This is a genomic window from Halorussus halobius (genome assembly GCF_004765805.1).
Classification (GTDB): Archaea; Halobacteriota; Halobacteria; order Halobacteriales; family Haladaptataceae; genus Halorussus; species Halorussus halobius.
In genome coordinates, this window is sequence record NZ_ML219773.1 from 1 (window position 1) to 55195 (window position 55195).

At 66.1% G+C, this 55195-nt stretch carries 60 protein-coding genes and 1 tRNA gene (1 of these 61 cut by a window edge); 12 read left to right on the forward strand and 49 right to left on the reverse strand.

Annotated features, from left to right (window positions below; all coding sequences use genetic code 11):
• From EPL03_RS00005 to EPL03_RS00015, 4 genes are all read right to left on the reverse strand, one after another.
• A partial coding sequence (locus tag EPL03_RS00005; RefSeq protein ID WP_135827287.1) for a hypothetical protein occupies positions 1-274 on the reverse strand: 274 nt, incomplete at its 3' end.
• On the reverse strand, positions 267-797 hold the full coding sequence (locus EPL03_RS00010; RefSeq protein ID WP_135827288.1) for a hypothetical protein: 531 nt from the start codon (positions 795-797) through the stop codon (positions 267-269). The genes EPL03_RS00005 and EPL03_RS00010, both read right to left, overlap by 8 nt.
• A 1-nt stretch (position 798) precedes the next feature.
• A complete protein-coding gene (locus EPL03_RS19675) occupies positions 799-939 on the reverse strand; it encodes a hypothetical protein (protein ID WP_168216148.1) in 141 nt (46 codons plus the stop codon).
• Entirely contained in the window at positions 939-1667 is a 729-nt protein-coding gene (locus EPL03_RS00015) for a hypothetical protein (RefSeq protein WP_135827289.1), read from the reverse strand. The genes EPL03_RS19675 and EPL03_RS00015 overlap by 1 nt, the downstream gene beginning before the upstream one ends.
• Before the next feature lie 187 nt (positions 1668-1854).
• On the opposite strand from EPL03_RS00015, the gene EPL03_RS00020 reads away from it, so the two are divergent.
• Genes EPL03_RS00020 through EPL03_RS00035 form a run of 4 tightly spaced genes read left to right on the forward strand, consistent with a single transcriptional unit; the run spans position 1855 to position 4401 of the window.
• The gene (locus tag EPL03_RS00020) at positions 1855-2139 is read left to right on the forward strand and encodes a hypothetical protein (RefSeq protein ID WP_210424925.1); all 285 of its coding nucleotides are present in this window, start codon (positions 1855-1857) and stop codon (positions 2137-2139) included.
• Complete coding sequence (locus EPL03_RS00025) at positions 2132-2326, forward strand: hypothetical protein (RefSeq protein WP_135827290.1); 195 nt, start codon at positions 2132-2134, stop codon at positions 2324-2326. The genes EPL03_RS00020 and EPL03_RS00025 overlap by 8 nt, the downstream gene beginning before the upstream one ends.
• Positions 2323-4137, forward strand: coding sequence for a DEAD/DEAH box helicase (locus EPL03_RS00030; RefSeq protein ID WP_135827291.1), 1815 nt, complete (start codon positions 2323-2325; stop codon positions 4135-4137). Before EPL03_RS00025 ends, EPL03_RS00030 begins: the two co-directional genes overlap by 4 nt.
• A 48-nt stretch (positions 4138-4185) precedes the next feature.
• The gene (locus EPL03_RS00035) at positions 4186-4401 is read left to right on the forward strand and encodes a hypothetical protein (protein WP_135827292.1); all 216 of its coding nucleotides are present in this window, start codon (positions 4186-4188) and stop codon (positions 4399-4401) included.
• A 57-nt stretch (positions 4402-4458) separates the two neighbouring features.
• Here EPL03_RS00035 and EPL03_RS00040 read toward each other — a convergent pair whose 3' ends face one another.
• The gene (locus EPL03_RS00040) at positions 4459-5256 is read right to left on the reverse strand and encodes a hypothetical protein (protein WP_135827293.1); all 798 of its coding nucleotides are present in this window, start codon (positions 5254-5256) and stop codon (positions 4459-4461) included.
• 107 nt (positions 5257-5363) lie between these two features.
• Between EPL03_RS00040 and EPL03_RS19680 the strand changes: the two genes are divergently transcribed.
• Positions 5364-6398, forward strand: a complete 1035-nt coding sequence (locus tag EPL03_RS19680; RefSeq protein WP_168216149.1) for a hypothetical protein — start codon at positions 5364-5366, stop codon at positions 6396-6398.
• Between the two features lie 17 nt (positions 6399-6415).
• On the opposite strand, the gene EPL03_RS00050 is transcribed toward EPL03_RS19680, so the two are convergent.
• The 29 genes from EPL03_RS00050 to EPL03_RS00185 all read right to left on the reverse strand — a co-directional run bounded on the left by EPL03_RS00050 (position 6416) and on the right by EPL03_RS00185 (position 31137).
• A complete protein-coding gene (locus EPL03_RS00050; protein ID WP_135827294.1) occupies positions 6416-8989 on the reverse strand; it encodes a fibronectin type III domain-containing protein in 2574 nt (857 codons plus the stop codon).
• On the reverse strand, positions 8990-10882 hold the full coding sequence (locus EPL03_RS00055) for a fibronectin type III domain-containing protein (RefSeq protein ID WP_135827295.1): 1893 nt from the start codon (positions 10880-10882) through the stop codon (positions 8990-8992).
• Positions 10882-11355, reverse strand: coding sequence for a hypothetical protein (locus tag EPL03_RS00060; protein WP_135827296.1), 474 nt, complete (start codon positions 11353-11355; stop codon positions 10882-10884). Before EPL03_RS00060 ends, EPL03_RS00055 begins: the two co-directional genes overlap by 1 nt.
• A 2-nt stretch (positions 11356-11357) precedes the next feature.
• On the reverse strand, positions 11358-13517 hold the full coding sequence (locus EPL03_RS00065) for a phage tail tape measure protein (protein ID WP_135827297.1): 2160 nt from the start codon (positions 13515-13517) through the stop codon (positions 11358-11360).
• 278 nt (positions 13518-13795) lie between these two features.
• On the reverse strand, positions 13796-14293 hold the full coding sequence (locus EPL03_RS00070; protein ID WP_135827298.1) for a hypothetical protein: 498 nt from the start codon (positions 14291-14293) through the stop codon (positions 13796-13798).
• 9 nt (positions 14294-14302) lie between these two features.
• Entirely contained in the window at positions 14303-14830 is a 528-nt protein-coding gene (locus EPL03_RS00075; protein WP_135827299.1) for a hypothetical protein, read from the reverse strand.
• 33 nt (positions 14831-14863) lie between these two features.
• On the reverse strand, positions 14864-15313 hold the full coding sequence (locus EPL03_RS00080; RefSeq protein ID WP_135827300.1) for a hypothetical protein: 450 nt from the start codon (positions 15311-15313) through the stop codon (positions 14864-14866).
• A complete protein-coding gene (locus EPL03_RS00085; protein ID WP_135827301.1) occupies positions 15310-15696 on the reverse strand; it encodes an HK97-gp10 family putative phage morphogenesis protein in 387 nt (128 codons plus the stop codon). Before EPL03_RS00085 ends, EPL03_RS00080 begins: the two co-directional genes overlap by 4 nt.
• A gap of 2 nt (positions 15697-15698) precedes the next feature.
• On the reverse strand, positions 15699-16127 hold the full coding sequence (locus tag EPL03_RS00090; RefSeq protein WP_135827302.1) for a hypothetical protein: 429 nt from the start codon (positions 16125-16127) through the stop codon (positions 15699-15701).
• A 1-nt stretch (position 16128) separates the two neighbouring features.
• On the reverse strand, positions 16129-16482 hold the full coding sequence (locus EPL03_RS00095) for a hypothetical protein (RefSeq protein ID WP_135827303.1): 354 nt from the start codon (positions 16480-16482) through the stop codon (positions 16129-16131).
• A gap of 3 nt (positions 16483-16485) precedes the next feature.
• A complete protein-coding gene (locus tag EPL03_RS00100) occupies positions 16486-16878 on the reverse strand; it encodes a hypothetical protein (protein ID WP_135827304.1) in 393 nt (130 codons plus the stop codon).
• Between the two features lie 6 nt (positions 16879-16884).
• A complete protein-coding gene (locus EPL03_RS00105) occupies positions 16885-17751 on the reverse strand; it encodes a phage major capsid protein (RefSeq protein ID WP_135827305.1) in 867 nt (288 codons plus the stop codon).
• 38 nt (positions 17752-17789) lie between these two features.
• Entirely contained in the window at positions 17790-18176 is a 387-nt protein-coding gene (locus EPL03_RS00110; protein ID WP_135827306.1) for a hypothetical protein, read from the reverse strand.
• Between the two features lie 3 nt (positions 18177-18179).
• On the reverse strand, positions 18180-19445 hold the full coding sequence (locus tag EPL03_RS00115) for a hypothetical protein (protein WP_135827307.1): 1266 nt from the start codon (positions 19443-19445) through the stop codon (positions 18180-18182).
• Positions 19446-19507: 62 nt separating this feature from the next.
• A complete protein-coding gene (locus EPL03_RS00120) occupies positions 19508-20389 on the reverse strand; it encodes a structural protein (protein ID WP_135827308.1) in 882 nt (293 codons plus the stop codon).
• The gene (locus EPL03_RS00125; protein WP_135827309.1) at positions 20389-21936 is read right to left on the reverse strand and encodes a hypothetical protein; all 1548 of its coding nucleotides are present in this window, start codon (positions 21934-21936) and stop codon (positions 20389-20391) included. The genes EPL03_RS00120 and EPL03_RS00125 overlap by 1 nt, the downstream gene beginning before the upstream one ends.
• Positions 21937-21938: 2 nt before the next feature.
• Entirely contained in the window at positions 21939-23555 is a 1617-nt protein-coding gene (locus tag EPL03_RS00130) for a hypothetical protein (protein ID WP_135827310.1), read from the reverse strand.
• A complete protein-coding gene (locus EPL03_RS00135; protein ID WP_135827311.1) occupies positions 23555-24127 on the reverse strand; it encodes a hypothetical protein in 573 nt (190 codons plus the stop codon). Before EPL03_RS00135 ends, EPL03_RS00130 begins: the two co-directional genes overlap by 1 nt.
• 36 nt (positions 24128-24163) lie before the next feature.
• Entirely contained in the window at positions 24164-24481 is a 318-nt protein-coding gene (locus tag EPL03_RS00140) for an HNH endonuclease signature motif containing protein (RefSeq protein WP_210424874.1), read from the reverse strand.
• Positions 24478-24678, reverse strand: a complete 201-nt coding sequence (locus EPL03_RS00145) for a hypothetical protein (protein WP_135827313.1) — start codon at positions 24676-24678, stop codon at positions 24478-24480. The genes EPL03_RS00140 and EPL03_RS00145 overlap by 4 nt, the downstream gene beginning before the upstream one ends.
• Before the next feature lie 3 nt (positions 24679-24681).
• Complete coding sequence (locus tag EPL03_RS00150) at positions 24682-24990, reverse strand: hypothetical protein (RefSeq protein ID WP_135827314.1); 309 nt, start codon at positions 24988-24990, stop codon at positions 24682-24684.
• Positions 24991-24998: 8 nt separating this feature from the next.
• Positions 24999-25259: a hypothetical protein gene (locus EPL03_RS00155; RefSeq protein ID WP_135827315.1), complete on the reverse strand. Its 261-nt coding sequence runs from the start codon at positions 25257-25259 to the stop codon at positions 24999-25001.
• A 132-nt stretch (positions 25260-25391) separates the two neighbouring features.
• Positions 25392-25583 (reverse strand): hypothetical protein, encoded by a 192-nt coding sequence (locus EPL03_RS00160; RefSeq protein ID WP_135827316.1) that lies wholly within the window; start codon positions 25581-25583, stop codon positions 25392-25394.
• Positions 25580-26110: a hypothetical protein gene (locus tag EPL03_RS00165; RefSeq protein WP_135827317.1), complete on the reverse strand. Its 531-nt coding sequence runs from the start codon at positions 26108-26110 to the stop codon at positions 25580-25582. Before EPL03_RS00165 ends, EPL03_RS00160 begins: the two co-directional genes overlap by 4 nt.
• A 140-nt stretch (positions 26111-26250) precedes the next feature.
• Entirely contained in the window at positions 26251-26508 is a 258-nt protein-coding gene (locus EPL03_RS00170; protein ID WP_135827318.1) for a MarR family transcriptional regulator, read from the reverse strand.
• Positions 26509-26572: 64 nt separating this feature from the next.
• Positions 26573-30466, reverse strand: coding sequence for a hypothetical protein (locus tag EPL03_RS20255; protein ID WP_210424875.1), 3894 nt, complete (start codon positions 30464-30466; stop codon positions 26573-26575).
• A gap of 115 nt (positions 30467-30581) precedes the next feature.
• Entirely contained in the window at positions 30582-30800 is a 219-nt protein-coding gene (locus EPL03_RS00180; RefSeq protein ID WP_135827319.1) for a hypothetical protein, read from the reverse strand.
• Positions 30797-30928 (reverse strand): transcription initiation factor IIE subunit alpha family protein, encoded by a 132-nt coding sequence (locus EPL03_RS20570; RefSeq protein ID WP_280178802.1) that lies wholly within the window; start codon positions 30926-30928, stop codon positions 30797-30799. The genes EPL03_RS00180 and EPL03_RS20570 overlap by 4 nt, the downstream gene beginning before the upstream one ends.
• A gap of 136 nt (positions 30929-31064) precedes the next feature.
• A tRNA-Gln gene (locus EPL03_RS00185) sits at positions 31065-31137 on the reverse strand.
• A 149-nt stretch (positions 31138-31286) separates the two neighbouring features.
• Between EPL03_RS00185 and EPL03_RS00190 the strand changes: the two genes are divergently transcribed.
• Positions 31287-31877 carry an IMP cyclohydrolase gene (locus tag EPL03_RS00190; protein ID WP_135827320.1) on the forward strand — a complete coding sequence of 197 codons (591 nt, stop codon included), beginning with the start codon at positions 31287-31289 and terminating at the stop codon, positions 31875-31877.
• Positions 31878-31927: 50 nt separating this feature from the next.
• Positions 31928-32587, forward strand: coding sequence for a metallophosphoesterase family protein (locus EPL03_RS00195; protein WP_135827321.1), 660 nt, complete (start codon positions 31928-31930; stop codon positions 32585-32587).
• Between the two features lie 99 nt (positions 32588-32686).
• On the opposite strand, the gene mdh is transcribed toward EPL03_RS00195, so the two are convergent.
• Together mdh and EPL03_RS00205 are read right to left on the reverse strand one after the other, a co-directional pair.
• Positions 32687-33601, reverse strand: coding sequence for a malate dehydrogenase (mdh, locus tag EPL03_RS00200; RefSeq protein ID WP_135827322.1), 915 nt, complete (start codon positions 33599-33601; stop codon positions 32687-32689).
• 120 nt (positions 33602-33721) lie between these two features.
• Positions 33722-33985: a hypothetical protein gene (locus tag EPL03_RS00205; protein WP_135827323.1), complete on the reverse strand. Its 264-nt coding sequence runs from the start codon at positions 33983-33985 to the stop codon at positions 33722-33724.
• 78 nt (positions 33986-34063) lie between these two features.
• Here EPL03_RS00205 and EPL03_RS00210 point away from each other — a divergent pair, with 78 nt between their 5' ends.
• Positions 34064-34813, forward strand: coding sequence for an Sjogren's syndrome/scleroderma autoantigen 1 family protein (locus tag EPL03_RS00210; RefSeq protein ID WP_135827324.1), 750 nt, complete (start codon positions 34064-34066; stop codon positions 34811-34813).
• Between the two features lie 22 nt (positions 34814-34835).
• Here EPL03_RS00210 and EPL03_RS00215 read toward each other — a convergent pair whose 3' ends face one another.
• Positions 34836-35159, reverse strand: a complete 324-nt coding sequence (locus EPL03_RS00215) for a hypothetical protein (RefSeq protein ID WP_135827325.1) — start codon at positions 35157-35159, stop codon at positions 34836-34838.
• 205 nt (positions 35160-35364) lie between these two features.
• Positions 35365-37815, reverse strand: coding sequence for a DEAD/DEAH box helicase (locus EPL03_RS00220; RefSeq protein ID WP_135827326.1), 2451 nt, complete (start codon positions 37813-37815; stop codon positions 35365-35367).
• Positions 37816-37923: 108 nt separating this feature from the next.
• Here EPL03_RS00220 and EPL03_RS00225 point away from each other — a divergent pair, with 108 nt between their 5' ends.
• Positions 37924-38331: a hypothetical protein gene (locus EPL03_RS00225; RefSeq protein ID WP_135827327.1), complete on the forward strand. Its 408-nt coding sequence runs from the start codon at positions 37924-37926 to the stop codon at positions 38329-38331.
• A 31-nt stretch (positions 38332-38362) separates the two neighbouring features.
• Here EPL03_RS00225 and EPL03_RS00230 read toward each other — a convergent pair whose 3' ends face one another.
• The 10 genes from EPL03_RS00230 to EPL03_RS00275 all read right to left on the reverse strand — a co-directional run bounded on the left by EPL03_RS00230 (position 38363) and on the right by EPL03_RS00275 (position 49966).
• Positions 38363-38947 (reverse strand): dolichol kinase, encoded by a 585-nt coding sequence (locus EPL03_RS00230; protein ID WP_135827328.1) that lies wholly within the window; start codon positions 38945-38947, stop codon positions 38363-38365.
• Positions 38948-38949: 2 nt separating this feature from the next.
• The gene (glyS, locus tag EPL03_RS00235) at positions 38950-40704 is read right to left on the reverse strand and encodes a glycine--tRNA ligase (protein WP_135827329.1); all 1755 of its coding nucleotides are present in this window, start codon (positions 40702-40704) and stop codon (positions 38950-38952) included.
• Positions 40701-41549 carry a CBS domain-containing protein gene (locus EPL03_RS00240; RefSeq protein WP_135827330.1) on the reverse strand — a complete coding sequence of 283 codons (849 nt, stop codon included), beginning with the start codon at positions 41547-41549 and terminating at the stop codon, positions 40701-40703. The genes glyS and EPL03_RS00240 overlap by 4 nt, the downstream gene beginning before the upstream one ends.
• Before the next feature lie 166 nt (positions 41550-41715).
• Positions 41716-42297 (reverse strand): DUF7529 family protein, encoded by a 582-nt coding sequence (locus EPL03_RS00245; protein WP_135827331.1) that lies wholly within the window; start codon positions 42295-42297, stop codon positions 41716-41718.
• A gap of 65 nt (positions 42298-42362) precedes the next feature.
• Positions 42363-42818, reverse strand: a complete 456-nt coding sequence (locus tag EPL03_RS00250) for a DUF7555 family protein (protein ID WP_135827332.1) — start codon at positions 42816-42818, stop codon at positions 42363-42365.
• 27 nt (positions 42819-42845) lie between these two features.
• Positions 42846-44405: an ABC transporter ATP-binding protein gene (locus tag EPL03_RS00255; RefSeq protein ID WP_135827333.1), complete on the reverse strand. Its 1560-nt coding sequence runs from the start codon at positions 44403-44405 to the stop codon at positions 42846-42848.
• On the reverse strand, positions 44402-45484 hold the full coding sequence (locus tag EPL03_RS00260; protein WP_135827334.1) for an ABC transporter ATP-binding protein: 1083 nt from the start codon (positions 45482-45484) through the stop codon (positions 44402-44404). Before EPL03_RS00260 ends, EPL03_RS00255 begins: the two co-directional genes overlap by 4 nt.
• Positions 45484-46878, reverse strand: a complete 1395-nt coding sequence (locus tag EPL03_RS00265) for an ABC transporter permease (protein ID WP_135827335.1) — start codon at positions 46876-46878, stop codon at positions 45484-45486. The genes EPL03_RS00260 and EPL03_RS00265 overlap by 1 nt, the downstream gene beginning before the upstream one ends.
• 1 nt (position 46879) lies before the next feature.
• On the reverse strand, positions 46880-47911 hold the full coding sequence (locus EPL03_RS00270) for an ABC transporter permease (RefSeq protein WP_135827336.1): 1032 nt from the start codon (positions 47909-47911) through the stop codon (positions 46880-46882).
• A 192-nt stretch (positions 47912-48103) separates the two neighbouring features.
• Positions 48104-49966, reverse strand: coding sequence for an ABC transporter substrate-binding protein (locus EPL03_RS00275; RefSeq protein ID WP_135827337.1), 1863 nt, complete (start codon positions 49964-49966; stop codon positions 48104-48106).
• Positions 49967-50246: 280 nt separating this feature from the next.
• On the opposite strand from EPL03_RS00275, the gene EPL03_RS19685 reads away from it, so the two are divergent.
• The 3 genes from EPL03_RS19685 (at position 50247) to EPL03_RS00285 (ending at position 54517) form a co-directional block, all read left to right on the forward strand.
• Positions 50247-50417, forward strand: a complete 171-nt coding sequence (locus tag EPL03_RS19685; protein WP_168216150.1) for a DUF7556 family protein — start codon at positions 50247-50249, stop codon at positions 50415-50417.
• Positions 50418-50506: 89 nt separating this feature from the next.
• Positions 50507-50962, forward strand: a complete 456-nt coding sequence (locus EPL03_RS00280; protein ID WP_135827338.1) for a PPC domain-containing DNA-binding protein — start codon at positions 50507-50509, stop codon at positions 50960-50962.
• A complete protein-coding gene (locus tag EPL03_RS00285) occupies positions 50963-54517 on the forward strand; it encodes a DNA polymerase II large subunit (RefSeq protein ID WP_135827339.1) in 3555 nt (1184 codons plus the stop codon). It abuts the gene before it with no gap.
• 59 nt (positions 54518-54576) lie between these two features.
• Here EPL03_RS00285 and EPL03_RS00290 read toward each other — a convergent pair whose 3' ends face one another.
• Positions 54577-55195, reverse strand: partial view of an outer membrane protein assembly factor BamB family protein gene (locus EPL03_RS00290; protein ID WP_168216151.1) — the 3' portion only. 170 nt of this gene lie beyond the right edge of the window; the window shows 619 of its 789 coding nt (coding positions 171-789); its start codon lies beyond the right edge, outside the window; it ends in the stop codon at positions 54577-54579.

Sequence of the window (55195 nt, forward strand, 5' to 3'; positions counted from 1 at the left end):
CGCCATCAGGGGTCTCTTCGAGGAGTTGAAGGGCGTTCCGGACCGCGATGCCGTGGGACTGATGGCGGACGCGGCCGACGACGTCCTCGACGATGTCGATGCTGTCTGCAGGGGAGTCAAACACGGTGACCTCGTGCGGGCCAAGCCCGCGAGGACCGTGCTCGGTCACGATCTGGAGCGTGTGGTCGCCGTTCGAGGCCCAGCCGCCGCGCGCGTCTGAGTCGACCGGCTCGAAACCGGCGTCTTGGAGCGCGTCGACGAGGTCGCTACTCATCGCTCACCTCATCGAAGACATCCTCGTCGAACTCGACGCGCACGACCTGGTCGCCGTCGTGGTAGAGCGTGCCGACCCGGACCGGCGGGTCGCCCGCTTCTTCGCGCTCGGTCTCGCTGGGGAGTGACTCGACGAACGCGCGCCACGCGTCGTGGTCGAGGCGGCCCTTCTCGTCGTCGAACTGTCGGGTGAGTTCGATTTCCGCGAACGTCTGCGGGCCGCCCGAGTGCGCGGCTGGGTCGTCGAGCCCGTTGACGTCGCCCTCGAAGCTGCAGTGGACGTGGTCGGCGGGGCCGTCGTCGACTGAGGCGTCGCGGTGCGCGTAGACGGCTGTGGTGTCGAGCAGGCGTGGGTCGTGTTCGGGCTGGCGGACGGGGATGACGCCCTCGTGGTGCTCGTAGAGCGCGGGCGCTTCGTCGCGGAGGTGGGCGAAGACGCCGTTCGCGAGGTCGTTGAACAACTCGGGGTCGGCGTCGTCGAGGTCCTCGGGGTCGAGGCCCTCGATACGGAGGTAAGCCGGCATCTTAGACCATCCTCCCATTATCCGGGTTGTCGACGATGTCACCGCACTCAGTGCAGATGTACTGGACGTGGTCGCGGCCCGTCCGAGGGTCGCGCGAGACGGTCTGGGTGACGTCCGTCTCCGCATCACAATCGCAGGCCATCAGGCATCACCGTCGGTTTGGTCGGCGAGCCATGGTCGCTGCGTGCTGTCGGCGTCGTCGTAGCCGAGGACGTCAGGCCAGCGTGGCCGGTCGCGGTCAGCGATACTGTCTGGCAGATGCTCTTCGGGGTCGTAGCTACCGTCGGGCGTGCCGGCGGCGAATTTCGCGGCGGCCGCGTAGATTGCGCCCTGACTCAGGACGTCACCCCACGTTAAGGGCTCGCCGTGACCGTCGCCGCGACGGATCATCCCGCTCCACGTCACGTCGTCGTATCGGCCGGACTGTCCGTATCGCTTCGAGATTGTGACGGTGAGGTCTGTCTCGGCGTGCTCGAAGACATCCTCGCCGTTGCCCCGGCGGTGGGTCCAGTCGTCGGGGAGGATTGGCGTGGGGCTGGTCCGGCATCCGCTATCGGGCTGAGCTGTCTCGTCGGAGGTGTCGGGGCGGCGAGCGAATCGGACGTGCGCGGTGTCGGTGGCGTCCGTTCGGTCGGCCGCCAGCTGCGTCTCGCGGAACTCGTAGCGCTGGGCGTACTGTTTGAGTGCGTTGCGTTGGCCGACATTGTGGAGGGTGGCTTCGACGACGTGGAGCGCGCCCGCGTTCTCGGCTGTGGCGGTGATGTCGTCGACGGCGAATGGGCCGTGGTCGAGGGCGTCGACGAACTCGCGCGTCTGGGCGTCGAGGTGGTCGTCGTTCGATGCGTTCTTGTCGCAGCGTGTGGAACTCATAGATTGCTTCACCTTCTGGGTTGGAGCACGAGGTCGGCCGCTGCAACGGCCGGCCGGATTCTTCCGGTGTCCCCCGCTCCTTACTACCCACTTGTATCCCCGGCACCTTATACTTTGTGCATCCTGCACATCTATATTGCCATGGTTTAGGAAAAGTGCTAAGTGCGCACGCCATGTTATTATGCACATGGCGTTAGACCACGAAGACGAAATCATGGACGCCGACGATTTGACGAAGACCGACCGCGCAATCCTCGACTTCCTAAAACAAGGGCGCGGCGGCGACGGCCCATGGGGGATTGCCACCAAAGGCCGACTCGTCGACGAAACCGGATTCTCCCGAAACAGCGTCTACAACCGACTGGAAATCCTCGAAGCAAACGACCACGTTCGCGTCGTCCACGAACCAACCCGCGAGTTCGCGTTCGTCAGCGACCCCCGCGACGACGAGGACGGTGAGAGCGATGAGTGAGCCACACCTCTCACTCCGGCAGGCCGCCGACTACGTCAACACCGCACACCACGAGATCGACGCGGACGGCCTCGACATCGAGGGCGAAACCCAGTTCGCCGAAATCTGCACCGACCTCGAAAACACGCTCCGTCAGCTCGCACTCCTCGCAGAAGCTGGCTCCCTCGACGAGGACGAGAACGCATGAGCGCAGAACTTGAAGACCCAGAGTCCGAACGCTCGCTGCGGGCGCTCACGGACGGCGACCTCTCCCTCGCGGAACTCGCCGACACGATCCGCGCAGCGACGCCCGGGGATCTGCTCGCGCTCGCCGAGGAGATCGACGACCTCTCCCGCCAGCACGAACTCGCCCACACCAGCACCGTCGTCACCGACGACGACCGCGACCGAGAGGAACGCATCCGGTTGTACCCGAGCCAGCTCCGGCTGCACGTCGACACGCCGACGCCGGAGACGAAGACGACGCTCGGGAACTTCGCGCACCTCGTCGAGACCAGCCACGACGGCGATGCCAGTATCTACGAGACCAGCCCGCTCGACGTCTGGACCAGCCCCTACGAGCGCGTCGGCGTCCTCCTCGACGACTACGCCGCCACGGTCGGCACGCTCCCCGAATCAGTCGAAAGCCAACTCCGGCAGACGTGGGAGCGCGGCCACGCCTTCCGCCTCCGCACCCACCCCGACGGCTACACCGTCCTCGAAGCCGACACCACCGACCTGTTCGAGGACGTCGCCAAGGAGTACCTCGAACACAACACTCACTACACGCAGTATCTCTCCGACCGGGAGATGCGGATCAAGGCCGGCGGCGAAGCCGATGTCAAGGAGACGCTCTACGATGCTGGCTACCCACCGCTCGACGAGCGCGACCTCGACACCGGCGAAGGGTTGGACATCGACCTCGTCGACGGCCTCGACCTCCGCCCCTACCAACAGGAGTGGGTCGACCGCTTCCGCGACGCCGGCTCGGGTGTGATCGATGCGCCGCCCGGCGCGGGCAAGACCATCGCCGCGCTCGCCATCATGGCCGACCTCGGCCAAGAAACCCTCATCCTCGTCCCGAGTCGAGAGCTCGCCGGGCAGTGGAAGGACGAACTCCTCGAACACACCACGCTCGGCGAGATGGGGTACGGCCGCCGGAAGATCGGCGAGTACCACGGCGGCGAGAAGAACATCCGGCCGGTCACGATCTCGACCTACGATATGGCGTCCAAATCCCGGCACGGCCGGAAGCTGTTCGACCGCGAGTGGGGACTCGTCGCCTTCGACGAAGCCCACCACGTTCCCGCGAGCGTCTGGCGGCGGACGGCGGACATCCAGTCGCGGGCCCGGCTCGGGTTGACCGCGACGCCCGTCCGGTCGGATGGGAAGAGCGAGGAGATCTTCACGCTCATCGGCCGGCCGTTGACGTCGACGTGGGAGGAACTCTACGAGGACGGCTGGGTCCACCGGCCCGACGTCGAGGTCCGGTTCGTCCCGTGGGCCGACGAGAGCGCCCGCGACCGCTATCGGGATGCGGAGGGCATCAAGCGGATGGTCGCCGCCTCGGCGAACCCCGCAAAGCTCGAAGAGACTCGGCGGCTCCTCGACGAGCACGCGGGCGAGAAGGTCTTGATTTACTCGGGCTGGACGGACCAAGGCGAGGAGTACAGCGACGCGCTCGGGCTGCCGTTCGTACAGGGCGAGACCCGGCACTCCGAGCGCGAGGATTACTACGAGCAGCTGCGCGAGGGCGAGATCCAGGGGTTGATCGTCTCGCGGGTGGCCGACGAGGGGATTGACATCCCGGACGTGGACGTGGTGATTATCGCGTCGATGCTCGGGGGCAGTCGCCGGCAGGGCGCGCAGCGCGTCGGCCGCGTGATGCGGCCGTTCGGCGGCGCGGACGCCTACGTGTTGGCGACCCGTGGGAGTCGCGAAGAGGAGTACGCCCGCGAGCAGATGGACTACCTTCGCGAGCGCGGGACAACGGTGACCGAGACGGAAGTCGAGGCATAATGTTTACCGCCGGAACGTTCTTGTAGTCTGAGGCAATCGGCGTCAGATATGGCACTCCCAGAATCTGCGCTGTGGGCGGGCGGAGGTATCCTCGGGCTGGCCGTTCTGTACTTTGCGGCTAGCATCGGAGACGCCATCTTCGGCCAACCGAGAAACGGGGGCCAGTTCGGACACAATCGAACGACCACTCTCGAACGGTTGCTCAAAAGACTCGGCGCAGTAGTCGTCTTAGCAGCCATCTTATACCTCTGGATGGCGTATTAGGGGCGCGAGAAAACTCACAGATGCCAGTCCGACCGGCGTCGCTCGCAAGCACCGCTCTCAGAACGACGAGTAGGATACTTGCGCGACCCCGTACTCGGCGCTCGTACTCGCCTCTTTCACCACGTCCCCGTTCTGCAGGACCTGCACCGTCAACTCGGCACCACTCTCGTCCTGCTTTTGCGCGTTCCCCGAGATGATGTCCGGCGAGCCATCGATCGAGATCGTCTCCGTTCCAGACCCCTCAATGGTGCGCGCCGACCCGCCCGCGCTAATCGACCCAGACCACTCTCCATCGTACACGATTTTGAACTCGAACGTATCCTCGGACCCGGACGTCGTACTCTCACTACTAGTCGATCCATCTGAGATGCTACTCCCGCTCTCGGACGTGACTTGCGCGACACCGTGCGCGGCGGTCGTGCTCTGCTCGCTGATCACCTCGCCGTCCTCACGGATTTGAACGGTGAGCTCTCCATCACCGTCGGATTGCTTTTGCGCGTTCGCGGACACGATGAAGGGGTCGCCGGTCACCGTGAACGACTCCGTCCCGGAGCCCTGAACCGACCGGCTCGACCCGTCCGTCGTGATGCTGCCTTGCCACTCGCCGTCGAACTCGACGCGAACGGTATACGCGGCCTCGCTGGTCGTCGTCGCTGACCCAGATTGGACCGTCGTTGTGTCGGCTCCCGAGCCCTCGCCCGCCGTCGTCGTGGGAGCTGGGTCGGATGCTGCCGTGGTGGTGTCCGAGTTGGCGGCCGCGTCGGTCGTGTCGTCTTGAGTCGAGTCCCCGCCGGAACAGCCTGCGAGTGCGGTCAGTAGTCCGGTGGTGCCGAGGAGGAATCGTCGTCTATCCATGGCGAAATGTAGTGAGAATATACGTATTAGTGTTGTGATGGTATCCGATTAGTTCGTATATACTTGTGGGCGATACGTTTACAACAGTCACTTGAATTGAATCCAGCATGAACCGCCGTCAGTTCCTCGGCGCGATCACAGCCAGCACGATGGGGCTCGCCGGCTGTGTCGGCAGCAACGACGACGAATCCGAGGTCCGGACCGTGACGGTCACTGTCACGCGAACCCCCACGACTACGACCGCGTCCACGACGTCGACGACCCAGCCGTCGACGGAGACCACAGCCACAACGGACACGGAGACCGAGACGACGACGACGGAGACGACCACCGAGACAACGACCGAGACGACAGAAACGCCCGATCCAGAAGAGCAGACTGAAGCCCGTCTTGAGGACACGAGAGACCTCCTGTTCGAGGCCTACGATGACTTCTTGGACGGTAACGCAGGCGATGCCGATCTCGCGTCAATCTCCGCTAAATCGAGCGACTTCACTGCCGACAGCACCCTCAGTCGCCTCGACGATGCATTCGCTGAACTCAACGCCGCAGAAGAAACCGCTACAGATGACCAACTCCAGGTCGTTCAGAAACTCGACAGTGTGGGGTCGTTCCTCCAGCACGTGACGCGCACACAGGACGCGCTCACGGAGGCCTATCCGCGAGTCGAAAGCCTCCTCCAAGGCGCTCGGAACGAAAACACGTCGAAGATCACGTCTGCGATGAGCAATCTCTCGCCGGCAGTCTCGGATGCAGTCGCGCACAAGGATCGCGCAGCGTCGATGGTGTTACAGGGTTTCGGGGAGGTCCCGTTTATGAGCGGAGATGACGCGAAAAAGAAACTGTACCAGATTCGAATGGAATGCCAGACTCTCGAAGCGATTACCGATGCCGGAGAGTCATTCGCGAACGCGATGGAGGCGATTAGTGCCGGCGATGATGCATTCGACAGCGAGGACTACAATATCGCGCGAAGCGAGTACGGTGACGCAGCAGACGAGCTCGCCACCGCTAAACAGGCGCTCGATGACGCGAGCGACCACCTAAGCGGGAGCGCCTCCTCGCTGGAAACCCACATCGATAATCAAAACTCGTACGCGGCAGAGCGCGAGCGTGAGGCAGAACAGAACGCCAGCACGTAACCGCCACGAATCACATGTTAGAGTGCTCGTTTCGTTGTGCGAATCTCCGTTTCAATTGCTCGGAGTGAGCGAGCCAGACTAGTTCGCGCCTCGAAATCTAACTTCATCTCCCCCCACTCGAATCGCGCATCCTGAAGGACAAACGGACCCGCGTCCGCGTCGAGGTCGGTAAACGCCTCGACATCGAATGCGTACCCCGGTTGGACGAACTGGGATTCAATCGACACGGACCCCGTCACAGTGTCCTTCGCGACACCCTCGGCAACGAGGCGGCGAGCAATCGAGATGAGTTCGGCTTCCGTCTCGGCGTCCGGCCGGAATTCAGCTGGACCCTCAATTTCGCCCCGCTCATCGATTGCTGCATCCGAGGATGCGGTTACCGAGAGCCGCTCCCCATCATCGTCCTTGGGCCCGAGCACGGTTATCGTATTATAGTAGCCTTCGACTGTATCCACCGGGTCCGCGTCAACCGTGGTCCAGTCGACGTCCGTCGTTTCGTCCCCCGGCGCGAACGCCTTGATCACGCGGTCGTCCTCGCGGTACTCGGGGACGAACATGAGCCCGGAGTCGTCCGCGATGGAGTCAAGAATCTCGAACGGACTGCCGGTATAGGTCTGGTCGTCGATGACCCGGAGAGCGTTCGTTGTGATTTGGAGTTCCCAGTCGGTGAGCGTTTGGGGTTGGTAGCCTTGCTTCGGCGTGGTTGCATCCCGGCTGCCGTAGCCGTCGAGCGTGACGCGGCCTCGGATCTCCGTCCCGTAGACCGCTGCTGCCGCGAAGTCGGCGGTGATGGACGTCGTGTGCTGTTCGGTGCCGTCGTTGGGATGCCAGGTCGAGCCGCCGTCGTTCGAGGCCTGGAGGCGCTGGCCGCGACTGGTGTCGTTCATCGCGACGGCGAGGTCGGCGAGTGCGATGTTGAACTCTTGACTGAATGGGTCGGCTTCAAGCGTGATTGGCGCGTACAACTCGGGGCCATCGAGGGCGTAGTTGCTGTCGACGCTATTGTCGAAGGTGAGTGCGTCAGCGTACCTGGCGTCGTGCGGGGCGAGCACGTCGATGAGGTAGCCGGCATCACCGCTGCCGACGACTTCCAGTCGGACTGTGAGCGTCTCGCCGGCGGAGACTTCGTTTGGATAGGGATCTGTTTCGATCCAGAACGTTCCAGCGCCACCGATGGTCACGTTTCCGAGATTTTCGTCGTCGACGATACAGTCGACGTCGACGACGCCCTGAGATGCCAGTGGCTTCGTCCGAACTGCCACTACAAGTTCGCCAGCCGGAATGGCGTACTCTGGCGTGATCTCGTATTCAACGTACTCTCCAACATCGGTGAAAAAGACTGCTGAATTATCGGACATCTCCTCGTCGATTGATGTCCCGCCCCCACCGCCGAGGGTCTGGTCTTCGGCTTCAGCCGTCCAGCAGACCTGCTTTGGCTTGAGTCCATTATCGACCTCGGACGGAATATCATCCGAGCTAAGTGCCTCGCAGAACACGGTCTCCAGTTCGCTGTCGCTGCTGGCGTCCTGGACCAGGAAGTTCTCGTCAACGATGTTTTCTGCAGGGGGCGTGACGTCAACTGTCCAGCCGTCGAGTTCCTCCGTTCCGAACCGGTCAACCGCTTCATAGCCCGGTTCGCTTTGGACATCGAACGACGTTCCGCCTCGGTCGAGATCGTCGAGGATGCCGAGGCCTTCGAGCTGGGCGCTGGCATCGGAACGACCGCCGTCGGGATGATAGCGCGTGTAGGGGCCACGCATCCAGACGCTGCCATTATAGTACAGGTAGGCTTCGCTGGCGAGCCAGTCTCGGAGGTGGTCGAGCCGGGGGAGGTCGACGCGCCAGCGGGCGACAGCACTGACCTCAGGTTGGAGTGTCGGTGAACGGGTATCGAGATCGTTGTCATTGAGGGTGGCTCGCTCGCCCGTCTCGTCCTCGAGGACGATGAACCATCCTTCGTCGGGGACATCGAGGTCTGTGGTCGTCGCGACAGTACTGGAGTCGACGCTCGTGTAGGGCGTGTACGGTTCGACGTAGTACTCGTAGTCGTGATTCTGCTCAACCGTAGTATCGGTGTGCTCGACGAGGCCAGTCCCTGGATTCGGGTCGAGCGTCGTCACGATCTCCCAGTCGGTGTAGCCAGTGTCACGGAGCGGATTTCGTTCGTCGCGTCGCCAGACTCGAACGCCAGCTTCGTTGTCGGCGTTATCCGTGAACTCGAATGTCACCGAGTTCCCGGTCGTGTCAGTAATCGTGAGTCCTGTTGCTCCCGGGAACTCGGTGACGATCGAGACGGGAGTCGTCCAGCTGCCGGTGACGTGCTCGGTCTCGGTTCTTGCCCGGATTTCGTATTCTTCGCCGTCTTCTCGCCCCACGAATTCCATCGTGAGCGTGTCGTAGCTGCCGATGAACTCGCCGAACCCGGTCGCCGACGAGTCCCACGACGACTCGCCGGTCTCCCGGATCTGGATTCGGACTGAGCCGTAGTTCGAGACCGCGGTCTCGCGGTTAACCGCAACTTCGTCTTCGACGCCGTTCCCCAGCTGGGGTGGATCCTCGTCTGGGAGGTTGGTCTGGACTTGGATGGGCATCTATGCGTCCTCCGTTGTGGTGTGCTCGGTCTGAGCGACGACCCGAATATCATACAGTTCGCCATTCCGGAGGCCGTCGAGTGTGTACTGCTCGGTCTCCCGAGCGACGGTTCCGTGGGTCTGCCACTCCGACTGGTCGGTCGGCTTGTAGTCGATTCGCGTCTCGCCGTAGTCGTGGTTGGCCGTCCACGAGAGGTCGATAGTAGTTGCTCCCTGGTCGGGCGAGGAGAGGCCGGTCGGCGCGGACAGCAATGCGATTGCCGAGGCCTGGACGCTCTCGGCGGCCGTGTGATCCGTCTCTCGCCGGATGGTGTAGTAGTACTTCTCACCGTCTGAGAGCCCCGTGTCCGTATAGGTGGTTTGCGAGAGGTCCGAGATCATCGCGACGACCGCCCCCGTCGAACCGTCCGTCGACCGTAACAACTCCCACGTCCCGTCGCTGGAGTTATCGTTCCGGGTCCACGAGAGCGTGAGCTCGTCTTCGATGGCGGTGTCCAGCGCGATCCCGGACGCAGACGGCAAGTCGGTCGTCGCGGCGACCTCGCCCGAGAGCGCCCCCGCATCGCCCCCGTACACTGCCGCAACGCGGTAGAAGTACCGTTCCCCGTTCTCGCGGTTACTGTCGATGAACGACGTTCCGGTCGTCGCCCCCACGGACACGTAGTCGCTTTCCGCACTACCACTGGATTCTGCGCGGAAAATCTCGTAAGTGTCCGTTTGGTCGACCTCAGTCCACGACAGGTCGACCTCGGTCTCCCGCGTGGCGTCGACGCTCAGCCCCGAAACGTTGGTCGAGACCGTCCCCGAGTACGTCCAACTGGATGTCGTATGTTCTGTCTCCACCAACACCCGGGCCTGCACCTCGTCGGTCGACTCCGAGTACGACATCGACTGGGACTCGCTGTTCGGCCCAGGGTCCGTTCGAGATGACCAGTCGCCATCCTCGTAAATGACCACCCTGAAGTTGTCCTCGTTGTCGCTCTCGTCGGTCCATGTGACGGTCACGCTGGTAGGGCTGTCAATAGTGAGCGAAACGTTGCTGGGGGCGGGAAGGCTGGTGGTTGCTGCTGCCTCGGCGCTTGGGTCAGATTCTCCATCGGGATTTGATGCAGTAACCCGGTAGTAGTACTGCTCGCCGTTCAACAAGCCCGTGTCAGTGTATGTGGTCTGGCTGGCAGCAACGCTATCGATCTGCGTGTAGTCACTGAGCGTGCTCCCCGATGCCTGGGCGCGATAGATGTGGTAGTCGTCCGTGCCATCAGCTGCGTCCCACGAGAGGTCGATTGCAGAGTCGGACGCGGATGCAGCAGAGAGACTGGTTGGGGCGGCTGGGGGAGCGGCATACTTGATGTCATCAATCCATCCGTCCGCTCCCTTGTCGTCGCCCGCTGTATCGACCGCGAATTCTAAGGTATCAATAGTACTGGATGAATCTGCAGACTGGAATGACTTGTCCTGAACCTCCAGGACGCCATTAATCTCGACATCATACGTCGCTGACTCGAAGTCCGGGATGATGTGGAAGTCGTAGACGGCTCCTTCGTTGAATTCGTAGAGGTCGTCGTCGTCCACTTGGATGTATCCAGTATTTGTGTTGAGGTAGATAGTTGTGAGTCGTGCGAAGTCACTGGATTGTACGAGTGTGACTGCGAGACCGGGGTTTGTAGCGGTGGAGCGGAAGTTCGGGGGCGTGATTTTCACCGAAAACCAGACATCCGAACTGAACGGTGTCGGGGGCTGGATACGAGCTTCTTTGTTTACGTCTCCATTATTTTCTATATATCCCGAGTACGCCCCGTAAATCGGGTCGCTCGAGTCGACGGTCATGTCCCCATCGTTATCCGTCCAGTCATCGACGGTTCCATCCTCGAAATCCTCCAGCACCGTCACCATCAGGCACGCACCTCGTCTCGATACGCTGCCTCGATATCCTCGCGACTATCCCCTTCCTCGTACCGAGTCAACACCGTTGCCTCGAACTCCCACACGAATACGTCTCGCTCGACGCTCGGCGTCGCATCAGCCCCTGACCGAAGAACCGCCCACACCCCGCCACGGCCCTCGTCGGGGACCATCGCGACCAAGAGCGAGTCCACGTCCGGAAAGCCCGAGAGAACCTCCCGGTAGTACGGCCGCCCCCGGCGCGTGCGTCCCGTCCGAATCGTCGTCCCGTCGACCGCCGCATCGACCAGCGACTGGAGCTGTCCATGCCGCTCACTTGGCGTCTCGTCGACACCGTCGAGGACGAAGACGAACCGTGCTTCGATCTCTCCCCCTGGCTGTGTGTTGAAGAGTTGGCCGTCAAGGAAGTCCGCCCGAACATCGCCGGCATCGGTCTCAAGCGTCCACGGCGCAATCTCCCCCATCGCTACCGACCCCCTCCGACGCCCCGACGGAACCGGTCACGTTCCTCGCCGAACTCAGCCCGAATCCGGCCGCGAAGGAAGCGCTCGAACTCCTCATCGTCGACCTCGAGGTTACCCTCCACAGTCAACGACGTGAGGAGGTCCCGGAGCTGCTTCAATTCCTCCACAACCCGAGCCGCTCCCCCACTGTTCGAGCTCGACTCCGTGGCGTCCGCTATGAGACTGGCGGGCGCGCTCGACCCTGACCCCGGCGACCCAGACGACGACCCAGTCGATCCCGGCGACCCATCTCGGAACCGCTCGCGAAGCGTCTGGAACTCGGACTCGCTGACGCCAAGCGTCTCCGCCGACGCGCCGCCCGACTCCGCGACCGCGTCAAACAGTGCTTCGTTGATCTTCGTCGGCGCGTCTTCGACCTCCTCGGTGCTGTCGAATTCCTTGTAGCCGTCGACGCCGTCGACGAGCGCCGCCCGCATCTCCTCGGTCGGCTCGCCCTTAATCGGTCCCTCGGTCTGGTCGGGTGTCATCGTACTCGGGTCAGGCTGCGCGTTCGTCTCGAACGCGTCCGCGTAGTCCTGCCCGGCTTGGGCCCCTGCGTCTGCGCTTTCGTCGCCGAGCTCGCCGGGGTCGGGGGCCGCATCGGACGGGTCGCTGGGGCCCATGTCGATGCCGGGGATGGACTGGATTTTATCGACGAGCCACCCGATCTTGTCGCCGATCCAGTCGAAGACATTCCCGACGACGTCCTGCACGCCGAAGAGGTTCTCTCGCCAGGCCCCGTAGAGTATCCCGAGCGGGCCCAGCAGTCCGAGGAGCCACGTCGGCGCGGCGTCAAGCCACCCCTTCACCGTCTGGAACGCGTTCGTTGCGGTGTCCCGAATCCCGAAGATGTTGTTCGTCCACGCATGGTGCGCGCCGGCGACGATACCGACGAGCGCGCCGAGCGCGCCGATGATCGCCCAGATCGGGACCGTAATCGGCCCGAGTGCGACCTGCGTCGCGACCAGCGAGGGGACGAGCCCGCCGGAGAGAACGCCCGAGAGCGAGAGGGATGCGCCGGACAGGACGCCGTACGCGCTGGAGAGCGCGACAACGGACTGTGCCATCGTCCCGAGCGTGAGTAAAACGGGGCCGGTTGCGGCGGCGACGCCTGCGAGCGCGATGATCGTCTTCTGTTGGGTGCTGTTGAGATTCTGGAACCACTCGGCCGCGCCCTGCACGTAGCCGGTCGCGGTCGATAGCATCGGCATCAGGACCGTCCCGATGGCGATGCCCGCGTCCTCGATGTTCGAGCGGGCGATCTGCATTTCTGCGTTTAGTGTGTCCCGCTGGGTGGCCGCCATCGATTTCGTCGCGCCCTCGGCGTCGCGAATTTGATTCGTGTTCTCTTGGAGAGCACTGCTGCCTTCCTGCATGAGAGCGGCCATCGCCGGGCCTGCCTCGGTCCCGAAGATCGAGGCTGCATCGCCGGCCGCGACGCCCGCCTGCTCCATGTTCTGGAGAATCTTCGTCAGCGAGAGGAGGTTCCCTTGGGAGTCCCGGGTCTTGACGCCCATCTCTTCGAGCTTCGTCGCGGCCGTGCTGCTCTCGTCGGAGAGTTGGCTGAGCACGTTCCGGAGCGCTGTCCCCGCGCGCTCGCCTTGGATGCCGACGTCGCCCATCTGGCCGATTGCCGCCGAGGTCTCTTCGATGTCGACGCCGAGTGAGGACGCGACGGGTGCGACAGTCGACATGGCCGTCGACATGTCTTGCATCGTCTGGTTGTGGTTCGAGACGGTCTCGGTGAGCGTGTCGGTTACCTCGGTCATCTCGCTGGCTTCGAGGCCGAACGCCGACATGACGTTCGTCGCGACGTCCGTCGCTTCCGCCATGTTCATCTGGCCGGCTTCGGCGAACTCGGCGACGCGCGGCATCACCTCCATCGACTGCGCCGCGTCGAGGCCCGCACTGGCAAGGTAGTAGTAGGCGTCCGCCGCCTCTTGCGCGCTGACAGTTGTCGTGTTCGCGACGTCGCGCGCGGTCGCTTCAAGATCCTCGCGCATCGTCGCGTCGACGTCCCCCATCACGGCGATCGACTTCTGCATCGCTTGATCGAAGTTTGCTGCCGTGCGAGCCGACAGCGCCCCGATCGCGGTGAGCGGGGCCGTGACCCCTGCGGTCATCGTCTTTCCGGCGGACGTCAGTCGTTCACCTGTTTGCTGGGCTCGCTCCCCGAATCCGCCGAGATCCCGCTTCGCGTTGTCGAGTTTGCCCTCGAAGTCCGACTTGTCCAGCTCAAGGACAGCGGTTAGTGTTGAAATGGTTGGCATCGTTTAAACTGAGAGTTGATGTCCGAGCTTCGAGCGCTCTTCCTGTCGTTTTCTATACCGAGTGATCCAGAACGTCTTCTCCGCCTCGTCCATCGCGAAGAAGTCTTCGGGCCGGTAGCGGTGCTCGCGGTTCAGCCACTCGAGGAATCGTCCGATAGGAGAGTCTGCAACATCTCGAGCTGCTGCGACTGCGTCTCGCCCTCGCCAAGCGCCAAAAAATCTTGGTAGAGCTCGCCGACTTCGTCTTCGGTGAAGCCGATTGTCTCACGCCAGACCGCAGGTTCGTTGAACGACGGGTCGACGGCGTGCTCAGACAGCGTTGCCTCCATCTGCTCGATCCCGACCTGGGCTTCCTCGAGGAGGTCGAACAGGTCCGCATCGTCTTGTGCCTTTTCGAGGACTGTTTGCTGCCGCTCCTCGAACTCCTGTTGCGTCTCAGGATCGGGGTAGAGGAACTCGATTTCGACGCCGTGGCGTTCGACAGTGAACGTGTCTCGCGCTCGAGCGTCGAACAGTTCCTGAGCCTTCCCGTAGAGTTCGGCCTGCTCGCGCTGTTGCTCCTGCTCTTGCTCGCGCTGTGCCTCGAGAGCGTCGTTCGCCGCGTCTGCGTTCGCGATGGTGCTGGTCATTGAATCACCTTAGGCGCTCGAGTAGTCGACCCAGAAGCCGCCCTCGACCCACCACGTCCACGACGCAGTCGGCGGCGTCGACGACGGGTCGACTTCGGGGCTCGTCAGCTCGCAGTCCTCGAAGCGGTGCAGCAGCTCCGAGTCGGCTTCGACATCGACCGCCGAGTAGTCGGGGTCGTAGTCGAAGTACGCTACCTCGATGTACTCGTCATCCGATGCCAGCGTCTTCCGATCCGACGAGTCGAACGTGATCTTCCCGTCGCTGTCGACGATGCCGATCTTCTCGAGGGCGGCGAGGTCCGGCGCGATTGCCGAGGCGACCTCGACGTCGATCGTGTTGTTCGTCCGGTAGCGTTTCGTCCGGCGCTTCGAGCCGGGGTTGAAGTCCTCGTTGGACTCGTCAGTACTGATGCTGAGGTCATCTTTCGTACAGTTTCCGAGGACAGTCCGGACCGATTCAGTCTCGCTCTCATCGACATGGAGGACCGCGACGACGCTGCCCTCCACTTCCAGTTCGCTCGTGATTTCTTCTGCCATAGTGTTGTGATCTCGTGAGTTGTGGTTGGTCGGTTAGCGATTCGACTGCGTGTAGGCCGTCGTCAGCCAGTCCTGGGTGAGCGCGAGCCGGTCGCCAGTGACCTCAGTCCAGCTGCTCGAGTCCGTTCCACCGGGCAGCAGTTCGGGCGCGTCGACGGCGACGTCCAGGCGGTCGGCGACCGCCGCCATAATCTCAGCCATGCGGTAGGTCGGGGCGTCCTGTTCAGAGCGCCAGTCGTCCGTCGCGACGACCGCGACTTGCACCCGAAACTGGCGCTGGATCGTCGAGAACTCGCGCTGTGAGGTCGACGTCTCGGTGACTGGCTGGACGCGAACGACGACTGGATGCTCTTGTTCGTCTTTCGGCCAGCCTTCGTCGACCGCCTCGGCCGTGTCGGCCGCGTCGAGGAGCGAGACGAGCGCGTCGTGGCCCCGAAGATCAGTGATGACGTCGACCAGCGCGTCGTGTAGGCCGTAGGTCATGCGTTGCCCTCCTGCGCGGCGACGCGATAGACCAACTCCTCGATGTCACGGATCAGCGCCATCTGTTCGCGGTCCATCGCCGGCCGGAGCATCGGTTGCGCGGCCATCTTACTGGTCCCCTTCTCGACGTGCTCGGCGTAGTCGGCCGTGTTGCCGACCTCCGTGATGATAGTCCCGCGTCGTGCTTCGGTCAGTCCCGTCCACGACGCTCGGAGATTGCCAGTGTCGACGGGAGAGCGCTGCTGGGCCTCCTTCTGGATGTTCTGCTCGCCCTCTTCCATCCGTTCCATGAGCTTGTCGTCGGCCTCTGCGACCATGCTCTCGAAAGCCTCCTGAGCGTCCTCGGGAGCGAAGCCGCTCTCGAAATCGAGGTTGGCGTCCATCGTCAGACCTCCACTCTCGTCACTTCGAGCTCGACGTGCTCCGGGACCTCCGAGTCGAGGCGCTGCAGCGTCGGCGGTTGGAGTGCGAATTGACCAGTTACCCCCGCAAGCTCCACCCGGTCGTCCGCTGCGACGCCCAGCTCGTAGGAGCGACCCACGACGACCTCGTTGCCGTCGGTGTCCGCCTCGGTCTCGGCGACGACGTCGCCGATATCTCGCGGGTCGACGTAGAGCCGGTAGACCTCTTGAGGCCACTCGCCGTACATCTCGCGGACGTACTCGGCGGACCGCTGCTCGGTCCGGACGGCGACATCTTCGTACACCGGCGACCACTCGTAGACCGGCTCGGACTCACCGTAGGGGTCCTCCTCGACGCCCGTCTGCTCTTCCGTGAGGAAAGTCGCCCGTTCGTTCTCGAAGCCGTCGATCATGTTAGCTCCCGCCGGTCGTCACGTTTCGGTCGGAGTCCCAAGAGGCGCTGCTGCCGAGCCGCCCCGACGGGTCCCAGTTCGAGAGTTCTGCCCGAAGCTGGCCGACCCGTCCGCGCTCGTAGGTCTTCGACGCGTTGCCGACCGACTGCTGGCGGGTCGAGCGCTCCCGGTAGGAGAGGATCTTGATGGACGCGAGAAGTTCCTCGACGCGACGCAGCTGCGTCACGTCCATCGCCTCCACGTCGTTGACCCGCTCGTTGTCCTCCTCTGCCCGGTCGAGGTAGGTCTGGATGTCGTCGTCAGATAGCGACGTGTCGATGAGCGCTCGGACATCACTCGGAGACGCCTCGGTCACGGGTTAGTCCTCCAGTTCGTTGAGCCGGGCGTCGATCGCCTCGGTCGCACCGGCGCGATTCTTCTGCTCCTCTTCGAGGTTCCGGAGTGCAACGAGCGCCGCTTCGTCGTCGACGTCGTCGAGCTTTTCGTCAAGCTCGCCGAGAGTGTGGCTCTCGGGGTTGAACGGGGGCGTCTCCGACTCACCGTCGGTCCTGTCGACGTTGGCGTCCGAGTCTTCGGGCCCACGACCGCCGCGTTCGATGTGGCGGTGCATCGCCAGCAGCTTGTCGGCGACCGCAGGATCCTCGACGAACGCGTAGCCGTCCTCGTCGAACTCGAGCGGGGACTGATCGCCGAGGATCTGCGAGTTGCGGAGTTCGGTCGCCTCGCCGCTTTCGTGTTTGATGTAGGGCATGGGTGGTTACGTCTGGATCGGGATGTTCGCCGACGGCTGGGTGGCCGCGAAGCCGACCCGCTCGTCGATCTGCCAGACGGTGCTCTCGATCGACTCGTCGTAGTAGCTCGAGACGTCGAGCGCGCGGCGAGTCGACTCCCAGCCGAAGTTCGTGGGATCGACGAGGTAGGCCTCTCCCTCGGCGTAGTTGCCGGTGTTGTCGAGGAAGACCGGGACGTCGCCGGCGACGCCGAGGAACGCCTGCTGGCCGACGAGGTTGCCCTCGGGCAGGACACCCATCTCGACGACGGAGTCGCCGAGTTCGCTGGCCTGCGTGAACTTGTCCATGTTCAGCAGGGCGTTCATGTTCTGGCCGCCGGTGAGCAGCCGCAGCTCGGCCATGTCGAGTTCGTCCTGGAAGGCCCGCTGGCGGGCCAGCGTGATGTCCTCGTACTCGAAGACGCCCGCCGTTTCGTTCCCGGCGTCGATCGGGCCGGCGCTGTTGGTGTTGTTCGCGAGGATGTTGTACGCGATCCCGTCGACGCGGGTCTCCTCGGCGCGAACCAGGTCCTCTTCTTGGTCCATCGTGATGTCGATGACGTTGTCCTCGACGTCCTCGTCAGGGATGACGATCTCGAGGCCGTACTTCGTGTGCGCCACCTGGACCGTGTCGTAGTCCTTCGTCGCTCGCGGGAACTCGCTCCCAGGCGGGACTTCGGCGACGTCACCTTCGAAGTCGCCGTCGGAGATGGGGAACTCGACGGAGTTGCTGTCGTTGTTGGTCGCGTCGTAGTCGCGGAACGCGGTACGACTCTGGTACTTCTTGTTGCGGATCTTCTCGACGATCGCGCGAACGTCGTCGTCGCTGATGATGTCGGATGCTTTCTGAGCCATGTGTGATCAGGGAAAGGTCGTCGTGTAGTCGTCGCTCGTTACAGGAGCACCCACGCGTAGCCCGCGGGAGCGTCCTGCCCGCGCCACGAACCGCCGGCGTCCGAGAGCGCGTGGGCGGGCCCGCCGTCGCTCGTCTCGAGCTCGCCAGCCGCGCCGGTTGCCCCGAGGTCGAGATCGTCGCCTTCGGAGACCGAGCCTTCGACGGCCGCCACGGTGGGGCCGCCGACGTGGACCGGCGCGAGGCCGCTGTTCTCGGTGGCGCGGCCTCGAGCACGGACGCCGAGCAGGTTCTCGGTGTCCGTTCCGGGCTCGACTTCGCCGTCGGTGATGCCGACCGCGTCGCCGGCTTCGGTTGTGTCGCTCGCATCGGAGTAGCCGATGGTGCTGGTACTGTCGCCGCCGTTCTGTCCGGGTTCGCCTGGCATCGGTTAGAGCACCTCCAGTGCGCCGTCGTAGTCGTCCGCGTCCGCGAGGTCGGCCGCCTCCTGGCGGAGCGCCTCGACACGCTCGTCGGGGAGCGCGTTCCCGACAGTCGAGAGCTTAGTGTCGATCTCCGCGATGCGCTCGACGTCCTCATCTGTCGGGCCGCTCGAACCGCCCGAGCCGCCGGTCGGGCCACTGCCCGATTCCGGCTTCTGCGTGAGCGCCTCGACGTCGAGGTCGCCGTCGTCGGTCTCGAACTCCGCAGCCATCGCGTCGAAGCTCATCGCCTCGACGGTGGCCTCGCGAAGGCCGAGGTCCTCGGTGAGCGCCTCGGCCATCATGCCCTCGACGATGTCGACGCGCTCGCGCATCGCCTCAGCCTGCTCGGCGTCCATGACCTCGGGCTCGTCGACCTCGGCGGCCTCTTCGATCAGCTCTTCGTGTTCGTCGTACTGTTCCTCGAGTTCGGTGAGCCGCTCGCGCACCTCGGCCTCGACGACCGTCGGGTCGTCCTTCTGCCGAGCCGCTGCGACCAGCTCCTGCTCTTTGTCGGTTAGGTCCATGAGTAGTGAGTCGTCGTCAGCTGGGGTGCTCTGGCCGTTTCCGCCGTCCTGGCCGTCATCGCCACCCCGGGAGTTCGCTGTCAGTGCTTCGATATCCACGTCGTAGTGCGCCGAGAGCGCCTCAGCCGCCTCGGGCTCAATCTGCGGTGACGAGCCGACGTTGATCTCGTTCGACGGGACGGCACCGTCGGCGACGAGCGCAACGTCTCGAGCGCCCCGAACCTCGACCGGCTCGTACAGCGCATCCGGCTCGCCCTCTTCGCCCTCGACGAGCTCGACGTTGCGCATGACGACCGGCGAGATCTGGGCGAGGCCGGTCTCGACGACCTCCTCGGCCTCCCAGTCGGCGACGAACCCCTCGAAGAGGAGTCCGGTATCCTCGTCGAACGTCGTCGCCGTGATCTCGCCGACCTTCTCGTCCATCGAGACGGCGCCGGTCAGCGCTGGCCCGTCCTCGGTCATCTTCACGCCCACATGCTGCTCGGGATCGAGCGAGTCGGCGAGCGTGATCGGCTTGCCGACGAAGATCTCGTCCTCAGCCATCTGCTCGAGGATGTCCGCCGGCCAGCGTGTGCGCTTGCCGGAGAGACCTTGCGTGACGTCGCCGACGCCGAAGAGCACGCCGTGGACTGGAAGCTGGTTATCAGCCGGTTCGGCTGCGACGGCAGCAACGCCCGCGCCGTCGCTCAGAAGTTCGTACGTGGTCATAGCATGCTGAAAAGTCCGTCCGGGTCTGGACCTCGGCCCCGGATCGCGTCATCGGTGGCTGGTCAGTCGCCCGTCCAAACCGTGTGGGTGCATCGACAGTTCGGGTGCTGGGGCAGATTCCCATAGGCCTCCGACGCCGGGTACGGTGCGCCCCGAGCGTAGGCCCGGCACTGTTCGCACGCACCGTTCGCGAGGATGACGTCGACCTTCTCGACGCCGGCGCGCTCCCATTCCTTGAGCCGAGCCCAGTTGTGGGAGTTCATCAACTCCGTCCGGCTGATCATCGTCGCCCGGTTCATCGCCGCCCTCGGGGTGCCGTCCTCGACTGTCCCGAGGATGTCCGAGACACCGCGAGCGATGTCGCGCGGATTGTCGCCACTCGCCAAGCCGTCCGTCAACTCCCGGCGCACGTCGCGGGCGAGATCATCGGTCAGGCCACGGAGTTCTTCGAGGTTGCGCGAGTAGAGCTGTTCGAGTTGCTCTTGGTGGACGGGCATCCGGACCGACGCGCTGGCCGCCGCCTCGCCGCTGCCGACGTTCAACGCCCCGAGTTCGCGTTGCGCGTCTTCGAGGCCCTTGAGATACGCGCGCTCGATGTACTCGTTCTCGCCGCCGTACTCGGTGAGGACCTCGGCCTCCAGTTGGCGTTCGAGCCAGCGTCGTGCGGCGTCAACCTTCTGGGGGTCGGTCGTGAACTCGAACTGTCGTGGCTCGGGCGCGTCGACGAGTGCCTCAGTCTGCAGGCCGAAGACGTCGTTCTCGACGATGCCCTCACGGAGTGCCGACCGGATGGCAGCCAGCCGCCCCCGAAGATTCTGCGCGTACCGCTGGCGGAGAGACCGCATCCGCGCTGGCTCGTCACGATTCTGTGCGCGCTCGACGTAGCGCTCGTGGGCGGTAGTCTGGTCCGGGACGCCGACGTCGGCACTGGCGGCGGCACTCATCAATCATCAGCCTCCGAGGTCTCTTCGTCGGGGGGCCCTTCGAGCATCTCCTGCATGTCCGGTGCCGACTCGTCGACATCGACCTCACCGTCGACGAAGACGTCCTCGGGGAGGTCCATCGTCGTCTGGAGGAACGCTTCGAGGTCGAGGACGGCGTCGACTGGAATATTCCCGAGGCCGTTGTTCAAGGCGGTCATGAACTGTTCCATCTTCTCGATCTCGCCGTCATCCAGGGTTGCGATTGGGTTGTCGCTCTCCTTCGGCGCGATCTTGACCTTGAGGCCGGTTGGGTCGAGCTCGGGGTGGCGATTGGCGACCTCGCGGAACGCCTGGGTCCAGTCGCGCTCGGCGTCGCGGCGCTCCTCGACAATCGTGTCCTGGTAGGAGTTCTCCTGCCGTTCCGAGACGTGCTGGGTGACCTGATCGCCGAACGCAGTCGCGTACTTCGGCGCCGGCAGCGGCGCGAGGATGTCGTCGACGTAGTGAGCGAGAGGGTCGTCCAGATCAGGGATGGTCGGCTCCCACTGGTCGAGCGTGATCGAGCCGTCGTGGCCGATGATCCCGCCGGCTTCGAGCCCGTCGACGTTGGCGACCCACTCGTCCTGCTCGTCGCTGTCCCACGTCTCGACGATCGCCTCGCTGCTGCCCGGAATCTCGGTGACGTCCGTGTCGAACTGCGCCTTCCAGACGCCGTAGGCCGTCTTCTTGATCGCCTCGGCACGGTCGCGCTTGATCTCTCGGTACTCCTCGGCGTCATCGCCACACGCCTCGATCGCGCTGGTCCCGAAGATGCCCTCCTCGGTGGCTTCGTCGCCGCCGATGTCTGGTTCGAGCGTCCGCTTGAGGACGTCGTTCTGCGAGAGGTAGACCTCGTCTTCGTCCATTCCGCCGTTGCGCTGCCCGACGATCGACTGGTCGTCGAACTGGACGTAGGCAGCGGCCTCGCCGCGCTTCGTAACTTCGTCCTCCTCAGCTGTCTCGGTGTCGTCGGGATCCAGCAGGATGTTCTGGTTCGCGTAGGTCCTGGCGCTGACCGTCTCCGGACGGATGTGTTTGAATCCCGTGATGTTGGCATCCGGCTCGGTGATCTCGTCCTCGGCCTTGAGGAACTCGGTGAGGACCGTCCCCTTCGTCCACTTCTGGAGGATGTCGACCTTGAGATACGGGTAGAACGGCTGGCGCTTCTCTCCGGCGATCACCGCGCAGTTCTCAAGAAAGCCGCCCTCAGGAGCGAACCCAGGGACCGAGCCGTCGCCTGGTGCTTCGCCCATGAAGTAGGCCTGGGTAGCGTCGTCGTCGGCCTCGATCCGGACGCCAGGTGAGACGACGTCGCGGACGAACTGGTTGAGGTTCGCCCGGATGATGCCAATCTCGCGGTACAGCTGGTGGTACTCGTCGATGTCCTCGGGCGGGTTAAGGTCGTCGACGTCGCTGGACTCGATGAAGATCCGCGAGTTTCGGGTGACGGTCTCGACGGACTGGGAGAGGCGTTGGGCGAGCGCTTCGACGCGGCCGCGAATCGGGCCAGATGACGGTGTCGTAGACATGGTTATCGAATGGAGTTTTGGCTGGGCATCGACCCCGACTTGTAGTGGACCGTGACCTCGTCGTCGTCGTCGTCGAACTCGGTGTCGTCGCTGGCGGCCCAGACTGCCTGCATCGCCGCATCGAGGTAGTCTGGGCTGTGGTCGAGACGGTCCTTGATGTCGTCCTTCGACGAGAGCTTGTAGACCTCCGCGCCGTCCTCGCCACGACTCGCGTAGAACTTCTCCTCGAACTCCAGTTCGCGGGCCCCCGCGAGCATCTCCTGCCGGAGGTTCCGTTCCAAGATGCACCCACCGTTCTCCAACCACGTCCCGAGGAGGTCCATCCCTTCAGCCCACTTGTCGTAGTAGGTCGTTCCCTGAGAGGCCTCGGAGTTCGCCTCGAACTTCCCGACGTCGGGGAGCACCTCGTTGAGCTGGTCGTGAATCGACGAGCCGTGCCCGATAAAGTCGACCGCGACCGGATGCGAGGCCATTCCCGAGAGGATCTGCTCGAGGTCCGCCCCCTGGTCCATGTGGTCGGTGCCGCGCTCGTCGTAGTGGATGATGATCACGTCGTCGTGGACGGTCGCGAGCACCGTCTGGTCGGACGACCGCGCGACGTCGATGCCGAAGCCGTCGGGAGCGGGGAGCTCGAAGGTGGAGTCGTCGTCGAGGACCTCGCCGCGCTCCCAGGCCGCGTTGACCTCGGCGACCCCGAACGGCCGGTGGACGGTCGCGCCGTCCGGCGGCATGATGCCCGCCCGCCGCCGGTACCAGCGCTTCGCGAGGTCCGCGCGGAACTCGCTACTCTCGGGGTCCGACCATGTGCGAGCCTGGTCGACGCCCGGCCACTCCGAGCCATTGTACTCGACCCAGTCCTTCCGGAGCTTGCTGACGGTCGCAATGCCGTCGACCTTCTCGCCCTCAATTGCGCCGGTCTCGACCTGGACGTTGTGCGCCTCGAACGAGCTGAACTCCAGGACCTCCCACTCGGGATGGTCGTCCATGTAAGGGTAGATCGAGTTCGTCTCGTCCTCGGGCGGGTTCGCGATGGCTATCATGCGGTCCTGGCTGTCAGTGGTGAGCGACCGCATCGCGTCGATGACGTCCTCGTCGACGTCGGGCTTGTCCGCCTCCTCGATAATCGCGAGGGTGTAGGCGGTGTGGACGCCTTCGAGCTCGCCGGCGTCCTTTGGGCTCGCGGCTTCGAAGAAGTGCTCGGGGTCACCCTCGACCTCGATGCGTTCGGGGCGGGATTTGTACTCGCCCGGGAGCGGGACGCGAGCGTTCGAGTGAAGGTTGTCGACCGGCTTGCAGTACGTCCGCTTCATCTTCCGCTCGGTCCCCGAGGTCGCGAAGCTCACGGCGGGGTACCGGCAGAATAGCCAGACGATGGTGATGGCCGCGAGGATGTAGGACTTCCCGAGGCCGTTCGCGGAGACGACCAGGACCTGTTCGTGTTCGGCGACGGCCCGGCAGATCTCTCGCTGCTTCTCGGTCGGCGTGATGCCGAGCCAGTCCTCAATGGCGTCCTCGATCCACGTCACGTCGCCGGCGTCTGCACGCTCGGCGTAGTGCGCCGGCGGCATCGGCGCCTCGACGTCGTCGACTGCGGTCTCCGAAGGGGTCGTCGCGGCCATCAGTTATTATCCTCGTGGTAGTTCTTCAGGTTCTCCATGAACGCCGCCTCGATGCCGACCTCGCCGGAAACCTCGAGCTCGTCCGGCGGTGTGATGTTGAACTTGTCGCAGATCGACTCGAAGCGTCGGAGGAAGCGGTCGTCCATCGAGCGTCGGAACTGCTGGAGGCAGATCGCCGCCGCGGCCTTCGCGACCTCCTGGGACCCCTCGTGGGAGTCGAGCATCTGCCGGGCGTCCTCGTACGCCTCCTTCTCGTCCTCGGTGAGATGGGAGGTGAAGTGCTCGGCGAACGCACCGTGTTCGAAGTTCGGGTTGTTCTCGCCGCGGTTGTCGACAGCGCCGAGGTGGTGCTTGCACGTGCCCTCGCTCTTGCCGTCAACGCCCCAGCCCGCAGCGAGCGTGCAGTACTCGACGTCGTCGCGCTCCCGACCGTGCTCGGTCGACGTTGTCCGGTCGGACTTCGTCGCCGCGCAGATCCGGTGGCTCTTGTCGGGGTCCGGATGGATCGGGTGGCCCTCCTCGTCGGTTGGGGCCTCCTCGGCGATCTCCAGCTCGGGATCGTCGTCTGTCATGGCGTGTTCGATAAAACTCGGGGTGTCATGGCTCGGTCACTCACCCGGGGAGGTGTCACCGACTCGCGGCGGGCCGGTGCCGTGGACGCCCGGGGGATCGGTAGCGGTGTCGGAGAGGCGGCGGTCGTGCTCGTCGCCGAGATGGCAGGACGGGCAGAGCGCGACGAGGTTGTCGCGGGAGTGGTTCGTGGCGTCGCCGTCGAGGTGGTGAACGTGGAACGCGGTGACCTCGTCCCGGGAGCTCCCGCAGCCCGGACAGCTGTAGTGGTCGGCATCGTGGAGTTCCCAGAAGAGGTCGCGAGCGGGCTCGCGGACGTCAGTCGAGCCGCCGGGACCGGGAGCCCCGGTCATCATCTCGGGGCGAGGAGTTCCTCGACGCAGCTGGGGCAGATGGTGATCGTGTCACCGAGCTCGTAGCCCTTATCCTGCATCCGGCCGCCGAAGTCGTCGGTGAGCCAGATGGATTTTCGGAACTGGCCGGCGAGCGCGGGGCGGTCACCGCCGCGTTCGCAGCCGTCGAGTTGGGCGTCGCAGGTGTAATCGTAGCCCATCGGTTACTCCTCTACGTTCTGGTCGAGTTCGTCGAGCGCCTGTTTCGCTGCGATCCATTCGCCGACTTCGATGCCGTTGAGGAGCGCGAGGGCGGCGACGGCCGTGCTGCCGATTAGCGACGGGTCGCCGCCGGACGTGATGGCGTGGTAGGCGACGCCGGCAACGAGGAGGTTCGTGACGATTGCGCGGACGACCTTTAGGTGTTGGAGCATCCGGAGGTTGCCTCCCGAGTGGGCGACGTGTTTGTAGGCGTCGACGAGGCCGTCCGGGCAGTACCACGGCCGGTCGGATGGGGTCGGTTGCACAGCCATGGCATGTATCACCCTCCAGACTCCCCCGTCTCGCCGTCAGTTTCGGTGACGGCCTCCGTTGCATCCTCGAACGCTTTGTCGCCGAACGCCCATCGGAGAACGACGTAGAACGCGAGCGTGTTCACGCCCGCGACTGCCGCCTGCAGCGTCGCGTCGCCGTCGACGAAGACGAATGCCGAGAACGCGAGCCATCCGAGAACGATCAGGACCGCGAGACCGTCGTTGAGCCGCCGATGCCTCGTCTCTGGATTGTCAGTATCGTCAGTCATGTTAGAATCGTTTTAACTCCTGCCAGCCCGAGCGCGTCCGGATACCGACGACCGTCTCCCCATCGTCGTCCTCGATTTGGAGTGGGGTGCGAGCGCGAGCTCGACCGGTGGCTGACTGGACATCGTGAGTCACTACAGCAGCGTGAGCTGGGCCGTCGAGGCGACGACGGTCGCTCCGTCGACGTCCACCGCGACCTGGGTCGCTTCCTCGGGGGTGGCGTTGTAGCGAGGCCGCCAGCGGACGTCGTCGACGACGCCCTCGACCTCGCGGCCCGCGACCGCGACTCGGACGGGGTCGGCCTCCGCAGGAATCGTCTGAGTCATCGGTCGAATAGAGAGACCTCGTCGATCTCCTCGTCGAACCCGGCCGCGTACAGCTCGAGGATGCGGTCGACGATCTCGATCGTCCGGTCGTTCGAGTCCGCGCCACACGAACTCGCGCACATCGCGTGCACGTACCCCGTCGCGGATGGCTCGTACTGGAGGCGACTCCTGCAGCGCGGGCACCGCGCTTCGACGTGGTCGAGCATCCACTCAACGTCGTGGCCCTTCCGGTGGAGCCGTTCCGCCGCAGCGTACCAGAGCCAGCAGTCCCACGGGTCAGACTGGCGGAGCCGAGCAATCGCGAGCGCGGCCGCCCGGTAGAGGCCGGCGTCCTCGCCGTCGTGGCGTCGCTGGTGCATGCGTTTGAAGTAGCGGGCGAGCGCGGTCGACGTGTCGGAGACGAGTTTGCCGTTCGAGAGTTCGCCGCTGCCGTCGAGCGCTTCGCGCAGCGGGAGTGTACCAGGATAGTGACGGTCGCGGGAGAGTTCGGCCCCGTTGCTGGGGCTGAATTTGTGTGCGCCTTTCATTTCTCGGGGGAGGAAAGCTGTCGCTGTGGTTCGTCCCCCTTCATCGCCCCGCCGACCGCCAGCGTGGGCATCCGAGCGACGGGCGATCCTGTTGTCAGAAATGAACGGCAAGAAGGCATTAGTGGTATACTATACCGGAATTATTCCCGGCGACTCTCCCGTGAACGGACAGTATAGACGCTCTGGCGAGCATCACCCCCAAGATATGGTCGCTTCTCGACCACTCCCGCGTCGACGAGCTCGTCCAGCGCTCCGCGAGCTGTCCGGTCCGGTAGGAGCGTTCGCTCGATAACGTCCTGCTGGGTGAGCGGACCGGCCTCCTTCAGGACCAAGTAGACGAGCTTCGCGCTCGGCGGCAGATCACGGACGGCGTCGGAGTCGATTTTGAGCGAGGTCATGAGTCTGGCTGGACAGTCCTGCAGCTATTCCTCGGCCGGCGACCCCGGCGGTCAGCCGGGAGAGTCACCCCGGATCTGGGGTTGTTCCTCCCCCGGCCAACCCTCCATCAAGCTCGTGGCGGTCACCAGAGAGCCCGAACACCTCTCGCGCCACGGGAAGCCAATCGGTCAGGGATTCGGATTCCTCAACGAGAGCCCGCAAGCGCCGGGTTAACGCTACTTCGACGCTGTCGTTACCAGTTAGAACCGATAACGCCTGTGTCAAAGTAGCGATTTCCGCCGTGTAGACCACTCCAGACCGCTGTTCGTACGCTCCCGCATCCAGCAGTCCGATGGCTTCCAGGTCGGCTACCCATCGCCGGACCGTTCGCTCCGTGACGTCCAGTCCGTGGAGCTGGGCGAGTCGGTGGATCGCCTCGATGTTGAACTCGACGCCGTCCGGGGTCGCGTCGCCGCCCGTGGTTTCGATGAGCGTCTCCGCGCGGAAGCCATCGGGGCTGTTCCCCTCGCCGGCGCTTGCGATGACATCCGCTAGATCGAGAGCGCGGTCGGCGACCGGGAGGAGTGCGTGGAGGGGGTCGGCGAGCTCTTCGAACTGGCAGACCTCGTCGACGGACACGTCGGTCGGCACGTTCGTCAGCAGGTAGGCGTGCTTCGTCTCGTCGGCGAGCAGCGGGCGAATCCGGTGGATGACCTGCTCGAGTTCCTTCTCGCGCGTCTCCTCGAAGAGCTCGCCGACGAGTCCCGTGTAGTGCTTGGTCGGGACCGCTCGTCCACGGCCGTGGTCGTCCTCGTAGAGGAGCTTGCGGTAGACGGGTGGGTTCGAGCAGTCCCGCCGGGTCGAGTGTTCGGTACCGCCGACGCGGAGATCGTCGTGGTCCTGGGCGAGCAGCGCCGCCTCGCGTTCGAGATCTTCGACGTTCGCGTGCGGCGCGCCGAGACAGACGACGGCATCACATTCCGTCCGGTTGAGGCCGCGAGCAGCGTGATAGTGCAGCCACTCGACGGACTCGGGGATGTCGAGTATCTCGCGGGCCTCCTGGCGACCGACGACGAGCAGGTTGTCGTGAACAGTTGCGAGCTTCTCGACCGCGCGCTCGACACGCTCCCGGAGGCTCTCGGTCTGCTTGAGCGTCGACCAGTGGTACTGGCCGTTGAGGACCTGCGTCACCTGTAGGTTGGCGTCGAGCGGTTCGTCGCCAGTGACCTCGACGTGGTCGGTCGGGACGCCGTAGAGCCCGGCGACTTTCTGGGGGACTGCGGTCGCGTCCAAGACGAGGGGCTTGCTCGGCAGGTCGCTCACCAGTGGGAGTGACTCGTAGGTGAGGTATGCGCCGTCCTCGATGTCGGCGTGGAGGTAGGCACTCGCGCGAGCGGGGTCGGCGGTCTTCCCGACGAGGAAGTCGGTCCGCTCGTCCCAACCGCAGCCGTCCTCCTGATCACAGACGCGCCCCCCGTCTTGATGGGTGAGGTCGCCCCCGCAGCGCGGGCAGTGTTCGAGGAAGTCGGGCGCGGTGATGGCCTTGCGAGCCTGATCGCTGGGGACCCCGGCCGCGATCGCGGCCGCGAGCAGCGCGTCGACGGCGAGTGGTTCGCCGTTCCAGTCGTCCTCACGCATCCGCTTGAGGACGGTCTCGTTGTATTCGAGTTTCGCTTCGGCAAGCGGTTCCGCGACGAGCTCGCGCTCGACGACGTAGCACGTCCGCTTCCGGTAGCCCTCGCCGGGCATCCCCTTGAACTCCTTTTTGGTGGTCTGTTCAACGTCGTCGGGGTCAACGTCCTCAGGAAGGTCGTCCGGGTCGACCTCAACCGTGATCCGTTCGCCCTCGACTGCCGGAGGGTCGATGGCGTCGAGCGTCGATGGGCCGTTGGGGTCGGTGAGCGCGTCGACGAGCCGGTGAGCGAACGCGGCGAGTTCGCTGAGGACATCGGGCGCGCCCGCGTAGTTCCCGATGCCTTCGAGGGCGTTGCCGAGTCGGACGAGGTCCTCGACGGAGAGGTCCTGCTCGGAGCGCAGCGAGCCAGGCGTTTCGTCGATGAGAACGTCGCGGTTGGGACCGTTCGCGGGGTTGCGGATCGTCTTGAGCGTCTGGTATTCGTGGACACCGACGATTCGCTCGGCACTCGAAACTTCGGCGAACTGGTCGAGCCAGGGGCAACTCCCATCTTCTTCGTGGCCGGGGAGCGCGTCGCCGAGGAGGCGATGTGTTCGGACGGGGTCAAGTTCAGCGACGAGGGCATCGTAGAGTTCGCGGTCGGGGTGGTCGCGCCCGAGGTCGTACACGGGACACATGTGGTCGCAGTCGCCGTTGGGGTGGGTCGGGCAGTCCTCGTCGGCGTGATCGGCGTCCATGCAGACGGGGTCGCGCATCTGTGCGCCGCCTTTTAGGTGGAAGTAGTTGTCGGGTGTGGCGTCATCCTTGATGAACTCGCGGGCCTTCTCGTGTTTGTCGAAAAGGACGGCGTGGGGGCGGTCACGAGTGGCCGCCGCTCTTGCGGCATTCGTGGTCTTTCCCGCGCCAGCGTCGTCGCCGAAGATGACGGGACCAGTGGCGTCGAGGAACTCGTCGTAGCGTTCGCCTTCGAGGGCGGCCCATCGCTCTTCGCGGTCGAACGACTCGGCGTCGCGGACTGGTGGTTCGCACTCCTCAACATCCCACTGCGTGGCCGACGCTTGGCGATCTGGAGTCGTCGTAGCCAGTTCCGGGATGTCGAACCCGAGGTCGCGGAGGTGCTCGATACCCTTGAACCAGAGTTCACCGCGAGCCCGCCGGGGCGAGGCGTTGCGGTGGCTCATCTCGCCGGCGTCGATGAGCGCCATCACGACGGGGCCGCCGTAGCCGCCTTCGTCGCCGGTGTCCTGCCAGATCTGTCGGTTAACGATGTTCGCGGTCCCGTTCGATGACCGCCCCCACGTGGGAGCGAACGCGCGGTAGTCGTCGCTCGTGCTGGCGTCGTCGTTCCAGCGGTGGACGATGGTGCGGTCGGCGACACGCCGGGCGTCGAGGCGGTCGAGCGCGGTGATGATGTCGCGGATGTCGTCGGTGGTTTCGGTAGCGCTCGTTGCCTCGGGTTCGTAGTCGTCGAGGTCGTAGTCTTCGCGATCGGTCGACGGGGTGTCGCGCTGGCTACTGGCGACGTCGTCGTTGGCTTCCAGGAGCGGGTCGAGGACGTCGTCGGTCCACTCGCGGATCTCGGTCGGCGTGCCGGGAACGTGCTCGCCGGTCGCGACGCACACCCGCTTGCCGGGATAGATCTCGATGGAGGGGAGTTCGTCGTTGTCGCCCCATGGTTCGTCGTCGAGTTGCCAGGCGGCCTGCTTCACGCCCTCGGGGAGCTCGCCGCGGTACTGGGCGTGGACCCCAGCGCCGGACTGGGAGACGTCGGCGTAGGTCAGTCCAAGGTGTTCGAGGATGGCCTTAAATGCGGGGTGGACCTCGCCGGTGTCGCGGTCCCGGACGTCGTCACCGTCGACGTAGACGTAGGGGTCATCCTCTTGCTGGAGGAACGCGCGGCCGTCGAGGCGGTCGTCGACCTCGGCCATCGCGACGGTCTCGCCGTCGACGTAGTTCTCGTCGAGCCCCCACTTCCAGCGGGCGTCCTCGCCAGGGTCCGCTTCGGGGTGATCGCGGTCGCCCCAGGGGGCGAACGGCTTCTTGTCGACGTGACCCATCCACTGTTCGCGCTCGAGGAGTTCCGGCGGCCACACGCCGGACTCGGGATCGGTGAAGTCGGCGTCGGCCCAGTCGCCGGTGAGTCGCGGCTCGGTCGCGACGCGGTCCGCCGAGGACGCGGCTTGGTCACCGTCGGGGGTCTCGGTTGTGGGCTCGTCGAGGACCTCCGCGACGGCGGGCGGGGCCGCGTTGAGCACCCCGGCGATTTCGGCAGTGCTGGCGTCGGGGTGCTGGTCGCAGTACTGGGCGACCTGCTCCTCGAGGGAGAGCTCGTCGCCCGTCACGCCGCCCCACCTCCTGTCCCGATAAGGATAGCGAGATACGCTGCTGAAACGACAGCAAGCACACCGAGGCTGGCGATGACGATGACCTCAAGCCACCCCCGCAGCGACAGACTCGTCAAGTCGACCACCCCCAGTCGTCGAGCGTCGTCTGGCCGTCGACGTCCTCCTCGGGCCGGCCACCATCTGGGACGGGGACGTCTTCGGTAGTCTCCTCGCCGTCGGGTTCGGGGGCGGTCGCGTAGACTGTGTCCGCCGAGTCGTCGAGTGAGGGGCGCTCGGTAATGTACTGGTAGGACGCATCGATTGCGGGCCCGTCGTAGGACCGCTGGCTCACGCCCACCACCCCGCAGTTCGAGGAGCGCTGGTGTCGACCTCGACGAGGTCCTTCCCGCAGCGCTCGCAACGGTAGTCGCCGTCGCTGTAAGGCGTGTCGCAGGCGGGACAGACGTTCTGCCCGCTCACGTTGGACACCCCCTTGCGTCGACTGCACTCCGAGCAGTCGCTATCGTGGGATGGGATTCATCAGTTTCGTGAGGGTGGGGAGTTTCGGCGGGAGGAGCGGGGCGCTCGCCCGTTTGGATTATGTAAGAATTTTTAGTAGTCCCACCAGGATTCGAACCTGGGTCGAAGCCCCCAGAAGGCTTCAGGATTGGCCACTACCCCATGGGACTGCACTCCCCGATAATCTCCGGGGGAATGTAAGCGTTGCGCGTTCGACTGCGCGTGGGGCGCGTTAGCATTCTGGTTGCGTGGCTTCGAGCGAGCCGACGACGGTGCATATATCGACACCTACTTACTCGCTAATTCGGCATGTTCGTGTATGTACGTCGGACGCTTCGTCGTCGTCGGCCCCCGAATCGCGGCGTACCGCGTTTCCTCGCGGTCGTTCCCGAACCGGAAACTGGTCGAACGCGAGGGCGCGTTGACCGTCGCACCCACCGCGGACGCGCCCGAGACCGACAACCCCTACGTCTCGTACAACTGCGTCCGGACGGCCGCGCGAGACGGCGGGGCGGACGCCGCCGTCGTGGGTAACGGCTCGCACGTCGACCCCATCACGGAGAAACTCGAACTGGGCTACCCCGCGCGGGACGCGCTCGCGGAGAGCCTGCTGGCGCTCGACTACGAGAAGGACGACTACGACACGCCCCGAATCGCGGGCGTGCTCGGAGCCGACTCGGCATACGTCGGCATCGTCCGCCGGGACGCGCTGCTCGTCCGCGAAGTCGCGGAACCGACCCTCGTGGCGACCTACGAGAAGGACGCGCTCGAGGCGTTCGCGTTCGAGGCCGACACCGCCGGCGAGGCCGCCAGCGAGGCCTACGACCTCGACTTCGAGCACGCGGTGTGTGCGGCGGGCGTCGCGCGGACCGACGAGGGGTTCGCGGTCGCGGTCGAGAACGGGGACTGAATCGGCCGCCCGGAACCGGAGTTAAGTTCCGGGCGTGCGAACCTGTCGCCATGCGAATCGGCGTCCTCTCCGACGTTCACTCGAACAGGGTCGCGTTCGAGGCCGTCCTCGACGACCTCCCGGAACTCGACGCGCTCGTCTGTGCGGGCGACGTGGTCGGCTACAACCCGTGGCCCGCCGAGTGCGTCGAACTGATCCGCGAGCGCGGGATTCCGACCGTGATGGGCAACCACGACCGCGCGGTGGCCTCGGGCACCGCGTTCCGATTCAACTCGATGGCGAAGGCCGGCGTCGAACACGCCGAGGACACGCTCTCCGAGGCCCAGCGCGAGTGGCTGGCCGGCCTCCCGGACGAGCGCCGGGAGTTCGACGGTCGGCTCAAGGTAGTCCACGGCCACCCAGAGGACCCCGACCACTACACGATGCCCGGCGAATTCGCGCCCGACTTGCTCGGCGACGAGGACGTGCTGGTCATGGGCCACACCCACATCCAGCACCACGAGGTCTACGACGAGGGCGTCGTCCTGAACCCCGGCAGCGTGGGCCAGCCCCGCGACGAGGACCCGCGCGCGGCCTACGCGGTCGTCGACCTCGACGACCTCGCGGTCGAGGAGCGCCGCGTCGAGTACGACGTCGGCGCGGTTCAGGAGGCGGTCGCGGACGCGGGGCTGCCGAGGAAGGTCGGGGAGCGACTGGAGTACGGGAAGTGAACTGCGCCGGGGGGTTCGTGCTGCGACGATTTTCGGGGGCGTCCGTGTCCCGCGAGAGAGCGTGTGACCCGCGCGGCCGCGAGGCCGGAAACGACGAAGCTACGCGATTTCCTCGTACTGCTCCGACAACTTGTCCGCCGCCTCGCCCAACTGCTCGCGCTCGAACTCGGTCAGGTCCCACTCGACGACCTCCTGCACGCCGCCCTCGCCGAGCTTGAGGGGGACGCCCAGCGCGACGTCGTCGTGGCCGTACTCGCCGTCGAGTTTGATGGAGCCCGGGACGACCTCGCCGGTGTCCCGGACCACGGCCTCGACCATGTGGCCGACGCCGGTGGCCGGACCCCACTCGGTCGCGCCCTTCTTCTCGATGACGTTCATCGCGCTGGTCTGGAGCTCGCTCAGAATCTCCTCCTTCTCGTCGTCGCTGAACTCGGGGTCCTTGCCGTTGGCCCGCACCTTCGAGAAGACGGGGACCTGCGCGTCGCCGTGTTCGCCCAGAATCGTCGCCTCGACGTTCCCCACGGGCTCGTCGAAGCGCTGGCTCAGCACGTAGCGGAACCGCGCGGAGTCGAGCCGACCGCCGAATCCGATGACCCGTTCGCGGGCGCGGTCGCCGGTCTCGTAGAGGTGACGGTTGAGCAGGTCCACGGGGTTCGAGGTCGTGACGGTCACGAAGTCGTCGTTGTACTCCGCGAGCGACGAGCCGATGTCCTCCATGATGGGCGCGTTGTCGCCCGCGAGGTCGATGCGGGTCTGGCCGGGCTGGCGGGGAATCCCGGCCGTGATGACCACCACGTCCGAGCCCTCGGTCGCGGCGTAGTCGCCCTGTCGGACGGTGGTGTTCGAGTCGTAGGCCACGCCGTGGTTGACGTCGGCGGCCTGCCCCACGGTGTCGTCGGCCTTGTCGGGGATGTCGACGAGCACCAGTTCGTCCGCGAGGTCCCGGAGCGCGATGTTGTACGCCGCCGCGGCACCGACGGTTCCGGCCGCGCCGACCACGCTGATTTTCGTCATATCACGTGAAACCTCGCCCGCAAAACCGTTAAGCGCTTCGGACCCCGCCGAAAACGACGTAGGAGGTCGGCAGACGACGTCTCAAACTTCGACTATCGACGAAACGACTCCCATCCCGGTTTAGTCGAGGAACCGGGTTTCGCGGAGGTAGACGAGGGACTCCTGGTCGTCGTCTGTCGGTTGAATCCCTTCGTCCACGATTTCGAACCGGTAGGGGCAGCTAGCTTCCTCCATCGTTTCGTCGCCGCAAATCTCCTTGGCGAGTTTTCGGACACCGTCTGCCACCGAAGGGGAGGCGCGGACGTCGGATCGGATGTAAGTCTCCCCGTCGTGGCTACGGGTATCGAGGTTGTTGTCGCCGTTCGTGTGTTTTGACTTTGCCATGTTCTGCTTTCGTCACTCCGAACACGAAGCGACCCCGGACAGGACACCTTTTTCGGCTCCGAGTACCTTCTTACGCACATGAGTAGCGACGACTCCGGCTTCGACAAGGAGGCCGAACGCGAGAAGCTCCGGGAGAAGTACGAGCGCGACGAGGAGGGCCGCGAGAACACGCGTCGGATGAGCGAACTCCTGTTACAGGGCGCGACCATGACGGGCAAGCACTGCAACCGGTGTGGCGACCCCATCTTCCGGTACGACGGCCGGGAGTTCTGCCCGACCTGCCAGCAGGCGGGCGACGCGAGCGGTGCCGACGAGGCGAGCGTCGGGCCGTCGGCCGACGCCGAGCCGAGCGACGCCGGCGGCGAATCGGCCGCCGACCGACGAGCGGCGTCGGGCGACGACGGCCGCGCGAGTGCTGACGACTCCGCGGCGGCAGAAACCGAGCCCCGCGTGGAGATCGACGGCGTCAGCGTCGCCGACCGACACGTCGACCGGTCGGACGTCCGCCGACCGCCCTCCCAGCAGGACGACCGGAGCGGACGGGCTCGCGACCACTCCCACGAACGCGGTTCCGGACGGGGGGCGCGAACTCGCGACCCCGGCGAGGGTCCCGCCGGCGGGCGTCCCCGCGGTCGCGACGAGCGCGCGCGAGCGGGCCGGGCGGGAGCGAGCGACCTCGGCCCGGCCCGCGAGTCGCTGGTCCGAACGCTCACGGACCTCTCGCGCCGGGCCGAGGAGGCCGACGACGCGGCCCGCGCCCGGGACCTCCTCGCGGCCACCCGCGAGGCGGCAGAGGCACTCGCCGCGCTCGACCGGGCGAACCGATAACGCCGGCCGGACCACTGCGCGACTATCGCTCGGTCGTCCCGACCGGGGGCTTGGCGTCGAGCGAACTCGCGCTCGACGGGGACGCGCCGGTTGGGGTCTCGGCGGGTCGCGTCACCGACGCGGCCCGCAGCCGGACGAACAGGAGCTCGACGTCGGGAACGTCGGACCGGTCGGCCGGCTCGTGCTGGGGGTCGCCGTAGAGGGCCCGCTCGTCGCAGTCCGGGTCGACCTCGTGGCACGGCTGACCGTACAGTTCCCGCTCGTCGCGGGGCCGTTCGATGGCGTCGGTCGAGTCGGTGCGGGGCGAATCGGACCGGGGCGTCGCGGTGTCGGTGGAGCCGTACATCGTTACTCGGTACCTAACGGACGACGCCGACGGGCTTAACTCGGGGGAGCCGTCCCGGCGAGTTTCGACCGCAAACGGGAGGTTACGAGCCATCTTCCCGACTCAACAGGCGGTTTCGGGCCGTCCGCAGCCGGGCGGTTCCGGAGTAACGGCGGATTTTCCGCGGTCGGGTCGACGCTCCGTGCCCGAACCCGAGTCGGACTTCCTACGGTTCGTACTCGCTGCCGACGACCTCGCGGATGCGGTCGGCGGTCACCTCGCCGACCCCCTCGACGTCGAGCAGGTCGTCTTCCCGGGCGGTCATCACGGCCTCGACGGTCCTGAACTCCGAGAGGAGCGCGCGCGCCGTCACCGGGCCGATGTCCGCGATCGAGGAGACCACGTACTCCTGCTGTTCGGCCAGCGTCTTGCTCTGCTTCTCGCCGTGGACCGATAGTTCGCGGTCGTCCTTGTCCTGCTCGCGGGTGGCGACCACCTCCAGCAGGTCGGCGGTGTCGCTCTCGTCTTCGGTCCGGAGGACGCTCGCGCCGAAGTCGACCGCCAGCGACGCCAGCGCGCCCCGGATCGCGTTCGGGTGGACGTTGCGCTCCTCGTAGAGGTCCTCGCCCTCCAGGACCAAGACGGGCCGGGCGTAGTGGCGGGTGGCGTCGCCGACCTGCTCGAACATCGAGCGGTCGCCGCCGGTCAGCGTGTCGAGGAAGTCGCCGACCGACTTGCGCTCGACCACGACCCGGTCGCTCAGCACGTAGTCGCCGACCGAGAGGGTTTCGAGTCGCGTCTCGACGCCCTCCCGAGTGGAGAGGTCCCGCGCGATGGACGAGTCGAGTTCGCGCTGGTCGGCCACGATTTCGACGGTCCCGTCGTCCGGGCTGGCGGTGGCGACGACGCTGTCGTCGCCACCGCCCTCGTCGCGGCCGCTCGCGTCGCCATCCTCCGAGGTTCCGTCCCCGTCGACGACGCGCTCGCCGGTTTCTGGTTCGCCGTTCGCCGCCGAGTCTTCGGACTCGGCGGCGAACTCCCGCAACCCCTGCTCGACCTCGCTGGCCGACCGCTCGGCGGTCGCCGTATCGAAGTCGGCCAACTGCTTCTGGGAGTCGTCGAGTTCCTCCTCGACCTCGTCGGCGACCCCCTTGAGCTTCCGGAGTTCGTCCTCCATCTCGTCCTCGCGGCGCTTGGATATCCAGAAGTACGCCTCGTCGCGGGTGTCCTCGGCGAGCAGCACCGCGACCCGGCCCTCGGCCTGCCGGCCGGTCCGGCCCTTGCGCTGGATGGACCGGATGGCGGTCGGAACGGGTTCGTAGAACAGCACGAGGTCGACCTCGGGCACGTCCAGTCCCTCCTCGGCGACCGAGGTCGACACCAGCACCTCGAACTCGCCGGCCCGGAACCGGTCGAGGGTCTCCTGTTGCTCGGTCTGGGTCATCCCGTCGCTGCCCTCCTTGTCGCCCTGCCCGACGAACCGCTCGGTGTCGAAGTGCTGGCCGAGGAACTCGGTCAGGGCCTCGGCGGTGTCCCTGGACTCGGTGAACACGATGACGCGCTCGCCGCCCTCGATGCCCAGCGTCTCGGCGATGCGCATCCGGGCGCGGGAGTACTTCGGGTGGAGGTCGTCGTACTCATCGGCCCGCCGCATCGCTTCCTTGACCTTCGGCTCGGAGACGAACCGCTGGCTGGCCTTCGACGCGCCCGACGACCGGGCGGCGTTGCGCTGGCGCTCGAAGTAGCGTTCGAGCGCCTCGACGCTCTGGGTCTCGACGTAGGTCACGGCGGTCCGGAGCTTGCGTATCTCGGCGTGGGCCGACATGCCCTGATACCCCTCGGACTGGTCGTTGTCGATGAGCTTCTGGAGCTCGGCCCGCATCCCCTTGAGGTCCTTCTCCGAGAGGTCGGCGCTGGTCTTGCGCGTGACCCCGAGGTCCCGGAGCTTCTCCAGGCGGTCCTCGATGACCTCGTTGAGCGCGTCGCGTATCTCGACGACCTCCTCGGGGAGTTCGACGCGCTCCCACTCGACGTCGGTGTCGTGGGTGTACTCGTCGACGTCGCTGTCCTCCTCGGTCATCACCTCCACGTTCTCGATGCCGAGGTTCTCGCACACCGCCAGAATCTCCTCCTCGTCGCCGCCGGGCGACGCGCTCATCCCCGTCACGAGCGGATTCTCGGCGTCCTGACGGTAGCGCTCGGCGATGTAGTTGTAGGCGTAGTCGCCGGTCGCGCGGTGACACTCGTCGAACGTGAGGTGGGTCACGTCCCGGAGGTCCACGCGACTCCCCACGAGGTCGTTCTCCACGACCTGCGGGGTGGCGACGACGACCCGCGCGTCCTCCCACAGGGCCGCACGGTCGTCGGGCCGGACTTCGCCCGTGAACATCACGACGTCGTCGTCGGGAATCGCCAGCGCCTCGCGGTAGAAGTCGGTGTGTTGCTGGACGAGCGGTTTGGTCGGCGCGAGAAACAGGCTCTTGCCCCCGACGTCGGCGAGCCGCTCGGCGGTCACGAGCAGGCTCACGGTGGTCTTGCCCAGTCCGGTCGGCAGGCAGACCAGCGTGTGGCTGCCTTTGGCCGACCCCGCCAACTGGAGTTGGTACAGCCGGCGCTCGATGAACCCCGGCGCGAGGAGGTCGTGGTCCACGTACTGCTGCTCGCCGGTGGTCGCCATTCAGCAATTGGTTAGTCATCACCCGATTAAAGGGTTCGGCTATCGGGGTGAAAGTGAAACGCCCGCGACCGGAGGGGTTTTATCGGGCGTCGGTCCCACGTTCGACCCATGCGTTCGACGCTCCGCGATGTCGGGTCGGTCGTGGCCACCGGCCTCCTCGCGCTCCTCGCGCTGGTCGTGTTCCGACTGGGCGGACTGTCGGGCCGGTACGCGCCCGTGGTCGCGTTCGCGGTCGCCGTCCCGGTGTTGGTTTACAGGGGGACCGGACCGGTCGACCTAGACGACGACGCGTATCGTGGGGCGCGCGGGCGGGTCGGCGTGATACTCGACGTCGCGCTGGTCGTCGCCGCCGGGGCCGTCCCCGGCGTTCTCGCCACGTACGCCGCCGTCGCTTTCGGTCTCCCCGACCCGTGGCCCCAGGCGGTCGGCATCGTGGTCGTGGTACTCGGTGCCAACGCGGCCTTCTTCGGGAGAAACTGGGCGTTCCTCCGCGTGGCGGTCGCGTCGGGGGACTGAGCGGGTTCGGGGTCTTGCCCTCGGTCGTCGGTCACGCCGCAATCGTCGGCAGGTATCGTAGCGCCACCCACATTGCGACCGCCGAGGCGACCGGAATCGTGAGGTTGTCGTCGACCACGTAGCCCGCGACCACCGGCTTCATCCCGTCGGCCAGCGTCGCGGCTACCGCGCCGACGACCGCCGCCACCAGCGGGAGTCCCGACAGGCTGGTGATGAGCATGCAGACCCCGAACGTGAGCAGGAGCGTGTGGGTCGCCTTCACGCCCAACTCGCCGGAACTGGCGAGCCCGCTGATGGGGTCGGCGATAGTGAGCATCAGCATCGCGGGGACGGCCACCCGGGGCTCGAACGCGAGCGCCGCGGCCGTCATCCCGAACATGTACAGCGCGTAGCCCGCGAGGTTGTCCTGCTCGTACTCGCGGGTGAGTTCGTCGAAGATTCGCCAGTCGAGGCCGACGAACAGCCGGAGCACCTCCAGCGCGAGCGCACCGACCGAACTCGCCACCAGCAGGAGCCGCAACTGGTCGTAGCTCACGAGGCCCAGCAGGAACAGCGCCGGGAAGCCCGTCCCCGAGACGTGGACCAGCCGCCGCTTGACCTCGCTGTGGAGCGACACGGCTACTGCTCGGGCGCAGGTGCGTCGAGGTCCGCGAACGTGCGTTCGCCCTCGCGGAGGTCCTCGAGCAGGTCGGGCAGGGCCGCGACGGGCACCCTGACCTGCTCGGTCGAGTCGCGCTCGCGGAGCGTCACGGTGTGGTCCTCGAGGCTGTCGTAGTCGACCGTGACGCAGAACGGCGTCCCGACCTCGTCCTGCCGGCGGTAGCGCCGCCCGATGTTGCCCGAGTCGTCGTAGGTGGCGTCGAACCCGGCCGCGCGGAGGTCGTCGGTCAGCTCGCGGGCGAGCTCGCCCATGCCGTCCTTGTCCATCAGCGGGAACACGCCGACGAAGGTCGGCGCGACCTCGGGTTCGAGCGCGAGCCTGGTCCGCTCGTCGCCCTCCACCTCGTCTATCTCGTAGGCGTGGACCAGCACCGCGTACACCGCCCGGTCGATGCCGATGGACGGCTCGACCACGTGGGGCATGACGTGTTCGCCGGTCTCCTTGACCTCCTCGACCGCGAAGCCGGTCTTCTCGGTCGGGATTTCGTGCTCCTCGCCGTCGACCTCGACGGTAACGGTGTCGCCCTCGAACGCGGCGCGGTCCCGTTCCGCGAGCGTTTCGAGCGCGTCGGCCACCTCGCCGGCGGCACCGCCGAACTCGGGGCCGAGGTAGCTCATGTCGGGGTCGACCGTCGCGCGCTCGACCACCTTCGGCTCGTCGTACTGCTTGAACACGGTGAAGTCGTCGTCCGAGTACTCGTCGTGCTTCGAGAGGTCGTAGTCGCTCCGGTAGGCGAAGCCGGCGAGTTCGTACCAGTCGCCGTCGATTTCGCCCTCGGCGTCCCAGCAGTCGGCGGCGTAGTGGGCGAGTTCGCCCGAGAGGTGCTGGCGGAACCGGAACCGGTCCATGTCGACGCCGATAGACTCGTACCACTGCTTGCCCACGCCCAGATAGTAGGCGACCCACTCGTGGACTAACCCGTCCTCGACCGCCTCGCGGACGGTCTTGGTGACGTACTCGACGCCCTCGACCTCCTCTTGCTTGTCGGCGGGGTAGAGGGTGAGTTCCACGTCGGCCACGCGGTCGATGTCGGGAACGTCTTCGGTGGGGTCGACGAAGTGTTCGAGTTCGGCCTGCGTGAACTCGCGGGTCCGGACCAGCGAGTTCCGCGGGCTTATCTCGTTCCGGTAGGCCTTGCCGATCTGGGTGATGCCGAACGGGAGCTGGTTGCGCGCGTACTCGGCCAGTTGGGGGAACTCCACGAAGATGCCCTGCGCGGTCTCGGGCCGCAGATACCCCGGCGAGGAGCTACCGGGACCGATGCTGGTCTCGAACATCAGGTTGAACTCCTCGACGGGCTCGCCGGCCAACTCCGCGCCGCAGTCGGGACACTGGAGGTCGTGGTCGGCGATGAGGTCCTCGACGTCCGGGATGGCGATGCTCTCGGCCTCCTCGATGTCCGTCTCGTCCTCGATGAGGTGGTCTGCCCGGTGGCTCGCGCCGCACTCGGGACACTCCACGAGCATGTCGTCGAACGTGTCGAGGTGGCCCGACGCCTCGAAGACGGGTTCGGGCATCACGGTCGGCGCGTCTATCTCGCGGTGGCCCTCCTGGACGCCGAACCGCTCGCGCCACGCGTCCTCGACGTTGGCCTTCAGGGTCGCGCCCTGCGGGCCGTAGGTGTAAAAGCCCGAGACGCCGCCGTACGCGCCGGCCGACTGGAAGAAGTACCCCCGGCGCTTGGCGAGTTCCACGAGGTCCGACCGGCTCATCGCAGCGCCTCCAGCAGGTTTACGTCGCGGACGATGCCCGTGAGCCGGTCGCCGCTCACCAGCGGAATCTGTTCGATGTCGTACTGGAGCATCGTCCGAGCGGCCTCGCGGGCGGTCTTCTCGCCCGAGACGGTCACCACGTCGTCGGTCATGAACTCCCGGACCGGCGCGGCGGGAATCTCGACGTTCCGGGTCGGCAGGTAGCGATTCCCGACTGCCTTGATGGACTCCCACTTCCAGTCGGAGTCCTCGTCGGCGATGGAGTCGCCGGTCTCGGCCTCGCCTTCGACCACGCGGGCCACGTCGATGATGTCGACCTCGGTCAGCACGCCGGTCATGCTCCCGTCGTCGCCCAGCACCACCGCGTAGGGCAGGTTGGCGTAGTAGAGCTCGCGCTCGGCGACGGAGAGTGGCACCCCGACGTGGGTGGTGTTGACGTCGCGCGAGGCGACGTCGCCGACCGCCGCGTCCCCGGAGGCGTCGCCGTCCGCGATGGCCCGCACCACGTCGGTCACGGTGACGATGCCTTCCAGTCGGCCGTCGACCACCGGGACGCGGCGCGCGCCCTCCTCGACCATCAGCGCCGCGACCTCCTCGACGGTGGCGTCCTGGGTCGTGGTCGGCACCTCCTGCATCAACAGCGCGAGCTGGTCCTCGTCGGGGCTCTCGATGAGGTGGTCCCGCGAGACGAGTCCGCGGTACTCCTCGTCGTCGCCGGTCCCCTTGACCACCGGGACCGAGGAGAACGAGCGTTCCTGCAGGTATTCGAGTACGTCGTCCCGCGTGCCCGGAAGTTCGACGGTCACGACCTTCGAGCGGGGCGTCATGGCTTCGGCGACGTTCATGTCCGGCGCGTACGAGTCGGGACGCCTTGTAGTCTACGAACCGAACACTTGTACCGGCGGCCGGGCGGGGACCGCGACCGCCGGGCTCGTCACCCGTTCTCACCGCTCTCGGTGCGCCGCGTCGGCGGGAACCCCCGGAAGCTGGCGACCGGAGGGCCGGGCGACCTCACTCGGCGTTCGATTCGCCGTCCAGCACGCCCTCGAAGTCGACCTGATAGCCGGCGTACTTCTCGGGGTCCGGGAAGAACTTCCCGACGTCGTCGTGGCGGAACGACCCGAGGTGGGTCTTGTCGAGCGTCTGGAGGTGGGTGTAGGTCACGCCCTCTTCGAACGAGTTCTTCACCAGCCCGGCCGCGTGGCGCATCTCGAAGTTGCCCGCGATCAGGAGCGCGGTCGAGGTGTCGGGGTCGAGCAGCTGGGTCACCATGAACACGCGGCCGCCGACCTCCTTGCGGAACACCTGGTACTTGGGGAACGCGCCGGTCTCGACCGCCTCGCTGATGGCGTCGGCCTCGTTGCCCGGGACGACGTGGACGAAGCCGAACCGGTCGCTCGCGCCGGCGTCGGGGTTCGTCGGCGCGGTGTGGCCGGCGGCGACCTCGACGACGTCCCAGCCGTCGGCTTCGAGGTCCGCGCCCATCGCCTGCATGTCGTCGAGCGTCCGCTGCCACGCGTTCTTGTGCGCGTCGGCGTTGGCGGCGATCTGCTCGGCGTAGTCGGGGTCGTCCCCCGCCCCTGTCTCTGGCATACGTCAGCGTGACGACCTGCTTCGGGTAAAGGCTGTTGTTTGGGCGGCTGCCGCCGGCGCGCGGGTTACACCGCCGCGACGCCGAACACCGTCTCCAGCACGAACGACCACGCGAGGGTGGCTAGACTCGCGAGGAACAGCTTGACCGGGACCGACAGCCGCTCGTCGGGCGGGAGCGAGTACCACGGCAGGGGCGGAATCCGCTGGACCAGCGCCTGGAACCGGGTCTCGTCGCGACCGCCGACGACCGTCCCGGTCTCCTCGTTGCGGGTCACCTTCAGCCGGCCGTCCTCGGCGGTCTCGGTCCCCCACGGCGGGTCCGGTCGGAGCCGGAGGGTCGCGTAGCCGAACGCCAGCAGGCCGACGACGAACAGCACGTACTTGGCGGTCACGAGGCCGCCGCCGACCAACAGGCCGAGTCCCGCGCCGGCCACGAACACGACCGCCGCGACCGCGTTGGCGTACACCAGCGCGTCGACGGTCTGGCGTGCCCGCCGGCCGGTCGGAGTGGAGGTGGACATCTCGGTGGGGTGGTGGAACGCGTCGGGCTATCGCTCGGTGTAGGGCACGAACTCGTCGGGCTCGGCGTACTCGGTCAGGTGACGGTGACAGTGGCTCGTCCGCCCCGCGTCGTCGACGACGTGGTCGTCGGGGTTTTCGGCGTCGCAGACGCTCCCGAACTCCTCGCGGAGCACCCGGCGCGCGCCCTGCTCGTCGTTGTCCGCGACGCGCTCGGCGGCCCGGTCGACGTGTTCCCGGACCTCGCGGGAGAGGTCGAGGTCGCCGAACAGTTCGCTCCGAATCTCGTCGATGCCCGAGAACCGGGTCTCCATCCCGAGCAGCTCCTTGGCCTGCTCGGACAGCGTCTTCTCGGCCCGCGACCGCTCCCGGAGCACCTCCCGGAACACCTCGATGGCGACCCACGTGTCGGCGTCCATGTCCCGGTACTTCTCGGGCCGTATCTTCATCGGGCACCGGGTGGTGAACGGACAGCCCGTGGGCGGGTCCCGCGGGCTCGGCGGCGTGCCGCGCAGGGTGATGCGCTCTTTTTCCGCGGTCGGGTCCGGCTCGGGGATGGCCGACAGCAGCGAGTGGGTGTAGGGGTTCTTCGGGTTCTCGAACAGCGCCTCGGTCCCGCCCAGTTCCATCACGTTGCCCAGATACATCACCGCCACGCGGTCGCAGATGTGCCGAACCACGCTCAGGTCGTGGGCGATGAACAGATACGTCAGTCCGAACTCGTCCTGGAGGTCCTCGAGCAGGTTGAGAATCTGGGCCTGCACGCTCACGTCCAGCGCCGACACCGGCTCGTCGAGCACCACGAACTCGGGTTCGAGCGCCAGGGCCCGCGCGATGCCCACGCGCTGGCGCTGGCCCCCCGAGAACTGGTGGGGGTAGCGGTAGTAGTGCTCTGGCTGGAGCCCCACCGTGTCGAGGAGTTCGCGCACGCGGGCCCGCCGAATCTGGTCGCGCGACCGGGACACCGTCACCCGGACTGTCGTCGGGGCGTCGCCCCGGAGTTCGACGTCGACGTCGTCGCGTCGGAGCTGCATCTCGTCGCGGATGTCCACGTCGGTCACCGACCCGCCGCGGACCGTGACGCGGACGTCGCCGCGCGCGTCCTTGCTCGCCCGGGCGTCGACGACGCCGTTGCCGTCGACCGTGACGTCGGCGTCGGCGTCCACGAGGACGCCGATGGTGGGCCAGTCGTGGACGTCGAGGGGCTCGCGGATGATTTCCCCCACGGTCATCCGGTCGTTGAGGCTGGACTCGGGGTCCTGGAACACCATCTGGCTGTTGCGCCGCCAGTCCTTGAGCTGCTCGCCCGACAGCTCGGTGATGTCGGTGCCGTCGAACACCACCTCGCCCGCGGTGGCGTCCTCCAGCTGGATGAGCGTCCGGCCGAGCGTGGTCTTCCCGCAGCCCGACTCGCCGACCAGCCCGAGCGTCTCGCCGCGCTTGATCTCGAAGTCGACCCCGTCGACCGCCTTCACCGGGTTCGAATCGATGATGCCGCCATCGTCGTAGTAGGTCTTGAGTCCGTTGACAGCCACGAGCGTCTCGCCCGTTGCGGTGCCAACCGACTCCTGTTGGACTTGCTCGCTCATCGGTCGCTCACCTCGGGGTCGCTCCCGGCCTGGTCGTGCAACTCGACCGCCTCGGCCTGCGGGACGTCCTCGGGGTAGAGCAGGCAGGCCGCGGTGTGGTCGTCGTCGCTCGTGGTGACCCCGAGCGACTCGGGGTGGACCTTCGTGCACTCCTCGAACGCCTCGGGACAGCGCGGCTCGAACCGGCAGTAGGTCGCCGGCTCGTTGGGCGTCGGCACGTCGCCCTCGATGGTCGAGAGCCGGTCGGCGTCGGGCTGGTTGCCCGGAATCGATTTCAACAGCCCCCGCGAGTAGGGATGTCGGGGGTTCTCGAACAGCTCCACGACCGGCGCGCTCTCGACGATTTCGCCGGCGTACATCACGTTGACTCGGTCCGAAACCTCCGCGATGACGCCCATGTCGTGGGTGATGAACATGATGGCGAGGTCGCGCTCGTCCTGCAGGTCGTCGAGCAGTTCGAGAATCTGGGCCTGGATGGTGACGTCGAGCGCGGTGGTCGGCTCGTCGCAGATGAGCAACTCGGGGTCGCACGCCAGCGCCATCGCGATGACCGCGCGCTGGCGCATCCCGCCCGAGAACTCGTGGGGATACTCCGTGACCCGCCGGGAGGCGTCCGGAATCCCCACGGCTTCGAGCAGGTCGATGGCCTCCTCGGTGGCCTCAGCGCCCCGCATGTCCCGGTGGAGCCGCAACGCCTCCTTTATCTGGTTGCCCACGGTGTAGACGGGGTTGAGCGAGGTCAGCGGGTCCTGAAACACCATCGCGATGTCGCTGCCCCTGAGCTGTCGGTACTCCTTCTCGGACTTGCCGGTGAGCTCCTCGCCGTCGAACCTGATGCTGCTGCCCTCCAGCACCCGGCCGGGCGAGTCGACCAGTCCCATGATAGAGCGGGCGGTGACGCTCTTGCCCGACCCGGACTCGCCGACGATGCCGACGGTCTCGCCCCGCCGGATGTCGAAGCTCACGCCGTCGACCGCCCGGATGGTCTCCTTCTCGGTGAAGAAGGCCGTCTGGAGGTTCTCGACCCGCAAGAGCGGTTCGCCCTCGGCCCGGGTCGGCGCGGACTCGGATTTGGCCATCACGCACCACCTCCCGCGGCTGCGGCGGCTTCAGTGCCTTCGCCCTCGCCGCTCTCGCTTTCGGGGTCGATGGCGTCCCGGATGCCGTCGCCCAGCGCGTTGAACGCGGTCACGACTAGGACTATCATCACGCCGGGGATAAAGGAGATGTGCCACGAGGCCGTCGTGACGTACGACTGGCCGATGTCGACCGCGCGGCCCCACTCGGGCGTCGGCGGGTTGATGCCGAGCCCGAGGAACGACAGGCCCGCGACCCCGATGATGATGCCGCCGAGGCTCATCGACCCGTACACGAGCAGGTAGCCGACGATGTACGGTGCCATGTGCTTTCGCATCGTCACTCGCGGCCGCTGCCCGAAGCTCTTGGCGGCGTCGATCCACTCCTGGCCGGCGACCTGCATCGCGGGCCCGCGGATGGCGCGCCACAGCACCGGCCAGCCGGTCCCGGCGAAGATGAGCGCGAGCAGGAGTCCGCCGTTGTAGACGCTGGCTATCCACGTCCCGCTGAGTACCACCGAGAGCAACATCACGAACAGCAGTCTCGGCAGCGACATGATGGAGTCACCGGCGATGACGACCACCAGGTCGACCAGTCCCTTGTAGTAGGCGGTCAGCAGCGCGAACCCGGCCGCGATGAGGCCGCTGATGCCGATGGACAACAGCCCGATGAACAGCGATACCCGCGCGCCAGCCATCATGAACGTGAACATGTCCTTCCCGGTGGGCAACGTCCCGAACGGGTGGAATCGCCCGTAGTCGTCGTACTGCATCGGGCCGACGTTCTGCTCGGGGTTGCCCTGCGACCGCGAGTCGAGGTTGGCCTGTCCGATGGTGGCGCTCTGGACCTCGCCGTCCTGGACGTACTGAATCTCGTACGAGTACGGGTTGGAGATGCTCTGCTCGACCGTCGTGGGGCCGAGCGGCGGGGCGAACACCGCCATCACGACGAACGCGAACACGATTATCGCGCCGAACTGGCCCCAGCGGTGGCCCCGGAGCCGGTCGATCATGTCGTCTCGCGGGGTCCAGTCGGCGTAGCGGTAGTGTTCGCGGAACGCGAGGTAGCCCCGCCAGAGCCACCACGCGACCACGAACGAGTACGCGTAGACGAGGGCCACGCGGAGCGCCCACGCGTACGCCGGCGAGAGGCCGAGGAACGTTCCCTGCCACGCGCCGGTCGCCGGGTCCTGGTAGCCGGTGTTGGGGAGCAGCTCCCGGGAGAGCAGCGTCGGAAGCTCGACGCCGGGGCCGAACACCCCGGTCACGAAGTTGACGACCGCGCCGGCCTCCAGCGCGAACAGCACCAGCGCGCCGGCCAGCCACCGGAGCGCCGGCGCGGGGTTGTCCCTGATGCGGTCGCGTAGCGGTACGTCCTCTCGGTCGGTTCGACTCACGTCAGGCACCCCCCTCGTAGCCGACTCGCGGGTCGATTACCGTGTACAGCAGGTCCTGAACGATGTTGATGATGACGACGAGCAGGATGAAGATGAACATCAGCGAGCCGACCAGCGGCATGTCGCCGGCTTTGACGGCTTGGAAGAACAGGTAGCCGATGCCGCTGATGTTGAACACCGTCTCGACCAGCACCGACCCGCCGATGAGCAGGAACGCCTCGCCCGTGATGATGGGCACCAGCGGGATGAGCGCGTTCCGGAAGATGTGCTTCCAGACCAGCGACCGGGGCGGGACGCCCTTGGCCTTCGCGGTCTCGATGAAGTTGGCGTTGACCGTCTCCAGCACGGCGGTCCGGCCGATGCGCATCTCGTTGCCCATCGACGCCGACCCCAGCACTATCGCGGCGGGGGCGATCTTCTTGAGCGCTCGCCCGAACTGGTCGGGGCTGGTCAGCAGCGTGACGATGTCGCCCGGCAACGGCGGCGGGCCGGTGACGTTGGTGCTGTACGCCCAGTTCTCCCAGTCGAACCCGAGCATGAACTGCTCGGACTGCGAGAGGACGCTCATCAGGATGACCGCGAGCCAGAAGTTGGGCATCGCCCGCCAGACGATGCCGCCGAACGACGCGACGTAGTCGCTGAACGTGTTCGGGTTGAGCCCGGCGTAGAACCCCAGCGGGATGCCGACGAACAGCGCGATGAGCACCGACCAGAACCCGAGCCAGATGGTCCGGGGCGCGTACGAGACGACCAGCGAGTAGACGCTCGTGTTGGGCTGGACCACCCACGAGTCCCCGAGGTTGAACGTGAAGAGGTTCACCATGTAGTCGACGTACTGTCGCCAGAGCGGTTCGTTGAGCCCGAGCTGTTGGCGTACCTGCTCCATCGCTCGCGGGTCGCCGTTCAGTCCGATGATGGCCGACACCGGGTCGAGCGGCCCCGCTCGGATCACCAGAAACGTGATCGACGCTCCGAACACCAATACGGGAATCGACAACAGCAGTCGCTTGGCGAAGTACTGCCACCTGCTCACGGCGGACCACCACCGAAGCGGCGGCTACGCGTATCGTGTGTGTAGCTCCCAAACTGGACCGCGCACATGGGAACCCGTTTGCGGGTCTGCTCATTATGTCTTGCGCTTTTCAGCCCTGCGCGTGGCATTGAAGCGAGATAGCGCCGACTGTCGATTCGCGCCGACGCCGTCAAAGAGGGGGACGGTCGGCCGTTACTCGCGGTCGTCGAGCGAGACGGTGTTGTACATCTGCCGGCTCGTGCCACCCGTACCGAAGACCGGGCGGTCGACCCACTGGTAGGTGAACCGCTCGCTCAGGTCGTGGTGGCTCGGCAGGAGGACGACGTCCTCCCAGTTGGCCTCCTCCATCTGGATGTACGCCTCGTTGCGGGCCTGCTGGCCCTCGTCGGTCGGCGCGGAGTTGTTCTGCACCGTCGACCACGCTTCCTCGGCCCGGCTTGCGGCGTCCGTGCCCGACCAGTTGGCGTACGACGTCGGCGCGTCGAGGTCGGTGTTGGTCTGGGGCGGGTTGAGCAACTGCAGGAAGTTGTCCGGCGCGGGCCAGTCCATCACCCAGCCCAGCGAGTAGACGTCGAGGTCGCCGTTGCGGCCGCGTTCGAGCAGCGTCGAGAACGGCGCGCTCTCGACCTCCATGTCGATGTACGCGCTGGTGAGCTTGTCACGCATGAGGACGGCCAGGTCGTTCCACGTGTCCGAACTCTCGTACACCGTCATCGTGAAGCTGACGCGGTTGTCGTCGCCGTAGCCGGCCTCCTCCATCACCGACTGGGCGTCGTCGAGTCGCTGCTCGTTGTACCCGTACGGGTAGTTCTCCTCGGCGTGCTGGCGGTACGCGTCGGCACCCTCGGGGTAGATGCCCGGCGGCGTGAAGTGGTACGCGGTCTCGCCGCGACCCTTGAACACGTCGTTGATGACCTCCTCCTGGTTGAGAGCGTACGCGAACGCCTGTCGGACCGGCTTGTCGACTACGTCGGTGTTGAAGCCGACGTATCGGACGCTCATGGTCGAGACGCCCTCGTAGTCCATCGTCGCGCCGCTGTCGGTCTCGCCGTAGGTGCCGAGCTGTCGGCCGAGGTCGTCGGTCTCCTCGACGCTGACCTTCTCGGGGTCGTACTGGGCGGTCGGCAGCTGGTTGCCGACCACCATGTCGGCGTTCTGGTTGACGGTTCCGTAGGTGTACTGGGCCTCGGAGTCGGAGATGACGTTCCAGTGGATGCCGTCGACCTGAGCGACCTCGCCGTGGTAGTCGTCGTACCGGGTGACGATGGCTTCGGTGTCGGGCGACCACGTGTCGAACTCGAACGGCCCCGCGCCGATGGGGTTGGAGGTGGCGAACTCGTCGTGGCCCATGTCGCCGTCGTAGGCGTCGAGGTCGTCGACGAGCCCCTCCGGAACCGCCGCGAACGACGTGTACGCCAGCATCGGGAGCGTGGCGTGGAACGGGGAACTGAGCGAGATTTCGAGGGTGTAGTCGTCGACCGCGTTCAGCCCGAGCGTCCCCGGCTCGTACACTTCCTGCTCCTCGCCGTCGTCGGTCGTCTCGGTCATCGTCTCGTGCTCGACGCCGATGGAGTCGAGGATGAAGTACGCCCGTTTCGAGTACTCGGAGGCGGCGAGGCGCTCCCACGCGTACACGAAGTCGTCCGCGGTCACTTCGTCGCCGTTGTGGTACTCGACGCCCTCCTTCAGCGTGAAGGTGTACGTCAGGAAGTCGTCGGCGACCTCGTAGTCCGCGGCGAGTTGCGCCTCGGGCTCGACCTGGCCGTTCGGGTAGTTCATCAGCCCGTCGAACACCTGCTGGATGACCGTCCCGCCCGCCGTGTCGGTCGACTCGACGGGGTCGAGCGTGGTCATCGTGGAGTTGATGAGCCGGAGGTAGTTGTCCCCGACCTCGGTCACTTCGTCGCCGCCCGACGTGGTCGTCTCACCGCCGGCGGTCGTGTCTTCGGACTGGTTCCCGTCGTCGCCGGTACAGCCAGCCAGGGCCACAGCCGATGCCGCACCGCCGGTCGCCTGCAGGAAGCGACGACGGCTCAGATTGTCAGTATCTGTCATCCAACCGCTCATTGTAAATGGGACCGGATAAACTTACCGTTTATCCCCCGGAGAAATGCCGGCTTAACGCCGGATTCGTCCGTCTACGTATGACTGTCCGCTCTTCGCTCGGCCGTCGGGCGCGTCGACCCAGCGGGTCTCCCGACCGGCTTCGGATTCGACATGAGTGCTCCCGGTCAACAACGACCCGTGGACGCTCCGCAGTGTCCGTCCGCGCGGGTCCCGCAGTCGCCGACTGTCGTTTCGGAGCGTTTATACCGTGTGATACCAATTGTCACATATGGCCCCGAACACGGCCACTCCGTCGGACTCGGTCGCACAGCCCGAGGTCATGGCCTCGCTGGACGACGACGGTCGCACGGAGCGACTCATCATCGCGGACACGACCGCCGACGACGCGTGGCTCGCGGTCCCCGTCTCGGGGAGCGTCTCCCTCGAAGACTGGCGATAGCGCCCCCGAAACCGCCCGGAAGCTCCGGGAGCGCTCGGGTAACGGCCTAATACTCAACCTTTTTGCCGACCCTGCTCGTTGCTACGTGCATGAACTACCGGGAGGTCTCAGGGGACCGGGAATTCGTGGCGCGACTCGGCCACGGCGAGGACTGGCGCGGCGAGATCGAGGCGCTGGCCGACGAGGCGGGCGTCGACGCCGCGTGGTTCCTCGCGATGGGCGCGGTCCAGGACGCCACCGTCTGGTACTACGACCAGTCGGAGCTGGAGTACCGCGAGGTCGAACTCGACGAACCGCTCGAAGTCGCGGCCTGCGTGGGTAACATCTCGTGGCTGGACGCCGGCGACCGCCGGTCGGCGGGCTCGTCGGGCGGTGGCGAGCGGTTCGCCCACACTCACGCGGTCCTCTCGCGGGCGAGCGGCCAGACGCTGGCGGGCCACCTCCACTCGGCCACCGTGTTCGCCGGGGAGCTCTACGTCCGCGCGTTCGACGACGAGCTGGAGCGCGAGCGCGACGAACCCACCGACCTCGACCTCTGGCTATAGATGCGGGCCGACGACGAGCGCTACTTCGAGACGCTGGAAGCCGACCTCGACGACGCCTTCGCGGTGGCCCGCGAGGCGAAGGCCAACAGCGGCGACCCCAAGCCCGAGGTCGAGATTCCGGTCGCCAAGGACATGGCCGACCGGGTCGAGAACATCCTCGGCATCGACGGGGTGGCCGAGCGCGTCCGGGAGCTGGAGGGCGAGATGAGTAGGGAAGAGGCCGCCCTCGAACTCGCCGAGGACTTCGCCGAGGGCCGGGTCGGCGACTACGAGTCCCCGGCCGGGAAGGTCGAGGGCGCGGTCCGGACCGCCGTCGCGCTGTTGACCGAGGGCGTGGTCGCCGCGCCCATCGAGGGCATCGACAGGGTCGAGCTGCTCGAAAACGACGACGGGACCGAGTTCGTCAACGTCTACTACGCCGGACCGATTCGCTCGGCCGGCGGGACCGCCCAGGCGCTGTCGGTGCTGGTCGCCGACTACGCGCGGGCGCTGCTCGGCGTCGACGAGTACAAGGCTCGCGACGAGGAGGTCGAACGCTACGCGGAGGAGATTACCCTCTACGACAAGGAGACCGGCCTCCAGTACACGCCCAAGGACAAGGAGTCGACGTTCATCGCCGAGCACATGCCCATCATGCTCGACGGCGAGGCTACGGGCGACGAGGAAGTGTCGGGGTTCCGGGACCTCGAACGGGTCGACACGAACAACGCCCGGGGCGGCATGTGTCTCGTCCTCGCGGAGGGCATCGCGCTCAAGGCCCCCAAGATACAGCGCTACACCCGGAACCTCGACGAAGTCGACTGGCCGTGGCTACAGGACCTCATCGACGGGACCATCGGGACGGACGACGGCGAGGCCGACGAGTCCGACGACGAGGCCGACCCCGAGGCGACCGACGAGGACGACGCCGAACCGGACGACTCGGCGGCCGAGGCCGGGGTCACCGGCCCGCCCCGCGTCGACCCCGCCAAGAAGTTCCTCCGGGACCTCATCGCGGGTCGCCCCGTGTTCGGCCACCCGAGCGAGTCGGGCGGCTTCCGCCTGCGGTACGGCCGGGCGCGCAACCACGGGTTCGCCACGGCGGGCGTCCACCCCGCGACGATGCACCTCGTCGACGACTTCCTCGCCACCGGCACCCAGATCAAGACCGAGCGCCCCGGCAAGGCGGCGGGCGTCGTCCCGGTCGACACCATCGAGGGGCCGACGGTCCGACTCGCCAACGGCGAGGTGCGCCGCATCGACGACCCCGAGGAGGCGCTCGAACTCCGGAACGGCGTCGAGAAGATACTCGACCTCGGGGAGTATCTGGTCAACTACGGCGAGTTCGTGGAGAACAACCACCCGCTCGCGCCGGCCTCCTACTCGTTCGAGTGGTGGGTGCAGGACTTCGAGGCCGCGGGCGCGGACGTGCAGGCGCTGCGGGACTCCCCGTCGGTCGACCTCGCGGACCCGAGCGCCCAGGAGGCCGTGACGTGGGCCACCGAGTACGACGCGCCGCTCCACCCGAAATTCACCTACCTCTGGCACGACGTGTCCGTCGACCAGTTCGAGGCGCTCGCCGACGCGGTCGCCGACGGCGAGGTCGCGGACGGAAAACTCGTCGTCGAGTTCACCGAGCCGACCCGCACGACGCTCGAAGCCCTGCTCGTTCACCACTCGCAGGGCGAGGAGCACCTCCGGATTCCGGGGTGGCAACCGCTCGCCCGGTCGCTGGGGGTCGCGTTCGACGAGGACGCCGGAACCCTCGAACGCACGTGGGACGACCTCTCCGAGCGCGCCCGCGAGTGGGGCGAGGACGAGCCGGGCGACAACGCCGTCGAGGCGGTCAACGAGGTCGCGCCGTTCGAGGTCCGCGAGCGCGCGCCGACCCGAATCGGCAACCGGATGGGCCGCCCCGAGAAGTCCGAGGAGCGCGAACTCTCGCCCGCAGTCCACACCCTGTTCCCCATCGGCGAGGCCGGCGGGAGCCAGCGCGACGTCGCGGCCGCCGCCAAGCACGCCGACGACATGGAGAGCACGCCCGGCGAGGTCGACGCGCAGGTGGGCCGTCGCGAGTGCGAGGACTGTGGCGAACACACCTTCGAGACGAAGTGTCCCGACTGCGGGGGCAACACCGTCCCGCACTTCACCTGCCCGGACTGTGGCTCGGAGGTGGAACTCGACGAGTCCGGCCGCGCGGTCTGCGACCGCTGTGAGGTCGAGGCCACGCCGGTTGAGCGCCGGACCATCGACGTCAACGACCAGTTCCGGTCGGCGCTCGAATCGGTCGGCGAGCGCGAGAACGCCTTCGACACGCTCAAAGGCGTCAAGGGGCTGTCGTCGTCGTACAAGACGCCCGAACCCATCGAGAAGGGCGTCCTCCGGGCGAAACACGACGTCTCGGCGTTCAAGGACGGTACGGTCCGCTACGACATGACCGACCTGCCGGTCACGGCGGTCCGGCCCTCGGAACTCGACGTGACCGCCGGCCAACTCCGGGGGCTGGGCTACGAGGAGGACGTCCACGGCGACCCGCTCGAACACGACGACCAACTGGTCGAACTCAAGGTCCAGGACGTCGTGCTGTCGGACGGCGCGGCCGAGCACATGCTCAGGACCGCCGACTTCGTCGACGACCTGCTCGACCAGTACTACGACCTCGACCGATTCTACGACCTCGAGGAGCGCGAGGACCTCGTCGGCGAACTCGTCTTCGGGATGGCTCCCCACACCTCGGCGGCGGTCGTGGGCCGGGTCGTCGGCTTCACGAGCGCGGCCGTCGGATACGCACATCCGTACTTTCACGCCGCGAAAAGAAGAAATTGTGACGGAGACGAGGATTGTGTTATGCTTCTATTAGACGGGCTCCTGAACTTCAGTAAAGAATTTTTACCCGACCAGCGCGGGGGCCAGATGGACGCGCCCCTCGTGATGTCCTCGCGCATCGACCCCTCCGAAATCGACGACGAGGCGCACAACATCGATATCGTGCGCGAGTATCCCCGGGAGTTCTTCGAGGCGACGCGCGAGATGGCCGACCCCGGCGAGGTCGAGGACGTGATGACCATCGTCGAGGAGAACTTGGGCACCGACCGCGAGTACACCGACTTCCACCACACCCACGACGTGTCGGACATCGCCATGGGGCCGGACCTCTCGGCGTACAAGACGCTCGGGTCGATGATGGACAAGATGGACGCCCAGCTCGAACTCTCCCGGAAGCTCCGGTCGGTCGACGAGACCGACGTGGCCGAGCGCGTCATCGAGTACCACTTCCTGCCCGACCTCATCGGCAACCTCCGGGCGTTTTCCCGGCAGGAGACCCGGTGTCTCGACTGCGGCGAGAAGTTCCGCCGGATGCCCCTGACGAGGGAGTGTCGGGAGTGTGGCGGCGACGTGAACCTCACGGTCCACGAGGGGTCGGTGAACAAGTACATGGAGACCGCCATCCGGGTGGCCGAGAAGTACGACTGTCGGGAGTACACCAAACAGCGACTCCAGATAATGGACACCAGACTCGAATCCATCTTCGAGAACGACAAGAACAAGCAGGGGAGCATCGCGGACTTCATGTGATGTGATTTCAATAGCAGCCTATAAGCGTACCATCGCTACAATCAAGTACGCAGCCAAAGCTACTCAACGACGTACTTCTTAAAGACATCCGAACAACCCACGTAGAGAGAGGATTTGTACGCACAGAGAGCCTCGATGCTGTTCGAGTCCCATTTTTCCACCGAATGGGCTATTACTTCCTCCCCCTGTTCGTAATTTATGCCGTGGAGGACTCCATTATCGTCGCCGACCCAGACGATTTCACCTTGGACGACCGGTGACGTGTTTAGTCGATGCTTTGTCGGCACGAACCACCGTTCTTCGCCGTCAGCGCGGTCGTAGGCGCCGACGCCGTCTCGGGTAGCGACAAGTACCGCTTGTTCGGTCACTGTTGGTGGGGTATCCGCCGGTCCGACATCGGACGTTTCCCACTTCAGGGTCTGATTCTGCCAGTCGTAACACTCAAGCGTGTACCCGCCACCGTATAGCATCCCCTCGACCAACTTCGGGGAAGCCCAACTTGCGTCGATAGGAATGGTCCCGACGTGCGTTTGCTCCTCCACATCGAACACGTGGCAGTTGACTGGGGCGAAGATGGCGAGTCGCCGACCGTCGAATGCAATTCCGGAGACATGGTTGTCCTTACCGTCTTGAATCGGGTCTGTCGGAACATCCCATAGAGTTTCACCACTCTCGGCG

What these genes read in the sequence shown, in the direction of transcription:
- EPL03_RS00280 (WP_135827338.1), top strand. Translation starts at nt 50,507, where the DNA reads ATGAACTACCGGGAGGTCTCAGGGGACCGGGAATTCGTGGCGCGACTC.
- EPL03_RS00190 (WP_135827320.1), top strand. Translation starts at nt 31,287, where the DNA reads ATGTACGTCGGACGCTTCGTCGTCGTCGGCCCCCGAATCGCGGCGTAC.
- EPL03_RS00135 (WP_135827311.1), bottom strand. Translation starts at nt 24,127, where the DNA reads ATGACAGACGACGATCCCGAGCTGGAGATCGCCGAGGAGGCCCCAACC.
- EPL03_RS19680 (WP_168216149.1), top strand. Translation starts at nt 5,364, where the DNA reads ATGAACCGCCGTCAGTTCCTCGGCGCGATCACAGCCAGCACGATGGGG.
- EPL03_RS00170 (WP_135827318.1), bottom strand. Translation starts at nt 26,508, where the DNA reads ATGACCTCGCTCAAAATCGACTCCGACGCCGTCCGTGATCTGCCGCCG.
- EPL03_RS00115 (WP_135827307.1), bottom strand. Translation starts at nt 19,445, where the DNA reads ATGACCACGTACGAACTTCTGAGCGACGGCGCGGGCGTTGCTGCCGTC.
- EPL03_RS00040 (WP_135827293.1), bottom strand. Translation starts at nt 5,256, where the DNA reads ATGGATAGACGACGATTCCTCCTCGGCACCACCGGACTACTGACCGCA.
- EPL03_RS00055 (WP_135827295.1), bottom strand. Translation starts at nt 10,882, where the DNA reads ATGGTGACGGTGCTGGAGGATTTCGAGGATGGAACCGTCGATGACTGG.
- EPL03_RS00125 (WP_135827309.1), bottom strand. Translation starts at nt 21,936, where the DNA reads ATGTCTACGACACCGTCATCTGGCCCGATTCGCGGCCGCGTCGAAGCG.
- EPL03_RS00010 (WP_135827288.1), bottom strand. Translation starts at nt 797, where the DNA reads ATGCCGGCTTACCTCCGTATCGAGGGCCTCGACCCCGAGGACCTCGAC.
- EPL03_RS00255 (WP_135827333.1), bottom strand. Translation starts at nt 44,405, where the DNA reads ATGAGCGAGCAAGTCCAACAGGAGTCGGTTGGCACCGCAACGGGCGAG.
- EPL03_RS00080 (WP_135827300.1), bottom strand. Translation starts at nt 15,313, where the DNA reads ATGACCTACGGCCTACACGACGCGCTGGTCGACGTCATCACTGATCTT.
- EPL03_RS00085 (WP_135827301.1), bottom strand. Translation starts at nt 15,696, where the DNA reads ATGGACGCCAACCTCGATTTCGAGAGCGGCTTCGCTCCCGAGGACGCT.
- EPL03_RS19685 (WP_168216150.1), top strand. Translation starts at nt 50,247, where the DNA reads ATGGCCCCGAACACGGCCACTCCGTCGGACTCGGTCGCACAGCCCGAG.
- glyS (WP_135827329.1), bottom strand. Translation starts at nt 40,704, where the DNA reads ATGAGCCGGTCGGACCTCGTGGAACTCGCCAAGCGCCGGGGGTACTTC.
- EPL03_RS00105 (WP_135827305.1), bottom strand. Translation starts at nt 17,751, where the DNA reads ATGGCTCAGAAAGCATCCGACATCATCAGCGACGACGACGTTCGCGCG.
- EPL03_RS00020 (WP_210424925.1), top strand. Translation starts at nt 1,855, where the DNA reads ATGGCGTTAGACCACGAAGACGAAATCATGGACGCCGACGATTTGACG.
- EPL03_RS00205 (WP_135827323.1), bottom strand. Translation starts at nt 33,985, where the DNA reads ATGGCAAAGTCAAAACACACGAACGGCGACAACAACCTCGATACCCGT.
- EPL03_RS00100 (WP_135827304.1), bottom strand. Translation starts at nt 16,878, where the DNA reads ATGCCCTACATCAAACACGAAAGCGGCGAGGCGACCGAACTCCGCAAC.
- EPL03_RS00240 (WP_135827330.1), bottom strand. Translation starts at nt 41,549, where the DNA reads ATGAACGTCGCCGAAGCCATGACGCCCCGCTCGAAGGTCGTGACCGTC.
- EPL03_RS00120 (WP_135827308.1), bottom strand. Translation starts at nt 20,389, where the DNA reads ATGAGTGCCGCCGCCAGTGCCGACGTCGGCGTCCCGGACCAGACTACC.
- EPL03_RS00015 (WP_135827289.1), bottom strand. Translation starts at nt 1,667, where the DNA reads ATGAGTTCCACACGCTGCGACAAGAACGCATCGAACGACGACCACCTC.
- EPL03_RS00030 (WP_135827291.1), top strand. Translation starts at nt 2,323, where the DNA reads ATGAGCGCAGAACTTGAAGACCCAGAGTCCGAACGCTCGCTGCGGGCG.
- EPL03_RS00090 (WP_135827302.1), bottom strand. Translation starts at nt 16,127, where the DNA reads ATGATCGACGGCTTCGAGAACGAACGGGCGACTTTCCTCACGGAAGAG.
- EPL03_RS00065 (WP_135827297.1), bottom strand. Translation starts at nt 13,517, where the DNA reads ATGACCGCAGGGGTCACGGCCCCGCTCACCGCGATCGGGGCGCTGTCG.
- EPL03_RS00195 (WP_135827321.1), top strand. Translation starts at nt 31,928, where the DNA reads ATGCGAATCGGCGTCCTCTCCGACGTTCACTCGAACAGGGTCGCGTTC.
- EPL03_RS00140 (WP_210424874.1), bottom strand. Translation starts at nt 24,481, where the DNA reads ATGATGACCGGGGCTCCCGGTCCCGGCGGCTCGACTGACGTCCGCGAG.
- EPL03_RS00060 (WP_135827296.1), bottom strand. Translation starts at nt 11,355, where the DNA reads ATGGGGGAGATTGCGCCGTGGACGCTTGAGACCGATGCCGGCGATGTT.
- EPL03_RS00075 (WP_135827299.1), bottom strand. Translation starts at nt 14,830, where the DNA reads ATGGCAGAAGAAATCACGAGCGAACTGGAAGTGGAGGGCAGCGTCGTC.
- EPL03_RS00245 (WP_135827331.1), bottom strand. Translation starts at nt 42,297, where the DNA reads ATGCCAGAGACAGGGGCGGGGGACGACCCCGACTACGCCGAGCAGATC.
- mdh (WP_135827322.1), bottom strand. Translation starts at nt 33,601, where the DNA reads ATGACGAAAATCAGCGTGGTCGGCGCGGCCGGAACCGTCGGTGCCGCG.
- EPL03_RS00110 (WP_135827306.1), bottom strand. Translation starts at nt 18,176, where the DNA reads ATGCCAGGCGAACCCGGACAGAACGGCGGCGACAGTACCAGCACCATC.
- EPL03_RS00025 (WP_135827290.1), top strand. Translation starts at nt 2,132, where the DNA reads ATGAGTGAGCCACACCTCTCACTCCGGCAGGCCGCCGACTACGTCAAC.
- EPL03_RS00210 (WP_135827324.1), top strand. Translation starts at nt 34,064, where the DNA reads ATGAGTAGCGACGACTCCGGCTTCGACAAGGAGGCCGAACGCGAGAAG.
- EPL03_RS00050 (WP_135827294.1), bottom strand. Translation starts at nt 8,989, where the DNA reads ATGCCCATCCAAGTCCAGACCAACCTCCCAGACGAGGATCCACCCCAG.
- EPL03_RS00130 (WP_135827310.1), bottom strand. Translation starts at nt 23,555, where the DNA reads ATGGCCGCGACGACCCCTTCGGAGACCGCAGTCGACGACGTCGAGGCG.
- EPL03_RS00220 (WP_135827326.1), bottom strand. Translation starts at nt 37,815, where the DNA reads ATGGCGACCACCGGCGAGCAGCAGTACGTGGACCACGACCTCCTCGCG.
- EPL03_RS00160 (WP_135827316.1), bottom strand. Translation starts at nt 25,583, where the DNA reads ATGACTCAGACGATTCCTGCGGAGGCCGACCCCGTCCGAGTCGCGGTC.
- EPL03_RS00070 (WP_135827298.1), bottom strand. Translation starts at nt 14,293, where the DNA reads ATGACCAGCACCATCGCGAACGCAGACGCGGCGAACGACGCTCTCGAG.
- EPL03_RS00145 (WP_135827313.1), bottom strand. Translation starts at nt 24,678, where the DNA reads ATGGGCTACGATTACACCTGCGACGCCCAACTCGACGGCTGCGAACGC.
- EPL03_RS00250 (WP_135827332.1), bottom strand. Translation starts at nt 42,818, where the DNA reads ATGTCCACCTCCACTCCGACCGGCCGGCGGGCACGCCAGACCGTCGAC.
- EPL03_RS00275 (WP_135827337.1), bottom strand. Translation starts at nt 49,966, where the DNA reads ATGACAGATACTGACAATCTGAGCCGTCGTCGCTTCCTGCAGGCGACC.
- EPL03_RS00165 (WP_135827317.1), bottom strand. Translation starts at nt 26,110, where the DNA reads ATGAAAGGCGCACACAAATTCAGCCCCAGCAACGGGGCCGAACTCTCC.
- EPL03_RS00155 (WP_135827315.1), bottom strand. Translation starts at nt 25,259, where the DNA reads ATGACTGACGATACTGACAATCCAGAGACGAGGCATCGGCGGCTCAAC.
- EPL03_RS00285 (WP_135827339.1), top strand. Translation starts at nt 50,963, where the DNA reads ATGCGGGCCGACGACGAGCGCTACTTCGAGACGCTGGAAGCCGACCTC.
- EPL03_RS00150 (WP_135827314.1), bottom strand. Translation starts at nt 24,990, where the DNA reads ATGGCTGTGCAACCGACCCCATCCGACCGGCCGTGGTACTGCCCGGAC.
- EPL03_RS00260 (WP_135827334.1), bottom strand. Translation starts at nt 45,484, where the DNA reads ATGGCCAAATCCGAGTCCGCGCCGACCCGGGCCGAGGGCGAACCGCTC.
- EPL03_RS19675 (WP_168216148.1), bottom strand. Translation starts at nt 939, where the DNA reads ATGGCCTGCGATTGTGATGCGGAGACGGACGTCACCCAGACCGTCTCG.
- EPL03_RS00035 (WP_135827292.1), top strand. Translation starts at nt 4,186, where the DNA reads ATGGCACTCCCAGAATCTGCGCTGTGGGCGGGCGGAGGTATCCTCGGG.
- EPL03_RS00215 (WP_135827325.1), bottom strand. Translation starts at nt 35,159, where the DNA reads ATGTACGGCTCCACCGACACCGCGACGCCCCGGTCCGATTCGCCCCGC.
- EPL03_RS00225 (WP_135827327.1), top strand. Translation starts at nt 37,924, where the DNA reads ATGCGTTCGACGCTCCGCGATGTCGGGTCGGTCGTGGCCACCGGCCTC.